The sequence below is a fragment of the Bifidobacterium sp. ESL0704 genome (assembly GCF_029392075.1).
In the GTDB taxonomy this organism is placed as follows: Bacteria; Actinomycetota; Actinomycetes; order Actinomycetales; family Bifidobacteriaceae; genus Bifidobacterium.
In genome coordinates, this window is record NZ_CP113929.1 from 980,413 (window position 1) to 1,038,083 (window position 57,671).

The window sequence follows — 57,671 nt, forward strand, 5'->3', positions numbered from 1 at the left end:
ATCGATGAGCAGGAAGCTCCGAACTACGACGAATATCTCGACATGGGCGCCTATTACCTGCCCTTCATGCAGGGCATCGAGCTGAGGGTCAAGGCCAGCCGCGCCAGCGGCCAGGTGCTTGGCTGCACCATCTCCTACAAGACCTCCAGCCTCGAAATCGAAGCGCTCGCGGCTCCCAAGACACTGAGCCTTTGGGACGGGGTGAGTGAGGATCTGCTGGCCGCCAATCCGCAAGCCAGCAAGGAGCCGGGCATCTTCGGCACCGAAATCAAACTGCCCGTCACCGTTAAAGGCGGCAAAAAGCTGATCACCCGCATCGTCGGCGTCGATGGGCCACGTTGGATGCTTCGCGGCATCTTCTCCGGTCGCGCCGCCACCCATCCGGAAAGTCCTGAGACCAAGGCCCTGAACCAGTTCTTCTCCGATATCGTGGTCGACCGCGGCGAGGAACCATTGGCGCCGCGTGACTTGATTCCGATGCACGCCCCGGTTTCCCCCGAGGAACGCCGTAAAGCCGATGAAGCGGCAGCCGAGGCAGACAAGGACGGCAAGGACCATAAGATTCCCAAGCGTATCAACGGGCCGTTCGTCGCCGACCAGCAGACCGAGGTGCAGACCACGATTTCGCGTGGCCCGATGTTCTCGGAATTGCGCTGATTCACTATGTTTCTTTGATTCGCCGGTTTGCCTGTTAGGGCGGACCGGCGAATCATGTGCCGACGGTAAGGGATTTGAAACAGTAAAACCTATCGGGAAAAAATTCACGGCAAACGTATCAAATCATTCAAATGGAACAGGAACGATGAGCGACACCAAAAAACGTCAGGGATTGGCCGCATTGGCCGCGGCAGGTAATGGCGAGGACTTCTCCGTCATCGACGCCATCGGCGGGGTGCGCGGCATCGTCGAATCGATGCTGCCTGGTTTCGTCTTTGTGGTTATGTTCGTGATTACCTCGGACCTCAAGGTCACGATTATCGTCTCGGCGGTGCTTGCCGTCCTCCTGGTGCTGGTGCGTCTTGTCCAACGGCAGACGGTGCTCGGCGCGTTGGCAGGGCTGATTTCCATCGCCATTTGCCTGATCTGGGCATGGAATACGCACGAGGCCCGCAATTATTACATGTACGGGTTTATCACCAACGCCGTCTATCTTGTGGTATTGGCCATCACACTGGCCATTCGTGTGCCGGGGGTCGGTTTTTTGGTCGAATTCATCCGTTCGTTGCCGACCGAGCATTGGCGCGCATGGCTTGCCGATTGGAGAGGCGACGGAAAACTCATGCGTGCCTACGACATCGTCACGGCCATGTGGATCGGGGTGTTCGCGTTGCGACTGGTGGTGCAGGTGCCATTGTATCTGACCAATCATGTCACTTGGCTGGGCACTACGAGACTGCTGATGGGTCTGCCGTTCTGGGCGCTGGCGATTTGGGTTTCCTATCTGCTGATTGCCGATCCGATGAGGCATCATCCCAAATTCAAGTCTGAACACGACCACGATGGCGGTGAAGACGGCAATGGCAGTGAGAGTGTCGCCGATGCGGAGTCGATTGCGGCCGATATGCCGAAGGCTGCAGAAGTCGAAGAATGAAGTGACGGTTCGAACGGCGTAGGATCCGCGAACGTCACGGACACTCCGGATATCGTGAAGGTGACGGCTATCGCAAAATTTTCAGACGAGGGTCAACGATAGACTGAATATTCCAGTTACGAGGACATGACGGTTACGATAAAGGTTGATATCGTCGGCATGGGTCAACAAGAAAAACGATAATGGGGCGTAAGGGCCGCTATTGGGCTACGTCCGTTGAAATTTTAAGAAGCAGAGGTCAGCATGCAAGCCACAGTACGTATCGAACGTTACGCCGATCAGGGGCGTTGCGTCGCCCATATAGACGGACGGGTGGTTTTCGTGCGTTTCGCGTTGCCCGGCGAACTGGATACCATCGAACTCGACGAGCCGCACGAGCGCGATGACCGGTTCTGGACCGGCGAGGTCATCGACGTCGTGGAGGCGTCCGACGACCGTGTCGAACCACTTTGGCCATTGGCAGGGCCTCTTGCGCAGGGCGGTGGAGTCGGCGGTGCCGATCTGATTCACGTCTCGCTGCCGGGCCAGCTCAAATGGAAATCCGCGGTGATCACCGATCAGATGAAGCGCATGGGCCATCTTGATATCGACGATGTGCCGGTCGCCCGGATGGACGGCGACAATGAGGAAAAAGGTCTGCACTGGCGCACCCGCATCGAACTGATCGCCGACGAGGAAGGTCGCGTATCAATGCGACGCCGGGCCTCGCATACCCGTGTGCGAATCGACACGATGCCGTTGGCCACGCGCGCGTTGCTGGCCGTCGCCCGCGAGCAGAAACTTTGGGACGAACGGTTCGAGCCCGGAGCCAAAATTCGCGTCGCGGTTCCTGAACCTCGAGATATCCATACGTCTCGGGTGCCGAACAAGGCGTTGCTCGAGGCCGTAGGCGATAATTTTGCCATCACCGTCAACGGGCACCTGCACGCAGGCTCCAAGCGTTTGAAGGAAGTCGTGGATGTGGACGGCAAACGCTACAAGTACGGCGTGGAGGACGACGGGTTCTGGCAGGTGCACCGCATGGCCCCGCCCACGCTCGTCAAATATGTGATGAGACTGGTCAGTCAGGAGCTTTCCGGCGTGCAATCCGCCACGCTCTGGGACCTGTTCTCCGGCTCCGGCCTCTTCACGGTGCCGCTGGCCAAGACCTTCGGCCATACCGCAATGCTTTCGGTGGAAGGCGGTCGCATGGCCGTGCGTAATGCCGAGCGCAACCTGCATATCGCCAAGGATGCCAACGTCACCGCATTGCAGGGCGACGTCTCCCATTGCCTGCGTCGCGTGCCCGAAGAACTCGCGAATCCCAATATCGTCGTGCTCGACCCGCCTCGGGCCGGAGCCAAGGCCCAGGTCTGCCGTCAGCTGGCCCAAGCCGGAACGCACTCCATCGTCTATATCGCCTGTGACCCGACCAGTCTCGCACGCGATGCCGCCACGTTGACCACGCTGGGTTACGGCTTGAAATCGATCCAGGCATTCGATATCTATCCGATGACCCATCACGTCGAGACCGTGGCGCTGTTCGTGCGCAAAAGCGAATAAGGCGGGTGTTCGATGCGTCGGGGATTGTCAATGGTGCTGAGTGTCTGCATGACGTTGTCGTTCATGCCGGCGCTCGCATCCTGCACCCCAAAAAACGCTGCGGTCGGTGACACCACTTCAGCGGCTCGACATGTCAACCATGACAGCGTCGACAAATCCGACATCCTGATAGGTGTCATTGCCGCCGGTGACGAAGAACTTGACCGGACGGTGCTCCAAGCCTTCGAAAAAACCGGTATCAAAGCCGTTTACGCGCCTATACCGGACGGGAGCACGACAGTCGATCCGGTCCAATCATTCAAGGACATGACTCGGCGGCCGGTCACCGCTTTCGTCATCGATAGCCTTAGCATGCAAGGCGGCCAGGCGAACAATTGGGTTGAGGCTTTGCAGACGGCACGTGACGCCGGCAGCCCGGTGATACTGGTCAATGCGGTGAATCTGCCGAAAGACACGAATTCCTATGCCGAATCGTTGCGGATAGTGCCCTCCGCGCAAGGCAAGGGCACGGTTCCACTCGATCAGGCCGTACAAACCGCCATCAATGACAACCCGCATCCCAAGACCGTCAGCGTGACGTTACCGTAAATATGCCGCCAAGGCCCATCGCGAACGAAGCCGATACGATAAGGTGGCACAGCATATACTTGAAAACAGGGAATAGGCCGCACCAGTGTTTTCAGATGGCGGCAGGCGAGCAACGGGAATCGTATCAGCGACCGTGAGTCCACGTACGGATGGACGTGACACGGGTAAGGGGCAAATCAATGAGTACTACCGGGATGTTCGGGCAAGACGCCGGCCGGATGGTCAGCGAGACACCGGCAAACGGGCAGGGCGGCGACAAGAGGAACGCGGCTGATAACGGCAAAGGCAACGATGGGCGGGGAGCGGCTGCGAGCCATCTTCCCAAAATTGTCGAGGCGGGCCTGACAAAAGCCGAAGTTGCCGAACAGATCCAGCAGGGCAACACCAACAAGATCGATACCGAAAGCTCGCGTTCGCTGGGCCAGATCATCCGCGAGAACGTCTTTACCTTGTTCAACGCCATCATTTTCGTGGCCATGGTCCTGGTGCTCATAACCGGGCAATGGAAGGACGCCGTTTTCGGGCTGGTCATCATCATCAATTCCGGTATCGGCGTCTTCACCGAGATGCGGGCCAAACACACGCTCGACAAGCTTTCGATCCTGGTCGCTTCGAAGTCGTTAGTGCGTCGTGATGGCCAGGACGTCGAAATCGAGCACCAGGATATCGTACTGGGTGATTTGCTGTGGCTGCGCAGCGGCGAGCAGGTGCCCGCGGATGCGACCATCGTGCACACATGGGGTCTGGAACTTGACGAATCCATGCTGACCGGCGAATCACGCACCGTCAAAAAAGGCGAAGGGTCCGAGGTCTATTCCGGTTCCAACGCAACATCGGGTATGGCGCTGGTTCGTGTCGACGCAGTAGGCGAGCAGGGGTACGCCGCCAAACTGACCGCCAAAGCCAAGGTCTACAAGAAAACCGTTTCCGATTTGAGCCGCGGTATCAACACCATTTTGAAGGTGATGACCGTCATCGTCATCCCGCTCTGCATTCTCTTGGTCGCCTCCCAGATTCGCACGGTGGGCGGATGGCAAGTGGCCTTCTCGACCGGAGCATGGCGTTCGGCCATCGTCTCGGCTGTGGCAGGTGTGGTCGGCATGATTCCCGAGGGCCTGGTCTTGCTGACCTCCCTGAATTTCGCGATTGCCGCGATGCGTCTGGCGCGCCAGCACACCCTGGTCCAGGAGCTGGAAAGCGTGGAGACACTGGCCCGCGTGGATGCGCTGAACCTTGACAAGACCGGTACCATTACCGATGGCGGCATCGTTTTCAATCAGGTCGTCATGCTCGGCTCTGCTGACGTCGTAGGATCTACGGCCGACGCCGATATTGTGGTGGATGCCCCGTCCGGCGAAAACGCCGTGCATGCCAGCGTGACCGTCGGCACCACCGATGACGAGAAAACCGCAGTGGTCCAGGCGCTCTACGACCTCTCCAATGAAGAGAATCCCAATGGCACAGGTGCAGCGGTGCTCAAGGCCTTGGGAGCCAAGGGAGTGCACGATGAGCCGGTCGACGCCCGCGTACCGTTCTCGTCGGCCCGCAAATGGAGCGCCATCGTACGTGGCGGCGACGTCTGGTATATGGGCGCGCCGGAAATGCTGTTCAGCGGATTTACCGGCGAACACACCTCGGCCAAGAGCATGGTGGCCAAGTATGCCAACCAGGGGATGCGCGTGCTGTTGATTGCCAGTGCTTCGGGGGCTTGTGCCGATAGTCAGGCAGTGCATGATTTCAGTGACAATCCGCGTCTCATTTCCGTTTCACGGCCGGTTGCGCTGGTACTGTGCCAAGAACATATTCGTGACGACGCCGAGGAGACCTTGGCGTGGTTCCGTGATCAGGGCGTGCGTTGCCGCGTCATCTCCGGCGACAGCCCGGCCACCGTCGGTGCCATTGCCAAAACGGTTCGCCTGACCGGCGATCGCGAGCCGGTGGCGATGGACGCCCGCGAACTGCCCCAAGACGTCAAGGAACTGTCTGCGGTCATGGAGAACGTCGACGTGCTCGGCCGCGTGCTGCCCGAGCAGAAGAAGGCCATCGTCGACGCGTTGCACGAAGGCAAGCACGTCGTGGCGATGACCGGCGACGGCGTCAACGATGCGTTGGCCCTGAAAGAGGCTGATCTGGGCATCGCGATGGGCAACGCCGCACCCGCCACCAAGGCCGTGGCGCAGGTCGTGCTGGTCGATTCCAAGTTCTCCCACCTGCCTAGCGTCGTGGCCCGCGGCCGTCAGGTCATGGCCAACATGGAGCGCGTCTCGTCGCTCTTCCTGGTCAAAACCGTCTATTCCGCGCTGATTTCTCTTGGCGTGGTTTGCACGTTCATTCCCTTCCCGTACCTGCCACGCCATATCACCTATATCGGTGCGCTGACCATCGGTATGCCGGCTTTCATCCTCGCGCTCGCGCCCAATACCCGCCGCTATATACCCGGGTTCCTGGGGCGTGTAGTGAGGTTCGCCTTGCCGGGTGGCATTGCGGTGGCGCTTTCCGTACTGCTGACCGCCTGGACACTGCCCGGCTTCATGGGCTGGAACGTGTCGAAACCCGGTGACCTGTTGAAGCTGCGTGACATCTGCGCCATCGTCGTCTTCGTGCTGGGCATTCTGGTGATGGCGCGCGTGGCCCAGCCTCTGAAATCCTGGCGTGGCATCCTGGTGGCTGCATTCGCAGCGGCCGGGCTGATCGGCATGTTCATTCCGATCGTCTCCAACTTCTTCGAACTTCAGTTCCCGACCGGTTGGACGTTGGTCGCCACGATCATCGTGCTTGTGCTCTCGATTGTCATCTTCGCAGGCATCCAGACGATTGCCGACCTCTTTGGCCGTCTTTTGGCTTGTCGTCCCGTCTTCATGAAGAGGAAAAGGTAATGCTCCGATTCATGTGGTGGAGACGGTTGCTGTCATTGGCCTTTAATACGGCAATATTTTTCGCCTGATTTCGTCGTACGCAAATATACATTCATATACGACGCCGAATATTCATTTTTTTAGGCATGTTGGTGCATCCAAGTCCCCTTGAAATCACAAATGTATGTTCAAATCCTCGATTTCAAGGGGTGTTGGTGCACCAAGATGCCTGTTTTTGGCGAATTAATGTGAAAAGTCTTGTTTTTGGGAGGACTTGGCGGCACCAAGAACGGGAACGAATGACAAATTTGGTGGTCTGAATGGATGGTCTCATATTTTGAACATGACAAATCATTGGAATAGAGGCGATTTGGCGATATTTTTCGGTTAAGGAATGCTTTGGTAACTCCATCGACTTACTTGTGTCTGATAATGGCAATAGTTATGTGATATCAAGAATCATGACGAAAGAGAGATCGAGATATGACATTGAGCGACCGCCAACTGAATATTCTACATGTAGGAGACGCAGTCTTCGACTATTATCGAATCTCCGATTTGCCCGGCATCGAGCACCTGCCGTATTCGTTGAAGGTCTTGGTCGAGAATCTGCTGCGCCGCATCGATGGGGTCAACGTCACCGAAGAACAAGTCCGTGAACTGCTCGGCTGGAAAGCGGACGCCGAACCCAGCCATGAGATTGAATTCGGTCCCTCGCGCGTGCTGATGCAGGACTTCACCGGCGTGCCATGCATCGTCGACCTTGCCACCATGCGCGACGCCGTGGCGGACTTGGGCGGCGACCCCGAGGCCATCAACCCGCAGGTCGAGGCCGATATGGTCATCGACCACTCCGTGCAGATCGACAACTACGGGGTCGCCGATGCGGTCGAGCGCAACATGGACCGCGAATACCAACGCAACGGCGAACGCTACCGCTTCCTGCGCTGGGGCCAGCAGGCGTTCAGGAACTTCCGCGTGGTGCCGCCGGGCACCGGCATCATCCATCAGGTCAACATCGAATACCTCGCCAAAGTCGTCATGACCAAAACGGGGGAGCGCGGACGCGACCTCGCCTATCTCGATTCCTGCGTCGGCACCGATTCGCATACCACCATGGTCGGCGGCCTGGGCGTGCTCGGCTGGGGTGTCGGCGGTATCGAGGCCGAGGCGGCCATGCTCGGCCAGCCCATTTCCATGCTCGTCCCGCGTGTGGTCGGCTTCAAACTGACCGGCAGTATTCCCGAAGGTGTCACTGCCACCGACGTGGTGCTCACCATCACCCAGATGCTGCGCGAGCACGGCGTGGTCGGCAAGTTCGTGGAATTCTACGGCGACGGCGTCGCTTCCGTGCCGCTGGCCAATCGTGCCACCATCGGCAACATGAGCCCTGAGTTCGGCTCGACCTGCGGCATTTTCCCGATCGATCAGGTCACGCTGGACTATCTGCGCTTGACCGGCCGCAGCGACGGGCAGATTGCGCTGGTCGAAGCGTACGCCAAGGCCAATCGTCTCTGGGGAGACACGCACAGCCCCGATTACGTCGAACCGGAATATTCAGAATACATGGAACTCGACCTAGGCACGGTCGTCCCGTCCATCGCCGGTCCCAAACGTCCGCAGGACCGCATCCGCCTTGACGAGGCCAAGGAAACGTTCGAAAAGACGCTGCCGGATTACGAGACGCCGAAGACCAACCAAGACCCGGTGCCGGTGCATACCGATTTCCGCGGGCGTTTCGAGATTACGAACGGTGACGTCGCCATCGCCTCCATCACCAGCTGTACCAACACCTCCAACCCATCGGTGATGATCGCCGCCGGACTGCTCGCTCGCGCCGCCCGCGCGCATGGCCTCAAACCCAAGCCGTGGGTCAAGACCTCGCTGGCCCCGGGCTCGCAGGTCGTGGCCGACTATTTGAGGAAAGCCGGTCTGCAGGAGGATCTGGACGCCTTGGGCTATCAGCTCGTCGGTTTCGGATGCACCACCTGCATCGGCAATTCCGGTCCGCTGCTGCCCGAGATTTCCAAGGCCGTCAATGACAACGACCTGACGGTGGTCTCAGTGCTCTCCGGCAACCGCAACTTCGAAGGGCGCATCAGTCCCGACGTCAAGATGAACTATCTGGCCTCGCCGCCGCTCGTGATCGCCTACGCCATCGCAGGCACGCTCGACTTCGACTTCGAGACGCAGCCGCTCGGCGCCGACGCCGAAACCGGTCGCGATATTTTCCTACGCGATATCTGGCCGTCCAACGAGGAGATCGACAAGGTCGTCTCGACCGCCGTCAGCCGCGAGACGTTCGTACGCGACTACGCCGACGTGTTCGAAGGCGACGAACGCTGGAAGTCCCTCGATGTGCCGGAAGGCGAGCGGTTTGCATGGGATCTGGACTCGACCTACGTGCGCAAGCAGATCTTCTTCGACGGTATGAGTGCCAAACCGCAGCCGGTTCAGGACGTTCGCGGCGCTCGCGTCTTGGCGTTGCTCGGCGATTCGGTGACCACCGACCACATTTCGCCGGCCGGCGCGTTCCCTGCTTCAAGCCCTGCAGGCGAATACCTGCTGGAACACGACATTCAGCCCAAGGACTTCAACTCGTACGGTTCGCGTCGTGGCAACCACGAGGTCATGGTGCGTGGCACGTTTGGCAACATCCGTTTGCGGAACCTTCTGCTCGCCTCGGTGGGCGAGGAAGTGCGTCCTGGCGGGTTTACCTACGATTTCGTTACTGGCAAGCCTTCGACGATTTTCGCTGCTTCACTCGATTATCGCAAGTCCGGCACCCCGCTGGTCGTGTTGGCAGGTTCCGAATATGGCACCGGTTCCTCACGCGACTGGGCGGCCAAAGGCACGCTCATGCTCGGCGTCAGGGTCGTCATCGCCCGCAGCTTCGAGCGCATCCACCGCTCCAACCTGATTGGCATGGGTGTGCTGCCCCTGCAGTTCCCTGAAGGTCAATCGGCGGCAACGCTGGGTCTCGACGGTACGGAAACCTATGATTTCCAAGGTATCGAGGCGCTTAACAACGGCACGATTCCCAAGACCGTTCACGTCGTTGCCACCAAGCCGGTATCCGAGGGTAAGCCTGCAAGCGTCACCGAGTTCGACGCGGCTGTCCGTATCGACACCCCCGGAGAGGCCGAATACTACCGCAACGGCGGCATCCTCCAATACGTCCTGCGCCGGCTGATGAAGTAAAAGCTGGATCCCAACGATAACCGTGATTGGAAACACGCGATAGATAACAAGAGATAACAAAATTGGGGACGGCAGATAATTTCTGTCATCCCCAATTGAATATGTATATGCGGGCTTACTGGGCTAATCGACGTTTAATTGTCGCTGTCGCCGAAGATTTGCAGCAGATAGAGGAACATGTTGATGAAGTCGAGATAGAGGTTCAACGCGCAGATGATCGAGACACGTTCCAGCATCACGGTGTCGCCGTGCTGCTCGGCCACATCGAACATGGCACGCGTCTGCTGGGCGTCGTACATCGTCAACCCGGCGAAGATGATCAGGCCAATCGCGCCGGTAACCATCAGTGTGGTGTGTGTCGGGGCGACGAACATCAGGATGACCTCGCCGACGAGCAGTACCAAGAGCGCGACCATCAGAATCGGGCCGGCCTTGAGCATGTCCTTCTTGGTCGTCAGTGAGAGCATCGTAAGCACGAAGAAGAACGCGACGCACAGTCCCAGCGCGATGCCGATGGACGGCAGGCTATAGGTGTAGAAAATAGTGGCGAGCGTGAACCCGGTCAGTGCCGCATACAGGTAGAACATCGCGCGTGCGGTGCCGACCCTCATCTTGTCGATGCGCCAGCCCAGCGCGATGGCGATGGCCACCTGCACGATGGCTAGCCCAATCCAGCCGATCATACCCGTGGCCATCAGGAAGCCCTCGAGTGCGCCGGTCATCTGTGTCAACACGGCGACCACCGCGGTCAAGAGCAGGCCCAGCGTCATTTCGCCGTAGGCCTTGGTGGTGGAGACGTGGCGTGCGCGTTCGAAGGAATAGGCGGTCTGCCCGTTCATCGTCATCGTCGGGGCCGCCGTCCCGGCACCCGCACCGGCATAGGCCGGCTGCCCGTACTGCGGTTGCGCGTAAGGCTGGCCATACTGCATGTTCTGGCCCTGGCTGTAAGGCTGCCCCTGAGGCTGACCATATTGGTTGTATGATTGCTGTCCGTAGTTCTGCCCATACGCATTTGGTTGCCCGTAAGGTTGTTGCGCGTTGTTGTTTTCAGGCCTGTTCCCGAAAGCCATGCCTGCTCCTTTTGCCGATTTTCATTGACACTTGTTGGTTATGGTTACCAGTCTATCGGTGGTTACTGGCAATTGGCTGAGTGTGAACAATACATGATTTCAATATCGCAGGGGATACGCTGCTTTGCCTCCTTTCGTCCGGTTCCTCGCACGGTGCATTTCCCGCACGGGAGCAGATTTATTGTGCTGTCTGACTACCATGGAAGCGATGAACAAGTTTGTTTTCGAGGCGTTTAACGGCAACGCCACATCATGGAGGCGGCAATGAACGACAATAAGGTTCCCGATATCACATTGAACAATGGCATCACCATCCCGCAGCTGGGGCTGGGCGTGTTTCAGACCCCGGAGGGGGAGACCACGGCCAACGCGGTCGACGTCGCGCTGCGCGCCGGCTATCGTCACATCGATACGGCGAAGGTCTACGGCAACGAACAATCGGTGGGAGAAGGCATGCGCCGCTCCGGCGTGCCACGCCATGAAATCTTTTTGACGACGAAGCTTTGGAACGAGGATATCCGCCAAGGCCGCACACGCGAAGCGTTCTACGAAAGCCTCGACCGCCTCGGCACCGATTATGTGGATCTCTATCTCATCCACTGGCCGGCACGCGGCTGGCAGCAGGCATGGAAGGATATGGTCGCGCTTTACCGCGACCGCCGTGTCCGGGCCATCGGCGTGTGCAACTTGCAGGAACATCATCTGCAGGAACTGGAAGGGCTTGGCACTGCGATGTTGCCGGCTGTCGACCAGATCGAGTCTTCGCCGCAATTCGGCAACCAGCAGCTGGTCGATTTCGCCAAGTCGCAGAACATCGCCGTCGAAGCCTACAGCCCGCTCGGAGGCACCGGCGGTTCGTTGCTCTCTTCGCCACGGCTTGCGCAGATCGGCGAGAAATACGGCAAATCGCCGGCCCAGGTCGTCATTCGCTGGCACTTGCAGCGCGGCGTCATCGTCATTCCGAAATCCACGCACGACGAGCGCATCAGACAGAACATCGATGTGTTCGATTTCGAGTTGAGCGACGAGGACATGAAGCAGATAGCGGGCCTGTCCACCGGCGTGCGAACCGGCAGCGACCCGGACAATTTCGACTTCTGAGGTTTGCCCTTAACCCATATGCCATCGGTTTGGTAACTGTCATTGTTCTGGGAATAATCTCGAATCAGTGACGTTACCGTGCTCTTACTGTCATGAATCTGGGAATAATCTCGAATCAGTGACGTTACCGTGCTCTTACTGTCATGAATCTGGGAATAATCTCGAATCAGTGACGTTACCGTGCTCTTACTGTCATGAATCTGGGAATAATCTCGAATCAGTGACGTTACCGTGCTCTTACTGTCATGAATCTGGGAATAATCTCAGATTCATGACACGGAGCGTTTCTTAGTGTCATTGTTTACGCAATAGTCTGCAACTGCTGACGCAAAGACTGGGTATGTGCCATCTCGCTACAACCGAAACCGGCTGAATCGATACCGGATGGCCGTTTGCTTGCCCTGGCGGTTACCGTTCTACTTGTTGGGATTGAACGTCTGCGAGGTCGGGGCCTCTTCCTGCTGCGGAGCGCCGTTGATGTCACGGTGGATGTTCTGCATCTGCGTCTCGATGTTCTGCAGGCTGCGCGCGCAGTCGAGCAGCGTCTGGGAATGCTCGCTCAGCTTCGCGTCGGGCAGGTCGGACTTGTAGCGCAGCGCGTGTTCCAGGCTCGCCCAATAATCCATGGCGATGGTGCGGAACTGCACCTCGACCGGCGTGTAATGCTCGCCGTTGGAAAGGAACACCGGCACCGCGTAGATGACGTGCAGGCTGCGGTACCCGTTCTGCTTCGGGTTCTTGATGTAATCCTTGACGCGCAACACCTGAATGTCGGATTGGCTGGAAAGGTAGTTGGCCACCGAATAGACGTCATCGCGGTAGTTGCAGATCACGCGGATGCCGGCCACGTCGAAGAGGTTGTCGCGAATCGACTTCGTGCACATCGGCAGCTCGCGGCGCTTGAGCTTGCCGAGAATCGAGTTGACGGACTTCAGCCTGCGCTCCATATGGTGGATGGGGTCATGGGCGAAATGGACATGGAACTCGCTGTCAAGCACCTCGAGCTTGGTGCTGATCTCGTACATCGCGCCTTCGTAGACCTGCATCATATCGATGAATTCGGTGATTTCATTTGCCGGAAACAGCTGTGAACCCGCGGTGTCTGTACCGTTTTGGGCTACCTTTTCGAGCCGGGCCTGAATCTCGGTGGTGTTGATACGTTCGTGTCGATCTAATATCACGCTTTCTCATCTTACCGAGAGCCGTCTATCTAAGCTGGATATTAGCTGATGGTCCTATGCAAAAATCGTAGGTGAGACCGGTCGATAGAATCACCAATATCGGGTTCGTCCGCGGTTGAAAGGAAAGATGAAGACATGGAAACGAAGAGCAACGTGACCCGTGTCGTCTCCGTTATCGGTCCTACCGCTTCGGGCAAGACCGGTTTGGGCATTGCCTTGGCACAACGGTTTGCACAAACCGGCCAGCGTGCGGAAATCGTCAATGCGGACGCCTATCAGATGTACCGACTGATGGATATCGGCACCGCCAAGGCGACTGCGCAGGAACAGGCCGCCGTCGCCCATCATCTGCTCGACATCATTGACCCCGGCGAGACGATGACGGTGGCCAGGTTCCAGAAACTGGCTCGTAACCAAATCGCCGAGCTGCAAGGCAGGGGAGTGCGCCCGATTCTGGTCGGTGGTTCCGGGCTGTACGCCCGCGCGGCCATCGACGACATTTCGTTTCCCGGCACCGACCCCGAGGTGAGGGCCCGGCTTGAACAACGGGAGAAGGCTGAAGGCGCCGGAACGTTGTATAACGAATTGAAACGCGAGGATCCCGAAGCCGCCGAGCGTATGGACCCACACAACGCCCGTCGTACCATTAGGGCGCTGGAGGTCATCGAGATTACGGGACGACCTTATTCCGCAAGCCTTCCGCGATACCGTTATGTCATTGGTTCCGTCCAGATCGGCCTCGATCTGCCGCGCGAGGAGCTTGACCGGCGCATCGACATCCGCACCGAACAGATGCGTGAACAGGGTTTCGTGGACGAAGTGCGTCGCATCCGTCCGCTTCTCGGCGTCACCGCTTCGCGAGCCCTGGGCTATTCCCAGATCGAGGCGTATCTGGACGGCAGGATGAGCGAGGATGAGGCGTTCGCCGACATTGCGCAGAAAACGAAACGTCTGGCCCGCAAACAGATGGGTTGGTTCGGCCGCGACCCGCGGATTCACTGGCTTGATGCACTCGACGATGACCTGGCGGGCAAGGCCTTCGATATCGTCGCCCGTGCCGATGCCGGCGAATATGACGTCGCCGATGCCCATGCCGATGAGCGCCATGTCACCCATCATCTTGGCGACATCGCGCAGTAGGTGCGAACCTCTAAAAGCGATTCCCGTGTAACCGGTTGCGAAACCCGCGAAAAGCATAAAATGGGCCCGAACAGGTGCTTTCCGCGAGAATTAAGCGCAAAGTGTTTGCTGTTGCCGTTCTCGGCTCAGTGTGCCGGGCCTTGGTCCCACCCGGAAATCAGGAAGATGCGGGTCGGATTGGCCAGTCGGATGATCGAGGTGAACATGCGCTCGAGTTCTGAGATGTCATGTTCGAACAGCGCGAGATCGGTCGCCTTGCGGTATTCGGAAAACGTGAGCGAGCCCCAGTCCAGATCCCAGCCGATGGCATGGGTGAGTTCGGAGGCGAACATGCGCAGCACCATGCCGTTGCCGTAGGCGAAGGGATGCAGGGCGTTGAGCTCGTCATAGACACCCGCCAGAGCACGGATGAAACCGGCACGGTCAAGCCCGGAGAAATAATCCTGCTCGCCCAGCTGGGAAACGATATTGGCCGCCCCGGTCTCGATGAGTGAAGCCGGGAAATACGGGCTTTGTGGTCGGTGGTTGCGGCGGTGGTGGCAGCTGTCCTCAGAGTTTGGTCGCACTACGAAGTCCTCTGAATCCTCCCATGAGCGGGTGTCGCCATCGCCGCGCAACGTTCCCGCGTCGCGCATTGCCCCGACGAACAGGCCGCGGTGGATGGTTTTGAGCTCCTCAAGCCCGCCGTATGCCGGCCATCCATAGTCGATGAGTCGTACGCAACGGGCGAAAATCCGGTCGTCGCGAAGCTGTGTTTCGTCGGATTTATCGGCTGAATGACGTCGGTTGTCGCCTTCATGGCCTCTGCTGTTAGCATCCGCGGAATCAACCGGTGAGCCTGCGGACAGACCTACGGTTCCGAAATCTCGGTTTTTCGATTCCTTCCGGTCCGCTCGTTGTGTTCGGCGCTCAGGAACCGTCACGAAATTCACAAGACCTATGGTGCCGCGCTGGTAGCCGTTCGCCGCCTCCACCATGGCGTCACTCGGCACGATTGCCGAAAGCTCGCAGTTTTTGTAGGAGAACGCGACGGCGCTCGCGCGTTCCGCAGGAGTCATGACCATGCCTCCATCCTAAGGCCATGGGCCTCTATCCGGTATCTGTGCGCTTGTGACGCCATCGGTGCGGAGCGGCAGGTGCAGGAAGCCTTTCTTCAAGTAGTACGGACACGCTCGAAAATATCGGGAACCCGCCGGCATTTGAAAGGGTTGGGCAGGTTGGCGGTCCAACGCGCCCTAGGGGACGGGCTTGAAGTAGAATCGCTGTTGTTATGGCACGTAAGACACAGACGAATGGCAAAAGCGCAAAGACCCGTCGCAGTAAGGCGAACGGGTCTTCTTCGGATAAGAATATAGAGGCGACGAAGGTCATGCCTCCTGCTGACGCATCGTTCTTGGTGCGCCATTCGACTTTGTGCCGTATCGCCGGGTTCTTCGCTTTGGTGATCCTCGCCATCATGTTCTGCGCCTCGGAATGGTTCCACGTCAACGGGTTCCTGGGCCATTGGCTGCATATGGTCGCCGCGGGCCTGTTCGGGGTAATGAGCGTGCTGCTTCCCGTGTTTCTGCTGGTCGTGGCCTATCAGGTGCTGCTGGATTCTGCCAGGCACAAGCGCAATCTGCGTCTGATTATCGGATGCGCGTTGCTGTTCTGGTCGATTTGCTCCATGATCGATGCCATCGTCGCCTCGCCGTCGCGCGATTTCAATATGGACGTGCTGCGTGGTGCCGGCGGTCTGCTTGGTTTCATCCTGGGATCGCCCCTGGCGTGGGGGCTTTCCAGCGTTTTCGCCGTGATCATCTTTGTGGTGGTGGCGGTGTTCTCGATTCTTCTTATCGTCAAGCTTGACATCACCAAGATTCCTGAGCGTGTGCATGAATGGTCGCAAAACCGCAAAAGCGGTGATGGTGATGAAGACGAAGAAACCGTGCGCAGCGCAGGTGCGGACGCGCAAGGCGGGCAGTTCCCGAACGAGGTGCGTGTGGGCGACGAAACCTTGCAGTTGGCCTCCGGTGTGCCGGCCCACGATGGCAGCGAACAGGAAAACGAAAACCAAGAGCCCCGGCAGTCCCGCAAGCGCGGTATCGGTGCGTTCCTCTCCCGTATTTTCGGTCATGACGGCAATGATGGAGGCGATGCCGCGAAACTCGAACGTTATGCCGGTGACGAGGCCTTCGACCGTGCCGCCGACCTCAACGGCCAGAACGACGAGACACGGATCATCGAGGGACGTCGTCAGCCGATGGTCGATCCGGTCACCGGCGAGCTGCAGGGTGTCGCCGATCAAATGGCCTCTTCCGTACCCGCCCTGGGCAATCCGGGTGGATTCGGTGGTGAAGAAACTGGCAATTCTGCCGCTTCGGCCATGGCAAGAGGGACCGAGCCGAGTGCTTTTGGCGCTCCCGCTGCCGATGCAACCGGAGCGTATGCGGGCGCTGCGAATTCGGCGGCCTCAGCCGATGGTCAGGACCCGTGGGCGGCGGTCGGCAAGGACGGCAGCGCCACCGAAGCCGTTATCCCCGAAGTCAAGGGAATCGCAGGGGGAGCGGCCAATCTGCCCGCTTCCGTCGCCAACCACAACGGTGATGATGCCGCCGCCAGACATGCGGCCGAGAACGCCGAAGACGAGGAAGACAACAGGCCCTATCATCTTCCCAACCTCGATATCCTGGTGAAGGGCAAACCGCATCTGGCCCGAACGCAGGCCAATGACAACGTCATCAAGGCGTTGAGTGCCACCTTCCAGCAGTTCCATGTCGACGCCAAGGTCATCGGATTTCTGCGTGGGCCGTCGGTGACGCAATACGAGGTCGAGCTTGGCCCGGGCGTCAAGGTCGAGAAGGTCACCAACCTGCAGCGCAACATCGCCTACGCCGTGGCTTCCACCGACGTGCGCATCCTCTCGCCGATTCCCGGAAAGTCCGCCATCGGTATCGAGATACCGAACATCGACCGCGAGATCGTGCATCTGGGAGATGTGCTGCGCAGCGACAAGGCCATGAACGACCCGAATCCGATGCTCGCCGGCGTGGGCAAGGACGTCGAGGGACATATCGTCACTGCCGACTTGACGAAGATGCCGCACCTTCTGGTCGCCGGCGCCACCGGTTCCGGCAAATCAAGCTTCATCAACTCCATGCTCACCTCGATCATCATGCGTGCCACCCCCGAGCAGGTGCGCCTGATCATGGTCGACCCCAAGCGCGTCGAACTTTCGGCCTACGCCGGCATCCCGCACCTGTTGACCCCGATCATCACCGACCCGAAGAAAGCCGCGCAGGCGCTGGAATGGGTGGTCAAGGAGATGGACGCCCGATACGATGACCTGCAGTTCTTCGGCTTCCGACACATCAAGGACTTCAACAAGGCGGTGCTCGCCGGCAAAGTCCATGCCCCGCTCGGCTCCAAGCGCAAGGTGGCTCCGTACCCCTACATCCTTGTGGTCGTCGATGAGATGGCCGATCTGATGATGCTGGCCAAGAACGACGTCGAAAGCTCCATCCAGCGCATCACGCAGCTCGCGCGTGCCGCAGGCGTGCATCTCGTGCTCGCCACCCAGCGTCCGTCCGTTGACGTCATCACCGGTCTGATCAAGGCCAACATTCCCTCACGTCTGGCCTTCGCCACCTCCTCGGCCACCGATTCGCGTGTCATCCTCGACGCCACCGGCGCCGAATCGTTGATCGGGCAGGGTGACGCCCTGTTCCTGCCGATGGGCTCGGCCAAGCCGATTCGCGTGCAAGGTTCCTGGGTCGGCGAGTCCGAGATTCGAAAGGCCGTCGAGTTTGTCCGCACCCAGCGCAAGCCGCACTATCGCGAGGACATCGAAGAGATGGCCAAGAAGGCCGAAGAAAACGAGATGCATCCCGATGAGGAGATCGGTGACGATATGGATACGTTGCTCGAGGCGGCGAAGCTGGTGGTCACCACGCAGTTCGGCTCCACCTCGATGCTCCAGCGCAAGCTGCGTATCGGTTTTGCCAAGGCAGGCCGCATGATGGATCTGCTTGAATCGCGTGGTGTCGTCGGTCCTTCGGAAGGGTCGAAGGCCCGCGAGGTTCTGGTCCAACCGCAGGACCTGACCCAGGTCCTCGACTTCATCCAAGGCAAGACCGGAGCCATAGCCCCGTCGTCTTCATCCGGCACCGACGAACAATAGTGCGTCGCGTCCCTTGAGGCACCCTGATCAATCCTCTTCGTTTTTGGTTAAGCGATGGTCTCGATATGATTGAGGGTACATGCGCTATTGTGACGAAACAATGATGATGACACTCGCTTTGCAGAATATAACGTCCATATAATCTTCCGTCTTCATTGCGCCAGGTATCGCCGCCGCGCTACAGTATTGGGTATGCAACAACGAGATGGGAAACAATCGCTTCTGGATGGGTGGAACAGCCCGCCGAATCTGGTGACTTACACACGCATCGTGCTGGTCCTGATATTTCTATGGGCCGACATAGCCGCCGGTGCCTGGGGGCAGCACAATCCATGGCTGCGTTTCGCGGCGGCCGTGCTCTTCGCCGTGGCCGCATCGACCGACAAGCTCGACGGCTGGATGGCCAGGACATACAACCAGGTCACTGAATTGGGCAAGCTGATGGATCCCATAGCCGACAAGCTGCTGATTTGCTCGGCGCTGGTCGTCGCTTCGGTCTTCGGCGAAGTGCCGTGGTGGGTCACGGCGCTGTTCCTCATCCGCGAGATCGGCATCACCGTCATGCGTTTCTTCGTCATCGACACCGGCGGCAAGGTCATCGCGGCGGACAAGGCCGGCAAATACAAGACCCTTACCCAGTGCGTCGGCCTGGCACTGCTCCTGACGCCGGTGTGGGCGCTCGATTCGTCAATCGGCAATCCCGGTTTGGTGGCGTTGAGGGGTGGAGGACCCACACTCGCTTATCTTTCCAAGGGGCTTCCGGCGTGGTGGTTCGCTTATTACTCCTTCGCCGATTTCATCATTGATGTCGCGCTTATACTGTGCCTGTATTCCGGATATATCTATGTCCGCAATGTGGTGAGGGCGCGAAAAACGGCGTGAGAACAGATGGATTCCGCCCCAAACCAGTTGCTTGCCGAATGGTAGGCAGCTAAGGTTTGGGGCTATTTTGTAAGTTGGGACGTAAATATTCGGCAGTTGCTCGTGAAGTTTCGAATCGCGTGATCAGGAGGTAACATGCAACAGTTTACAGAAACGAAGGATGGGGATTCCAAGGCCATCACGGACTTCACCGGCATGACCATGAGCGGTGCGGTGTCTGAAATCCAGACACGGTGTGACGTGTTGGCCGCGCGAATGCTCGCAGGCGCCAAAGCGCACGGACTCAAGATCGCGGCGGCCGAATCCCTGACCGGCGGGCTGCTGGCGGATGCCTTCATACGCATCCCGGGAGCCTCCGAGGTCTTCCTCGGCTCCGCGGTGACCTACGATATCAAGGCCAAGGCAAGCGTGCTTGGAGTGGATGCCGACCTGCTACAACGTGAAGGCGCCGTCCATCCCGAGGTGGCCAGACAGATGGCATTGCGTACGTCCCGGCTCTATCGCCAGCCCCAGTATGGTGACAGGGTCCTTGGTCTGGCGACCACCGGTGTGGCGGGTCCCGGCCCGGATGGCGACAAACCCGCCGGACTCGTCTATATCGCTGTCAGTGTCCCTGCAGGCATCGGTGCGGATACCCGCCGGACAGTGGCTGCGAGGTTGCTGCTCTCCGGCTCCAGAGAGGAAGTCCGGCACTTGACGGTACTGAATGCATTGCAGCTTGTGACGCAGCTCACAACGCTCACAGAGGAATAAACCTCCTTCTTAACTGTTGATGAAAGTGAAAGCAAGATCAACACAAGATAAAGAGGGGTGGCGTAATGGAAACGATGACTCGACCACAGGAGCAGATGTCAATGAACACGCTTGCAACAGAGACCACGCGCCCAAGCAGTGCGCGCAACAGGGATTTGACCCCTGCGCAAAAGCGTGCAGTGGCTTTTGCGCAACAACAGGTTTTGAAGGCCCGTGCCGCCAAGAAGGCGAAGGACGAACGCCAGGCGGTGCTCAACAGGATGTGGCAGGAAGAGGATGCCGAACAGTCCAAGCCCAGAGCGGCCGCGCGTAAGCGCGACTCCGAGGGGGAGGATCGCGATATCTCGTTGCGCGAGGCCATTGGCCATGTGCTGCGGGACTTGCGTACCCGCGACCACAAGACGCTGCGTGAGGTCAGCGAAAAGGCCGGTGTTTCGCTCGGGTATCTTTCCGAGGTCGAACGCGGGCAGAAAGAGGCCAGTTCCGAATTGCTGGCGTCCATCGCCGAATCGCTCGGTCTGAGCACCTCGCAGATGCTGCGGATGGTGGCGGATTACCTCGATTGCACAGAGGCGTGATTCCGGTTCATAACGCCTGAATAAAGAGCTCATCGGCTTACGGCTGGTGGGCTTTTATATTGCTGACGGCGTCGGATTCGCGCGATGACATTGGTTTCAGGCTCTGTGCTGATGTGGCGTAGCGGCGAAGAATGTTTTTGAACGGGCTTGCGCTGATTGATTGCGGCGATGCCGTTTGATGCCAGGCCTGCGCTTCGCGGATCGGTTCGTAGGCTTCATGCATCGTTGTATGGGGATGCGTATTCGTGTGCGCTGATAGACTGGTCGGCGTGAAAGAACGTGAATTTTGGCAGTTGCTGGAAGAAGTGCTTGGTCGTACATACGGGCGTTCGTTGGCACGTGACCAGGTATTGACGGCGCTTGACGACATGACCGTAGTCGAGGCGCTTGCAGACGGCGTCGAGCCGCGTGTCGTGTGGAACGTGCTGTGCGACCAGCTGCAGATTCCGGATTCTGCGCGTTGGGGCAAGAATCACAACGCGCCGCCGCTTCCATCGAAATAGATTTCGTCGGGTTGGCCACGTCAGGCGCGTCCGTTCGAACAAATGTTCGTATGTTGTTCTATGATTATTTTGAAAGCAGGAACAAATAAACGGGGTAGGAGGCTTGAAAGCCCGAAAAACCACGGCGTGTCGAAAAGGCAAGCATTCGACCACATAACCCCGTTGAGCTTGCATAAATAGCGGATTGCTCCGTACTCTGGTAGTGCAGGAGCGAACGTAAAGGAGAACGATGGCACAGCAATCAAAAACCGCTAAGGGCGGCAAAGCCAAGAACGCCGCGCCCCAGGCCAACGGCGAGCACGGCATCGACCCACGCAAGCAGGCGGCGCTCGATACCGCGCTGAAACAAGTCGAAAAAGATTTCGGCAAAGGTTCCGCGATGCGCCTTGGCGACAAGCCCGTGCAGAACGTCGAAGTCATCCCTACAGGTTCCCTGGCTCTTGATATGGCGCTGGGGATCGGAGGTCTGCCGCGCGGCAGGATTGTAGAGATTTACGGTCCGGAATCGTCCGGCAAGACCACGCTGGCGTTGCATGCAGTGGCCAATGCGCAGAAAGCCGGTGGCGTGGCGGCCTATATCGATGCGGAACATGCGCTCGATCCGGTTTACGCCAAGAAGCTCGGTGTCGATACGGACCAATTGATTATTTCCCAGCCCGATAACGGCGAGCAGGCTCTTGAGATCGCGGATATGCTGGTGCGCAGCGGTGCGCTGGATGTCGTGGTCATCGATTCGGTCGCGGCTTTGGTGCCCAAGGCCGAAATCGAAGGTGAGATGGGCGACAGCCATGTCGGTCTGCAGGCCCGTTTGATGAGCCAGGCGTTGCGTAAGATGACCGGTGCGTTGGCCCAGTCCAATACCACCGCCATTTTCATCAACCAGTTGCGTGAGAAAATCGGTGTCTTCTTCGGCAGCCCGGAAACGACGACCGGTGGCAAGGCGCTGAAATTCTATGCCTCGGTGCGTCTCGACATCCGTCGAATCCAGACGTTGAAGAACGGTGACGAGGCGGTCGGCAACCGCACCAAGGTCAAGGTCGTCAAAAACAAGATGGCTCCGCCCTTCAAGTTCGCCGAGTTCGACATCCTCTACGGGGAGGGCATCTCCCGTGAGGGTTCCGTGCTCGATATGGCAATCCAATGCGATGTCGTCAAGAAGTCTGGCTCCTGGTTCACTTATGAGGGCGACCAGCTGGGGCAGGGGCGCGAGAACGTTCGCCAGTTCCTCAAAGACAATCCGGCGCTGACCGACGAGATCGAGCGCAAGGTGAAGATCAAATACGGTCTGATCGAAGACGATTCCAAGCCCGATGACGGCGGCGACGCTTCGCAGGATTCCGATTCGTCTGATGCCGGTGCCGCTGCTGATTCGACCGAGGCTCGCGAAGATGGCCGGTCCTCGGGTTCGGGTCCGAAAGCCTAGCTTTTCGGAGCCGACTACATGATCAGTGCCGAGGAGTTTTTGCAGGGTCGCCATCTGTCGGATGTCCCATCTGACGATGGCGGCCATGATTCAACCGCCATCGGACGCATTGCCGAAATGCGAGCGAATGGTAGGAATAGTGGTGCGTCTGGAAACGTCGATTCTGTAGATACGGTTGTTGCCGGGTCGTCCGTTTCCGATTCGCGTAGCGGCAGGACAGGCAGCAACGCGTTCTCAGCCCGGAATCGAAAACCGGCATCGTCGAAAAGACCGAACAGGGCCCATACCCATGCGGTCGCAGTAACAAGCAATTACACCAGTGGCTTCGGTGGCAGTCTCGATGATGGCGATACGTTCAACGCACCGCGTAGGCGCAGGAAATTCGGCAAGTACGCTCGTGGACGCGGCAATACTCGGTATCGCAAATATCGCAGTGGTGCGCCCATGAAACGTGTACCGGATGATCCGGCCGACCCGGACGCCTGCCGTGAGGCGGCGCTGACCCTGCTTGATGCCGCCGCCCGCTCTTCCGGGGCGTTGATCAAACGGTTGGCGAATAAAGGCTATGATCCGCAGGTCGCCGAAGACGTGGTGATGCGTCTCGTCGACGTTCATCTCATTGACGACGAGGAATATGCGCGGGCTGTCGTTCGCAGCTGTGCCACGAGGATGCTTGGTTTTCGCGGAACTGCCATGGAGTTGAGACGCAAGGGCGTCGATGACGGGTTGGCGCGGCGTGTGGAGGCCGAGGCCCGCGAACAAGGTGTGTTCGAGGATGCCGCCTGGCAGCTGGGGCGCAAGGTTGCAGCAAAAACGGAAGGTCTGGAACTCCAGGTTCGCCGTCGTCGTTTTTGGGGTGCCGGAGGACGCAAAGGCCACGATCCGGAAACGCTGCGTCGGGTTGCTCATGAGCTGTTTGACCATGATGCTGAAGGATGAGCGTGCCGATTCCCACAATGATCCTTGTTTTCCGTGATTGGTCGTATCGGCTTATCCGAAAGGATGGGATTGATCGACACTCGCACGGGCATCGTCGCCGTGAAGCGGAAATGTGAAGATGGCTGAATCGGCATATGGTTCATCCGACCTCTTCAATGGGAATCAGAATAAAAGTGAGACCTCGTATACCCCGGGTTCTGTCGCGTGTCGCCACGCGGATGGCCATCCATCTCGACCTGACGTCGCCGCCAGGCTCTAGCGGCCTACCCGAAGGCCGGGCGAGCAGCCCGTGCCGGAACCGAAGCTCCGACGTGCCTTCTGCTTGGCCTTGCTCCCGATGAGGCTTGCCAGCGACCGACTGTTGCCAGCGGCCCGGTGGTCTCTTACACCGCCGTTTCACCCTTACCCGATCGCTCGGGCGGTCTGCTTTCTGTTGCGCTTGCTCTCAGGTCACCCCGGGCGGACGTTATCCGCCATCGTGCTCTGTGGAGCCCGGAAGTTCCTCAGCCGGCCTGGGTTCGCCAAGCCGGCCGCGACCATCAAGAGGTCTCACAAGCATTCAATTATAGCAAACCGTTTCCTGTGGCGTGGCGTGCAAGCGAACGGCGTATTTTTGGGGTACTCCCAGCCAGTTGCAAACGAAGACGCTAGACTGGAAATAAGCAGCATGACAGTGATGTTGATGCTGGCACATAGGTGGAGCAAACGCCACCGAACCTAACAGGAGGTCGACCATGGATATAGTCGTTACTGGACGTCACATGCAAGTCAATCAGAAGTTCCGTGATGTAGTGGACACAAAGATGAAGCGTGTCACCTCGATCGCCCCGGACACCGCGCGCACACAGATCGTCGTATCCCGTGAAGGCAACCCTCGCCAGGCCGACACCGCCAAGCGCGTCGAGATCACCATCGAGGCCGGGGCCACCGTGGTGCGTGCCGAAGCCTCAAGCTCGGATGAATACAGCGCCCTCGATATTGCACTGGACAAGCTGACGCTTCGTCTGCGTCGTGTCCGCGATCGCCGCAAGAACCATCGTCCGACCCGGAAGGAACAGAAAACCGTGGATACGGGTGTGGTTCCTCTTGATGAGCCGATCAATACCGAGCCCACCGCCTTGCAGCAGCCCGAAGAAGTGGAGCATCCGCTTTCCACCGATCTCGGCCCTGGTGAGAGCGTGGAGGTGCAGGTCGGGGACACCCCGATTGTCATCCGTCGCAAGCTGCACGTTGCCGATCCGATGACCATTGACGAGGCTCTTTACGAGATGGAACTCATCGGTCATGACTTCTTCCTCTTCGTCAACAGCGAGACGAATCGTCCCTCCGTCGTCTATCGCCGTCACGGCTGGAGCTATGGCGTCTTTGAGATTGACACCGCTGAAAATGTCAAGAAGGCGAACAAGGCGGCCAAAAACAAAAGGTAGATACGGTTCAAATCCGCTTGCGGCGAGTCTCAATGTCGGAAACTCCGATTAAGTAAGCGGATTCCAGCGATTTTTGGCGTTATTCGACCCACCGAGATCAATCGGTGGGTCGACTCATATTACGTCAGGAATTGTCCTTTTTTGTGAACTTTATATCTGAATACGTGGAAAATCTGCGCCGTCGCGTAAGATGAACGATAGTCTGTGCCAAGCCTCGGTTGGCTTGGTCTTGCTCGTTTATGGGAAACGAACTAGGGAGCGAAATTGGTAGATATCGTCGATAAGGCCCTGCGCATGGGCGAGGGCCACCAGATCAAGAAACTTGAGAACGTGGCCAAGGCGACTAATGCACACGAGGACGAGATTGCGGCCCTGAGCGACGAGGAACTCGCCGGGCAAACGGCCAAATTCAAGCAACGTCTCGACAATGGCGAGGATTTGGACAAGCTCATGCCCGAGGCATTCGCAACGGTGCGTGAAGTCTCCAAGCGTACACTCGGCCAGCGGCACTTCGATGTGCAGCTGATGGGCGGAGCGGCTCTGCACTGGGGCAACATCGCCGAGATGAAAACCGGTGAAGGCAAGACCTTGGTCGCCACGCTTCCTTCATATCTGAACGCTTTGGAGGGCAAGGGCGTCCATATCGTCACCGTCAACGACTACCTCGCCAGCTATCAGAGCGAGCTGATGGGCCGCATCTTCCGCTTCCTGAAGATGAACGTCGGCTGCATCATCACCGACCAGAAGCCGGCCGAACGCCGCAAGCAATACGAGGCGGACATCACCTACGGCACCAACAACGAATTCGGTTTCGATTACCTGCGCGACAACATGGCTTGGGAGAAAAACGAGCTGGTGCAGCGCGGCCATCACTATGCCATCGTCGATGAGGTCGACTCCATTCTGATTGATGAGGCGCGTACCCCTCTGATTATTTCCGGCCCTGCAGAAGGCGGCGTCACCCGTTGGTACCGCCAGTTCGCCAAGCTCGTCACCAAGCTGACGCGCGATGAGGATTACGACGTCGACGAAAAGAAGAAGGTCGTCGGCATTCTCGACCCGGGCATCACCAAAGTCGAAGACTTCCTCGGTATCGACAATCTCTATGAGCCCAGCAACACCGCGCTGATCGGTTATCTCAACAACGCCATCAAGGCCAAGGAACTCTTCCTGCGCGACAAGGACTACGTCGTCACCGGCGGCGAAGTGCTCATCGTCGACGAACACACCGGCCGTGTGCTTCCCGGCCGTCGCTACAACGAAGGTCTCCACCAGGCCATCGAAGCCAAGGAAGGCGTCGAGGTCAAGGCCGAGAACCAGACGTTCGCCACGATCACCCTGCAGAACTACTTCCGTATGTACGACAAGCTCGCGGGCATGACCGGTACGGCAGAAACCGAAGCCGCCGAATTCATGAACACGTACAAGCTGGGCGTGCTGCCGATTCCGACCAACAAGCCGATGATCCGCGTCGATCAGGACGATCTGATCTACCGTACCAAGAAGGAAAAGCTCACCGCCATCATCAAGGACGTCGCCAAGCGCTACAAGAAGGGCCAGCCGGTCCTCTTGGGCACCGCTTCTGTCGAATCCTCCGAGGTCGTGTCCTCGCTGCTGGATGTAGCAGGAATTCCTCACCAGGTCTTGAATGCGAAACACCACGAGAAGGAAGCGGCGGTTGTCGCCGTCGCAGGTCGCAAGGGCGCCATCACCGTGGCCACCAACATGGCCGGCCGTGGTACCGACATCATGCTCGGCGGCAACGTCGAGTTCCTCGCCGATCAGAAGCTCAAGAGTGAAGGCTATTCCGCCGACGACACTCCCGAGGAGTATGAGAAGCGTTGGCCTGGCACCTTGGCCGAGATGAAGGAACAGGCCAAGGACGAGCACGAAGAGGTGACCAAGCTTGGTGGCCTTTACGTGCTGGGCACCGAGCGGCATGAGTCCCGCCGTATCGACAATCAGCTTCGCGGCCGTTCCGGCCGTCAGGGCGACCCGGGCGAATCCCGCTTCTACCTGAGCCTCGAAGACGATCTGATGAGGCTTTTCAACACCCAGCTTGTCGCCCGTGTGATGGCCAAGGGGCTGCCGGAAGGCGAGCCGATCGAATCGAAGAGCGTCTCCAAGGGTGTGCGCACCGCGCAGAAGTCCGTGGAGTCCCGCAACTTCGAAATGCGTAAGAACGTCCTCAAATATGACGACGTGATGAACAAGCAGCGCAAGGTCATCTATTCCGAACGTCAGGCCGTGCTGCGCGGCGTCGACATCCACGAAGACATCCTGCGCTTCATCGACGAAACCATCGAAAGCTACATCAAGGGAGCCAACAACAGCAGCGACAAGCCCGATCAGTGGGATTGGGACGGCCTGTTCAGCGCGCTGAAAACGGTCTACCCGATTGCCGTTGAACAAGATGATGTCAAGCAGAAGGCCGAAGGTCTCAAGGGTGAAAAGGCCGTTGAGGCGGTCAAGGAAGTCATCGTTGCAGATGCCAAGAAGCAGTATGCGGGTTACGAGGACCAGATCGGTGCCGACGGATTGCGCCAGCTCGAGCGTCGCGTCGTGCTTGCCGTACTCGACAAGAAGTGGCGTGAACACCTCTACGAGATGGATTACTTGAAGGACGGCATCGGTCTGCGCGGCATGGGCCAGCGTGACCCGCTGGTCGAATACCAGCGTGAGGGCTTCCAGATGTACAACAAGATGATCGACGCCATCAAGGAGGAGAGCATCCAGCTGCTCTTCCACGTCGACATTCAACAGGTTGCCAGGACCGAAGAGGTCGAAGCTGGCGAGGTCCAGGAAGCCGAATCCTCGGCCGAGGACGAGGCCGTCGACAAGGCGGCACAGGCAGCCGGGGTCGGGTCTGTCGATGACGGTGAAACTGCGGAGGCGCAAGCCACGGTCGCTTCCGCTCCGGCTGATCCGGACGCCAGTGATGAGGATGCCGATGAAGCCGACATCGCCGAAGAGACCGAGGCGGATACCAAGGTCGAGCCGGGTATCGTCGGCCCGGAGCCGATGAGCCACGCCGAAGGCAAGGTTCCGGCCAACAAGCGTCCGAAGGCTGAAGAGCTCAAGAGCCCGTGGTCTGATGGCAGGACGTTCCCCGGCACCAAGAAGAACGACCCATGCCCCTGCGGTTCAGGCCGTAAGTACAAGATGTGCCACGGACAGAACGAAAAGAAGTGAGTCCGTGCTGATTGTCAGGTAGCTGATCGTTGCCGGATATGAAAACGGTGGCTGGCAGAGATTCTGTCGGTCACCGTTTTCTGTGTGTAGCGGTTTACGACCGGTTTGGTGATCAAGGTATCGGTTCAACGATTGAGAATAGGAAGGACACAATCAGAAAACCAGTGTCGTAAAAGCGCCGTGACAACGCCAAACCCGAAGAATAAGAAATGCCTTCGTTCATTCACCTGATAATGGGAGAACCACCTGACAACGGGAGAACCGCCGGCAATGGGAACACAAGGATTCATCGATTGCCGGAAATCTGTGGTTTCATGAGTATAGGATTTAACGCCGTCTTGATTGGTGAGCGATCCTGATCCAATCGCGGGGGACCGCAAGTTTCGGGAGAGACCGGAAACTTCAGACCCTGGATCCGTCATCGAAATAATCCGTCCGCGTCTGCCGGTATCCCTTATGCGTGCCTAAGAGCCCCACGCCTCCGATGAGCGCGCACAACCCGAAGACGATACCCATGATGCTGGCGAATCTCGGAACGAAGAGCGCGGCGATCAACCCGGCGATGCCGGCAATGAGCAACCCCCAGAACACGACTTTTACCGGATCGAGATGGCCAAGGTCGGGATTCGGAGGGGTGAAGTCGTCGAACCCGTCCATGACGTCATCAACGTCCAGCCAGCTGGAACCTTCGAAATCCCTGGGGCCATGGGACTTCGAAGACGAGGAGGACGATTGCTTTGCAAAGGAATCCGGCGTGATGTCCTCAACAGAAAGCAGGGCCTTCTTCTCCCTCCGCTTTGCTCGTTTCTCAAAGCGTTTGGCATTGCGGCTGCTGCTGATATCGTCAAGGTCCTCGGCGTGTTCGTCCTCGAAGCGTTTCCAGGCTTCCTCAAGCGAGGCGGCGTCCGGACGTGTGTTCTCTGCGTTCCCGTTTTCGCCCGAACCGGCGTTGGAGCCCGCGTTGGAATCGGCATCATCCCGATTGTCGTCACTGTTGTTGCTATCCTTGAGGCTAGTCATACCGACCACTCTAACTCAGCGGTCGGCCAATTGCTTTCTTCAAGAGCATGCCTGTCAGACGTGCGAGATTTTAGGGAGGTAAGAGCTCGTGCTCTATTGGTTCTTTGTTCGTAGTCTTGGCCCGCTGGCCCGTTGGCGTATGCATCCGGAAGGCGTCGGTGTCGACAATATCCCCAAAACCGGCGGCGGTATCATCGCTTCGAATCATCTGGCCGTCATCGATGATGCGCTGATTCCGCTGACCAGCCCGCGCATGGTTCATTTCATGGGCAAGGCCGAATATTTCGAAGGCAAGGGTCTCAAGGGCAAGTTCATCAAATGGTGGTTCACTTCCGTCGGTGTGTTCCCGGTGGATCGTTCAGGGGGCTCGAAATCGCTCGGGGCGCTTGCTCACGCCCGTGAAATCATCGAAGACGGGCATCTTTTCGGCATTCACGTAGAGGGCACGCGTAGCCCCGATGGAAGGCTTTATCGGGGGCACACCGGCGTGGCGAAGCTTGCCCTGGAAACAGGCTGCGACATCATTCCCACGGCCGTCATCGGCAGCAGGAAGATACAGATGCCCGGACAGGTCGTTCCCAGCTCCGGGTACACCAAGGTGGTTTACGGCAAACCGATTTCGGTGCGTAAAGTCGATCCGGATACCATCACCCATGACGAGCTGCGCGAGTTGACCGACCATGTCATGGCCGAAATCGATAAGCTCAGCGGTCAGGAATACGTCGACGAATATGCCCAAACCGTCAAAGCGCGAATGAACAAGGTGCAACAGGCCAAACAAGCACAATAGCCGGACCAGGCTCAAACGTAATAACGGACGATTGGGCGGTGAGATCAGCGCAACAAGCGGCTGGAGACACTAGCTGCAAGCAGTGTCGTGGACGTTCGTGCCGGTCAGTAGTCAGAAGTCACGGATTCTGCGAAACGATCTTCAGACCACGGTAAGCGTGATGACGGTGGGGCCGCCGTCATTGCCCCGCACGCGAACCTGCGCTCCGGGGTCGGGCGATTGGAAACGGACCTGATGGGTGAGGTCTCCCAACGGCGCGGAGATCTTGACCTTCAGCCCCAAGGCCTCCAACGTCTTCTGGGCGTCGTTTTCGTTCTTGCCGCGCACGTCGGGAATGGTCACCGTCTCCGGCCCCTTGGAAACCACGACATCGACCTTGTCGCCCCAATGCAGCTGCGTGCCGGCCTTGATCGATGTGGAGACGATGGAGCCGGCCGGTACCGTATCGTCGAACGCTTCGGTGTAGCTCGGTTTGAGTTTCGCATCGTCGAACGCAGCCTGGGCGTCGTCCTTCGTTCGACCCGTCACGTCGGGCATGCTCACCGGCATCGGTCCTTTGGAGAGGACCAGTGTCACCTTGCGGTTGTGCGCGATCGTCGTTCCGGGCTTGGGAGAGATGGATTTTGCGGCTCCCAGGGGAAGGTCTTCGGAGTATTCGTCCTTGCTTTCCTCGTGAACGATGTTCGTGAAACCGGCTTGGGAGAGGGTCTCCATGGGCTTTGCCCCGGCAGCGCTGGTCGGGTCGAGGATGTCTTTGGGGATGGTGACGTGCCGCACGCCTTTGGAGACGACGACCTTGAGTCTTGCGTTGGTGCGCTTGCTCACATGTTCTCCCACATTTCCGGGATCGGTGGAGATGACTTCGCCTTTGGCCACGGTATCGCTGAATTGTTCGGAAACCTCATAGGGGATGCCGGCCACCTTGAGGGTGCTCTCGTACGGTTTCCATTCGACATCGGTGATACGGCATACGCTGTTCCTGCTGCAGCTCAGGCCCTCGGGCTTGGGCACGCTGTAATAGCTTCCGGGGCCGAGGAAATACCACCATGCCACGCCGGCGGCGGCGAGTATCGCCAAAAGTGTCAGGATGATGGTCGTGACGATGACCGGCTTGCGAAGGCGCGGACGTTTTTGCGGCGTCGTCTTGGTCGTTGGACTGTCGCCGGGTGCATCCATCAGACCGATGGTCACGGTCGGATGGTTCGCCGCAGCCGTTCCGTCGTTGGCCAGGGTCCGTCCATCGATGGCCTGCGTGGCGGCGTTGGGCGAAGAGCGGCGTTCATCCATGCCCGGTGGCAGCGTCTGAGTCGCGATGAATGTCGATGAATCGGCAGGGGAGACGGGGTTCGCCGAAGAGTCCGGGGCCATGAAGATGCCGGAGGCCCCGGAAGCATCGGAAGATCCGTACCCTGTCGACGATGCCGGAACAGGCTCCGTTTGCCCGGATACAGGAGGCACGGCGTTTGTCGCGCCTGTAGCGTTTGGTGGCGCAGGCGCTTCGGTGCGCCCCATGGCGGCTTGCTTGGCCGAGCCTGTCTCGAATGCCGCAGAACCATTGCGATTCCAGGCGTTTGTCGAGTCATCGTCGCAAAGCGCGGGTGAATCGGCATCGCCGGCATCGTTGTGGGCAAGAGGAGAAGATGCGGCGGCGCCGGGCGTCAGAGGCGCAGCGGTGCCGACCAGTGGGGAAGAGCCTCCTTGCATGGCGGTGTTCGCGTTCTCGCGGCGAGGATTATAGCGGTATTGCCAGCCGTCGACGCCGATATGCGAGCTCAGCGTCCTGAGCTCCTGCAACGCGGCCGAGGCGTCCGCAGGGCGGCTTTCGACCGCCCGGGCCGTCAGATGGCTTACAAAAGTCGAGATCGAGGGATCGATGCCTTGACAGACTGTCTCAAGCGCCGGCACGTCTTCATGAACATGCTTGAAGACCATCGTCACCGGGTTGTCGGAGGTGAAGGGCACTTGCCCGGCGAGCATTTCCCAGGCCATGATGCCTACGGAATAGAGGTCGCCTTGCGGGGTGGCGAGATTGTTTTCGATCATTTCGGGAGCCAGATAGGCCGCCGTTCCCAAAAGCATGCCGGTGGTCGAAAGCGTCGCCTCGCTCATCGCCTTGGCCAGCCCGAAATCGGTGATCTGCACGCGGCCGCGGTCGTTCAACAGGATGTTTTCAGGTTTGATGTCGCGGTGGACCACGCCGGCCCGATGTGCGCTCGCCAGCCCGTCGAGCGTCTGGGAGATGATACGCACCGTCTCATGGACGCTGAAGGTGCCGCGTTCGTTCATCTCGTGGCGCAGATTGACGCCATGCACGTATTCCATCACCAGGTAGTCGCGTCCGCCGGCCGTACCGGAATCGTAGACCTGCACGATATGCGGGTTACTGATGGCGGCGGCGCTGCGTGCCTCGCGGTGGAACCGGGCGACGAACTGGTCGCGGTGCGGTCCCTGAGCCAGCTGCGTGTGCATCACCTTGATGGCCACGATGCGTTCGAGCCGTTCGTCGCGGGCCTTGTAGACCGTAGCCATGCCGCCATCCGCAATCGGCCCCAAGACGCGGTAACGCCCGTCGATCAGTGGGGTTTGCGGCTGCGTTTCGGCTTCGCTCATGACTTGGTTGTGTTCCTTGGCTACTGGTGGGTACGAATGTCTCAATATTACATGCCACAAGGTACGTCAGGGATTCGGCATGCGTTGGACTTGGAATCGGTTACCTCAGCTCGTCGTCAATGAAGCGCGCACAGCAATCGGTCAGCGCCGCCTGACCCTTGGAGGATATATCGATTTTGCCGATCGCGCATTGTGTCTGCTGCCATAGATCACGGATACGTTTGCGCGAGATATCGACAGCTCCGCTCGAGGCAAAGAGGCCAAGCACGTTTTGTACTTCGGCGTCGCTTCGCGTGGATTGCCGATAGATCCTGATCAACGTGTTACGATTCGTCTCGTCGACTGATTGCAGGGCATCGGCCAGCAAGACGGTGTGCTTGCCTTCACGGATATCGCCGCCGACCGGTTTGCCGGTGGATTTGGACGTTCCGATCACATCGAGCAGGTCATCGGCCAGCTGGAACGCCACGCCCAGAGGCAGCCCGATGTCGTGTGCGGTTCGATGGGCGGTTTGCGGGGGCATGCCCGCTGCGCATAAGCCGAGTTCGAGAGGGGCGATGGTGGTATAGCTTGCCGTTTTCCATGCAAAGACGTTGAGTGAGGCTGCGATCAGTTCGTTTGACCGCTCCAGGCTGATGGTCTCGGCGCCGAGATCCAGAGTCTGGCCGATTTCCACGGCCCGTTGCATTTGGAAAAAAGTATGCAGGTTGATTTCGGAATGCTGCAATTCCGGGCATTCCAGGGCCTTCAAGGCGATGTCGGCCGAGGCTGTGGCGAGCATGTTGCCCAGCATCAGGGCCAGCCCGGTCCCGAAATTGTCCGGTGCGTTCTTCCTTGACAAAGCGACATGGGCGCTGGCGCGGCCTCGCCGTCGCGGCGAGTCGTCGATGATGTCATCGTGAATCAAGGCGCTGGTCTGGTAGATCTCGATGGCACAGGCGAGATCAAGCATGGCTTGAGGGATGGCGTCGACGGTCTCGCCGTCATTCACACCGAAAGGGCCTGCAGCGTGTTCCTGCACCTTCGCCCGGCAATCCGGATCCTGCCTGTTCTCGGACGGGTCGTCGGCGCGGTACGCATGGAATGCCGCCAGGGCGAGGAGCGCGCGGAGCCGTTTTCCCCCGGCATTGGCCTTCAACCCCTCGTCGAAGACCGCGTTCAAGGACGGCTGCAGGTCCACCTGTACCGCATTGCGGCCATTGTCGTGCATCCAGTCCTGGCACAGTTCGGCGATACGTCGGTCGATGACACGGTTGTCCACACTTATTTGCATAAGACCCAAGATTATCCACATCAGCCTACTTGGTTATTCACATCGTGCTATAAGCCCAAGAAACGGCGGATTTTCAAGGCTTATGAGCATTCGACCACAGGAGGCAAAAACGACACGGAAAACAGGCGGAGTGTGCCATAGTGAATCGAACAGGATGGTTGATGCCTGTAGCGGCACAGTGCCGTAAGGGCAGCAGAAACGAAAGGAGCAACCATGACAAAGCAAACAGCAATCCACGCAAGAGGTTGTACGCCACGGCGTCGCCCGACGGCAAGGCCAGAGGATGCGCGACCCCGCCGTACGGCGGACGAGGGCAGGCAATCCAGAGCGCCGTTCGATGACCCTGCTTTCGCCGGTAGGCGCGGGAACCGATCCCGGAACCCCTTGACGTCCGATGTGTCGATGGATAGCTCGGAAGCGAACCATAGCGGAGAACAGACACAACGTCCTCGCGTCGAGCGTTTTGAGGGTGGGGCCGACCATGACGCGGCGGACCGTCCCATCTTCGATGAGGCGATCGCGCAACAGCTTGAGGATTCGATCGCAGATTCGATCGAGGATTCGCAAGAAGCGATTCGTGATGAGCAATTGGAGGCATTGGCGAGACACTTGCAAGAGTGCAAGATGGAGAAGGGAATCGCCAAAGCGTGCCGCGATTGGCTTGATGCCCCGTTCTGCGAATGGAACGACAACCTGTGCAATCATCGTCATCGTATGTCAAAGCCCAATGCCACTGCCATCTGTGTGGCGATGGCGGATATGCTTTCCCCTCGTGATGCTCTGATCATGTCATTGGTGGGCGCGACGAATGCGAAGGTCGGTGTCGAGGCAATGCTCGACTTGGCGGCGGAACCCCATGATCCGGCCAACGTCATCCGTCTTTACCGACTGCTGGATGCGGCTTTCAACGATGCCGACGCTTCGCCCGATCTCGAACGTTGCACGTGCGGGATAGACATGCTTGCCGACATGGCCGCAATGGTCTGCGGACGTTTCGAAGTCCAGCCGTTGACCGTGGCCGCATACGGGTCATGGTGGGTGGGCGGCGGCGATGCGCTGGATTACGCGCGTCAGGCGCTTTGCCTGGATGGGCAATGCACGCTTGCACGTATTATCTGCTCTGCAATCAGTCAGGGGTTGTGTCCCGCCTGGCGTATGTAAAATATCGCAAAGGCGTTTCTGGCCTTGACCAGAGGGAAACCGCGGCCGAAAGGAAGGCGCATGGGCATTTTCGCATTGTTTGACGAAGCCATCGCCCGTCAACGGGAATAATCGTCCTTGTTTGATGGTTGACTCTTATAGTTACTGGTTTTGTAATGTAGTGGTTTCGCGTCTTGTAGAGGCGTGGGCATAATTATCATTCACTTTTAGGAGGGTACGTTTGGCCAAGAAGGAACAGGCAACAACCGTAGAGTCTGAGCAAAGCGAGGATAGCAAGGATACCAAGGCCACTCGTAAGTCGAAGGCCACCCGTTCGTCTTCCTCGGCTGAAACGTCTATGACAACGGCCAAGACGAAAAGGGCCCGGAAAACCACCACTGCGAAAAAGACCAAGAAGAACGAGAAGAAACCTGATACCGTCGATATCGAAGAAGATTCCGGAAACGTTTCGGACGATGACGATTTTCAGGATGCCGATCTCGACAACGTCGAGGAAGTCGACGAGAACGAGAATTTCGACGATTTGACGGACGATTCCTCCACTATTCCCGATAGCGACGTGGATGAGAACTCCGAGCCCGAGGATGACGACGATGACAGCGCCGCATCCCATCGCACAGCTCCCGCACTGCCGAAGGCCAAAGGCGCGTTCGTCGTCACCAACGATGACGACGATGACAATCTGACCCCCTCAGGCAATCCGAAGCGCCGTGTGATCGCGGCCGGTGCCACCGCCGATCCCGTCAAGGATTACCTCAAGCAGATCGGCCGTGTCAGCCTTCTGAACGCCGAGCAGGAGGTCGATCTTTCCGAGCGTATCGAGGCCGGGCTGTATGCGCAGCATCTGCTCGACTCCCAGTCCGACGGCATGGACTTCAAGCGCAAGCGTGAGCTCAAGTGGGCCGCGAACGACGGCAAGAAGGCCAAGGACCATCTTCTTGAGGCCAACCTTCGCCTCGTCGTCTCGCTGGCCAAGCGTTATACCGGCCGTGGCATGCTCTTCCTCGATCTGATTCAGGAAGGCAACCTGGGTCTGATCCGTGCCGTCGAGAAGTTCGACTGGAAGAAGGGCTTCAAGTTCTCCACCTATGCCACTTGGTGGATTCGCCAGGCCATCACCCGCGCCATGGCCGACCAGGCCCGCACGATTCGTGTGCCCGTCCACATGGTCGAGGTCATCAACAAGCTTTCCCGTGTCCAGCGTCAGATGTTGCAGGACCTCGGCCGTGAGCCTACACCCGACGAGCTGGCCCGCGAGCTTGACATGCCGGTCGAAAAGGTGCAGGAAGTGCAGAAATACGGTCGTGAGCCGATTTCATTGCACACGCCTCTCGGTGAAGACGGCGATTCCGAATTCGGCGATCTGATCGAAGACACCGACGCGATTGCGCCGAGTGAGGCTGTTGCGTTCTCCTTGCTGCAGGAGCAGTTCAAGCAGGTGTTGGAGACGCTTTCGCCTCGCGAGGCCGGCGTCATCAAGATGCGCTACGGCCTTGAAGACGGCCAGCCCAAGACACTGGATGATATCGGTCGCGTCTACGGGGTCACCCGTGAGCGTATCCGTCAGATCGAGTCCAAGACCATGTCGAAGCTGCGTCACCCGTCTCGCTCGCAGACGTTGCGCGACTTCCTGGATCAGTGATCATAGGCTCTTCGCCCGCCGCTTTGCGCGGCGGGTTTTGCATATCCGACAGGATTCCACGTTCGGAGGATTGGTTGTACGGCAGAGGATTGGCTGTCGGATCTGTTTCGATATGAAGCCGGTTGATACGATGGAAATCGTCGACCGTATTGTTTTAGAGACCATGCTGTAGCGTGTACCGCTTTGGCGAGGCTGTTGGGTATGGTGATAATTCGTGGCTCAACGCCGAATCTCTTTTGTTAAGGTAGGTATGAAAGCGAATGGTTGAGGAATACAGTGCCAAGGACCTGTCCGTACTGGAAGGACTTGATGCCGTACGCAAGCGCCCGGGCATGTATATCGGCACCACCGATAGCCAGGGGCTCATGCACTGCCTGTGGGAGATCATCGACAATTCCGTCGACGAGGCGCTCGCCGGTGCCTGCAACAAGATCGTGGTCACCCTGCATACCGACGGTTCCATCGAAGTGGCCGACAACGGCCGTGGCATCCCGGTGGATGTGGAGAAGAAGACCAAGCTCACCGGTGTCGAGGTCGTGCTGACCAAACTGCACGCCGGCGCGAAATTCGGCAATTCCTCCTACGGAGCTTCCGGCGGTCTGCACGGTGTCGGTTCCTCGGTGGTCAACGCGCTGAGCTCGCGTCTTGACGTCGAGGTCGACCGCAACGGCAAAACCTACCATATGGCCTTCCATCAAGGGCATCCGGGTGTCTACGACGATCCGGACACACAGCATCGTTCTCCGGACAACAAGTTCAAGAAGACTCGGAAGAACAAGCCCACCGAACTTGAGGTCATCGGCAAGGTGACGCCAAAGACCACCGGCACCCGCATCCGCTATTGGGCCGATCCGGAGATTTTCAACGACACCGCGCATTTCAGCTATGAGCAGCTCATCGATCGAGTACGGCAGACCAGCTTCCTGGTTCCGGGCCTGAAGATCATCGTCATTGACGAGAACATCCCGGAAACCGGCGACGCAGCCGTGGATGATATGTTCGAAGTGGACGGACCCCAAAAATCCGGGGATATGCGCTCTGATTCGGATACGGATTCGGATACGGCAAGCGTTGGGCAGACGCCCACGTTGGCGGCGGCATTCGACGGCAACGAAGGTGATCCTGCGCCGAAGACTCAGCAGGGCGAAGATGGCCAGAGTGATATGGCGGCGGATGGGGAATCGTCATCCGGTAGCACCGAGGAATCCACGTCAGACAATGCCGGGCAAGCCGATTCCGCAGCTCGGATGTCGGCCGATGATACGCAATCGAAGGCAGGCGGGTCCCGGGATGGCGGCAACGCGTCGCTGAACGTGGAAACCGACGGCCATCCCGCTCATGCTCACAAGCGTGTCGAGGAATTCCTGCATACCGGAGGCGTGAAGGACTTCGTCGACTTCCTTTCGCAAGGTGAGCCCGTTTCGACGGTGTGGAATATAGCCGGCGATGCCACCTATACCGAAGAGACGCAGGCGGTGGACGACAACGGCGACCTGCACGCCGAAAAGATCAAACGAGACTGCTCGGTCAACATCGCCCTGCGCTGGGTCAACGGCTACGACACGACCATCCGCAGTTTCGTCAACGTGGTGGAGACCCCCGGCGGCGGCATGCACGTCGACGGGTTCCTGCAATCGATCACCAAGCAGGTGCGCAAGGCCGTCGAGGCCAACGCCCGCAAGCTCAAGGTCAATCTGAAGGATTCCAAGAGCAAGGTCGAGCGCGACGACATCCTCGCCGGTCTCGTGGCCGTGGTCACCGTACGCATCGCCGAACCGCAGTTCCAAGGCCAGACCAAGGACGTGCTCGGTACGGCTCCGGTGCGTCCGATCGTCTCGAAGATGACCGACAAGCAATTCGGCGAGATGATCAACGGGTCGCGCCGCGGCTTCAAGGAGCAGTCCGGGCGGGTCTTGGAAAAGATCGTCGGCGAGATGCACGCCCGCATCCAGGCACGCAAGACCAAGGAGGTCACCCGCCGCAAGAACGCGCTCGAATCCGCCTCCATGCCGGCCAAGCTTTCCGACTGCCAGCCGGGCAACGACGATGTGGCCGAACTGTTCATCGTCGAGGGCGATTCCGCTCTGGGAACGGCCAAGGCGGCCCGAAACTCCGGTTTCCAGGCGTTGCTGCCGATCCGTGGCAAGATCCTCAACGTACAAAAAGCCAGCATGACCCAGATCCTGGCCAACAAGGAATGCTCGGCGATCATCCAGGTCATCGGTGCGGGGAGCGGCGCCAACTTCGACGTCACCCAGACCCGCTACAACAAGGTCATCATGATGACCGATGCGGATGTCGACGGCGCCCACATCCGCATTCTGCTACTGACGCTCTTCTACCGATTCATGCGACCGCTCATCACTCACGGCCATGTCTACGCCGCCGTTCCGCCGCTGCACCGCATCGCGCTGGCCGGCAAGCACAAGGGCGAGTTCATCTACACCTATTCCGACGACGAACTGGCCGGCAAGCTCGCCGAGCTCGACAAGCAGGGCATCGCCTATAACCCCGATGTGCAGCGTTACAAGGGCCTGGGCGAGATGGACGCCGACCAGCTGGCCGACACCACCATGGACCCGCGCAGCCGGATGCTGCGCCGCATCTCCATAGAGGAGGCCGAGGATGCCAGTAGCATATTCACCCTGCTGATGGGCGACGAGGTGCCTCCGCGCCGTCAGTTCATCGTCGACAACGCCGACGATTTCGACCGCACCAAGATCGACACCTGATAGCGATTGCAACAATTACTTTGCCCGTATCGGAATCATTGCGATATGGGCAAGTCTTGTATAGTTGTTGAAGCTTGTCAGGACAGACCGGGTCGGTTGATGAGGCTCGAAGCAATTTGATATTCCGGCGTTGTATGTCATGAGACGAATGCGTTTCGTTCCTGTATTCCCGTTCTCACGGTATGAGAGAATGAAAACGTTGTCTTGGATTCGGTTGCCGGAGCAGCAAAATCTGGAACCGGCGTCATGGTCTGAAGGAGTCATCGTGACCAATCTGTTGTTGGCCGTCATCTATCTGGCGTTCATTTCGCTGGGTCTGCCGGATTCCCTGCTGGGTGCCGCCTGGCCGAGCATGCGCCCGACGATGGGTGTGCCGCTTTCCTGGGTCGGCGGCATCTCGATGATCATTTCGGCCGGTACCATCGTCTCAGCGCTGCTTTCCGACCGTCTGACGCTACGATTCGGCACCGGCAAGCTCACCGCCGTCTCCGTGGGGCTCACCGCCGTGGCTCTCTTCGGCTTTTCGGTCGCACCCAACTACTGGATGCTTGCGTTGATCGCGATTCCCTACGGCCTCGGTGCCGGCGGGGTCGATGCGGCGCTCAACAACTATGTCGCCATCCACTACGCGAGCCGTCACATGAGCTGGTTGCACTGCATGTGGGGTATCGGCGCCTCCGTCGGTCCCTACATCATGGGATTCGCGCTCTCCAATGGTCAGGGCTGGCCGTGGGGCTATCGTTACATCTCGATCATTCAGATTGCGCTGACCGTGATCATTGTGTTCTCCCTGCCGTTGTGGAAAGGCCGCAACGACGTTGTGCTGGCAACCAGCTGTGAAGGCCGCGAGGGCGATGCACCTGCGAACAAGGTTGAGGGCGTCTCTGAAACCGAAAACGCAGCAGAAAGCAAACCCGTCAAACCGTTGGGTGTGCGTGGGGTACTTGCCATCCGTGGCGCCAAAGAGATCCTCGTCATGTTCTTCTGCTACTGCGCCATCGAGACCACCGCAGGGCTCTGGGCTTCAAGCTACATGGTCGGTCACGACCGCATCGGCAAGGTCACCGCCGCGTCTCTGGCAAGCCTGTTCTATCTCGGCATCACTGCAGGACGTGCGTTGAGCGGGTTCATGACCATGAGATTCGACGATCCCACGATGATTCGCATCGGACAGGTGGTTCTTGGCTTGGGGCTGATCGTCATGTTGCTGCCGTTGCCGGCTCATGTCGCCACTATCGCAGGTCTGGTGCTGGTCGGATTGGGTTGCGCGCCGATCTATCCGTGCGTCATCCACTCCACGCCTTCGTATTTTGGCACCGAGCGCTCGCAGGCGATTGTAGGGGTGCAGATGGCGTGCGCCTACACGGGCTCGCTGGTGATGCCTCCGGTGTTCGGCCTGATCGCCCAGCACGTCTCGGTGGCGCTCTATCCCTGGTACCTGCTGGTGCTGTTGGCGCTGATGATCGTGATGCATGAGATGTTGCGGCGCAAGGTGGCTGGTCGGGTCGGCTGATTCCATTGTGGTTTGTCTGAGTGTGTCGATGTCAAGGGTGAAGGCATGTTCGACGAGCCCACTTGGCAAGCCGCTTGATTGCGGATTGTTTGGATGCGTTGACGTCGAAGGTATCTTGGGCGGGTCCGCCTGGCAAAATTGCCTGGCTATGGATTGCTTGGTGGCATCGACATTGAGGGTGAAGGAATCTGGACGAGTCCACCTGACAAATCCGGCTGATTACGGGTTGCTTGGTTGAGCGGTCTGAGATTGGTGTCACCTGTATGGAAGTTGTTGAAAGCAAGCTGTGAGGCGGCTGGAATGGCATGTCTTAAGTCATAAAGATGCTAGGAAACGGTCAGGTTCGCAGACGGATCAACGTCCTGAGGAGTTGCCATAATCGAACATATGTACGAATGCTTGAGTCTGTTCTCGCCACCCACCAGGGCGTGGTTCAGACATGCGTTCTCGGCGCCAACGAACGCCCAGCAAGAGGCGTGGCCACATATCAAAGCCGGTGAAAACGTCTTGGTCGTCGCGCTCACCAGTTCCGGCAAGACGTTGGCTGCCTTCCTCTCCGCCATTGATGGGTTGATCGGTGAACAATCCGGTGACAAGCCGTCTCGACCAGGCAAGCCGGGCGTCAAAGTGCTCTATATCTCGCTGTTGAAGGCGCTGGGCGCCGATGTCGAGCGCAATCTGCGGGTGCCGTTGGGGGGCATCGCCGCACAATGCGTCGCCATGGACGTCGAGCCTCCCGAGAACGATGTGGCCATCCGCTCAGGGGGTACCGCGGCCAAGGAGCGTCGGCGCATCGCCGCGCATCCGCCCGATATTCTCATCACCACGCCCGAGTCGCTGTATTTGTTGCTGACATCGAAAGCCCGGCGCATCCTCAAGGGTGTCGAGACCGTCATCGTCGATGCGGTGCCGCCGCGTCGCTAGTTCATCGTTGACAATACCGTCGGTTTCGACCGCAGCAAGATTGACTCCTGACGGGAGAGTAGCTATCGCTTAGAGGTATGAGCATTATTATATTTTGTTGGACAAAATGCCGAAGATTCGAAAAGAAGAGATATTGTGATACACTGCTTGTCTGACATCTCCAGTCGTGAATATTGTTCGTGTCCATATGGGGTGGTTTCTAGTGATTATTGCAACACCTTGAGGTGAATCAGGATGTTGCTTGGTAGCATACGAGTTCGGCGGGAAACGCTACCCGGACGGAAATCCATGCTGAAGGGACATTACACGCGGCTGTCCAACGTCGGTATGAACTACACGCAGGCGGTCCGCATGATCAGAATCTCGAAACGCACCGGTAGGGCCTGGCGCACCGACTGTAACGAGAAGCCGAGCGTCGACAGCTACCATTAAAGGTATGGAACAGCCAAGGTCATCGACGGACGCTATCTGAGCTAGGAGAGGAACACCTTCGAATGGCTGACACGGTACTGGAGTTCGGGGCAAACCAAACGCCGCCTTGGTCATGGCGTACTTGGATATAAGACCGTGAGGGCAAGCCACAAGACCATCTCCGGGTCATATGCCTCCAGTCCAAGTGCAGGTTACGGTCCGAACTGAAACAGGCCCTACGGAAAGGACGGATGAGAAGAGAGACGTAGGACACGTCCTACGGTAGGATGAAACGCTTCTGCGACTTGTAGACGATGATTGTCGACCGGTCGTCGGCGTGTACAACAGAAGCGCCGGCGATGAGGTCATTGAATACACCACGAGGTTCGTAGTTCTGCTGCACCTGCCAGCGCAGCGTGCCGGCATCAAAACCGCTTTGGCTCTTGACATCTACTTTTGCCAAGCGCACTCCTTGTGGCAACGCAGCACCAGCGAGAACGCTAACGAGCTCCTGCGCCAGCGCTCCCTTAAAGCCACCGACCTGAGCGTCTACCCGGCGGGCTACTCCGACGCCGTCGTCCGGGAACCCAACGACCGGCCCAGCAAAAGACGCTCACTGGAGATGACATCATCAAAGAAGATCACCTTGCTCCTTCAAGGCATCCGATAGCCTAAACCGATCAACTAGACAACAACGGTGTTGCAATGATTACTAAAATCGCCTAGCTGGTAAATCGTTTTATACTCGTGTGCGTAGTGGGTGGAGGTTTGTTACCGATCTTCTCTACAAAACTATATAAAAAACTGCTTAATTTCAATAACTTCCAATTTGCCATTGTCATTTACATTGGTAGGTGCAGTGATACCCAGTTGAAAGACCATACCAAGTTATTTTTTTATGTTCTTTTTTGGCAATAATAAAATATTCGCTTAGTGGAACATCATATCTGCAAGTAGATTTTTGGGTTATGTGAGGCATAAAAATCATCGCGCCATTTGGATTAAAACCAGTACGCACGGCTCTGTTTATATAAGCTACGTGGTTAATTGATGCGTCGCTATCCCAATCGCCGTAGAGTAAAGATCCCTGAGGCAAATCATAAGCGGTTAATGCAGGTCTTTGTGGATTGTACAACCCAGAATAGTATCGCATATAGCGATAATTGTTTGCAGCACCACCCCATGTGTATGTAGCTTTCCCAAACCCATAATAGCCCCAAGCGTTATCGTTCTTGTAGTCCCAAAGAGAAACGTTGCGCTTTACCTGACCTCCCTCATTGTCATATAAAATCTGAGAAATAAAATTTGCACAATTATTCTTATAGTATGGATACTTCGGATTGAACTTATCTTTAGTATCTCCGTAGTGTTGACCGGTTGTCCAGTTTTTCGCATATTTGCTTGCTTGCACTACAGGAAAGTTCCAATCCGCTCCGGCCATTCTGTTCAGTTCCTGGGATAACGCAGAACCCGCTTTATTGATGTCAGTAGATAGGGGCGAGTCCTTATCGAGATTATTGTCAGTAGGATTTTCTGAGCTTGAATCATCTGACTCGGGAAGTAGATTGTCATCTAAAATATCAATATTGTCATTTTTGGTTGCAAATCTTGGTATTTGAATTTCGTGTAAATCGTCTGAAAGGCTTTGCTGAATATCGTTTGGTGAAGCTGAGGGAGAATCTAGGTAATCGATTGTTGTTGTAAATAAAGAGCGAACAAAAGTTGTATTCGCTGTTCTTTTCACGGATTCGACCTTATAAGTAATCTGAGCTTTCTTTATTGGCATGCCATAGTCAATGTATCCTTTTCGAAGTGGGTCCACTTGTCGTTCCGCAAATTCTCTATCATTATCACTAAATGTAGATAGAGTCTTTGCATCCTGAGTGTATTCTGCAGATAATAAAGTTGTGTATTGATTGAGTCTGTCTCTTTCTGCGGGTTGAAGCGTTTGTGAGCCAGGTGAACTGTTAGCATTTCCTGCATAGCATCCTGATACTATAAGCATAGATATTGTTAATGCTGCTGCTAGAACAATACTTTTATAATGTTTTTTCCGCATTTTGATCTCCTTTGAACAATCTTATTATAACACTTGCAATTAGGGGTATAGGGGCGGTGGGAAACTTTCGCCGCCCCTTGTTTTTATACATTGTCTTTATGAGCGGATTGTCGAGGTTTGAGATACTGGATGGAATCGCCCGATTGTAGGTATGCAGTCCTGAGGCGTTGCGATAATCGAACATATGTACGAATGTCTGGATCTGTTTTCACCGCCCACCAGGGCGTGGTTCGGACATGTGTTTGCCGCACCCACGCATGCCCAGCAAGAGGCGTGGCCGCATATCAAGGACGGCGAAAACGTTCTGGTGGTCGCACCCACCGGCTCCGGCAAGACCTTGGCGGCGTTCCTTTCCGCCATCGATGGGCTGATTGACAGGCAATCCGCTCAGCACACAGAATCTGTCGCCAGGTCCAAGGCGGACAAATCGGATAAGCCAGGCAAAAGAGAGGAATCATCGGATTGTTCCGATAAGTCTGACAAGTCTGACAAACCGACGGGTGGGGCCAAAACGGACAGGTCGGGTCGTCAAGGCAACATGAAAGGTGCGACGAAGCCTGGTGTCAAAGTCCTGTATGTCTCGCCGTTGAAAGCGCTGGGCGCCGATGTCGAGCGAAATCTGCGGGTGCCGTTGGAGGGTATCGCTGCGCAATGTGCTGCTGACGGTATCGACCCGCCTGACATCGATGTGGCCATCCGTTCGGGGGACACCACGGCCAAGGAACGCCGCCGCATCGCCGCGCATCCGCCGGATATCCTGATTACCACTCCCGAGTCGCTGTATCTGCTTCTGACCTCGAAGGCCCGGCGCATCCTCAAAAGCGTCGAGACTGTCATCGTCGACGAAGTACACGCGCTCGCAGCCACCAAGCGCGGGGCGCATCTGGCCGTGAGCCTTGAACGGCTCGACTTGCTGACAGGCCGGAACGTGCAGCGCATCGGTCTTTCGGCGACGGTGAACCCGGCGAAGGAAGCCGCGTTTTTCCTGGGCGGAGACCAGCCAGTCACGATTGTCGACGCCGCCGACCCGGTGCATATGGATCTGAACATCGTCGAACCTGTAGCGGATATGGGGGCGCTGGGAACCGCCTCGGATGACGAGGGTGGATTCCACGTCGGAGGCGTCGGCGGGAAATCTGCAAAGCCGGGTGTAGGCCCTGCAATTCATAGCGATGGCGGCTCTCGCCGTATCAGCGGTGTCACACCCGCCATGCGTGCGTTGGCTGAAGCTCGGAAAGATTGCGCAGGCCGGAACGTGGATATTGATGATGCATCGGGTCATTCGAATTCCTTGGCCAGGCACGGCGACTATTCCTCGCCAACCGCCTCCGCCTCGCATTCCATCTGGCCTGCCGTCGAACGCAGCATCTTGGATGAGATTCTGAGCCATCACAGCACGTTGGTGTTCGTCAATTCTCGAGGGCTGGCCGAAAGACTCACCGCACGCATCAACGACCTGTACGCGCAAACCGAATGCGGCGCCGAAGTCGATAATCGTTCCTACGGAGACGGCAAACATTACGATTCCGTCGTCGGTTCCTCCACGTCTTTGGTCGGTTCGCATTCGAAGTCCGAGACCATCGCCATGGCACACCACGGTTCCGTTTCCAAGGAACGGCGCAAGATCATCGAAGACGATCTGAAGCACGGCCGCCTGCGTTGCGTGGTCGCTACCAGCAGTCTCGAGCTCGGCATCGATATGGGTTCGGTCGACATGGTCATCCAGGTCGCGCCGCCGCTGTCCGTTTCCTCCGGTCTGCAACGCGTCGGCAGGGCTGACCATCGTGTCGGTGGGGTTTCCCATGCGTTGTTCTACCCGCTGACTCGTCAGGAGCTCATTGCTTCCACGGCTACCGTTGAGGGCATGAGGCGTAGCAAGATCGAACCTTTGGCGGTACGTCATAATCCGCTGGACATTCTGGCCCAACAGACGGTCGCCGCAGCGGCGATGGACGACCTGAACACCGACGATTGGTATGCGGCCGTACGTCGCAGCGCCCCGTTCGCCACGCTTTCGCGTGACATGTTCGATTCGGTTGTCGGTATGCTCACCGGCGCCTACAACTCCGAGGAATTCTCGGCGTTCAGACCTCCACTGCAACTCAATGCCGAACAGGGCATCATCTCTGCCCGTCCCGGTTCCCAGCGTCTTGCCGTCACCAGCGGCGGTACCATTCCCGATCGTGGCACCTACACCGTCGTTTTGCCCGAAGCCGATGCCGGTTCGGGGCGCAAGAAGGTAGGAGAGCTGGACGAGGAGATGGTCTACGAATCCCGTGTGGGTGACGTCATCACGCTTGGCACCTCCACCTGGCAGATCGACGAGATCACCAATGACCGTGTCGTGGTCACCCCGGCTCCCGGACGCACCGCGCGACTGCCGTTCTGGCACGGAGAGGGGCCTGGGCGCGACGCGGGATTCGGGGCGTTGCTGGGCGCGTTCGTCCGCGAGATCGGCAATGGGCTGATTCCGGCATCTGCAGCGATTTCAGCTTTGTCTTCGCAATCATCGCAATCTGATGATGACAGCGCCGAGCCTCATTTTGATGGCCCTACCGAGCAACGCCTGCGCGACAATGGTTTGGACGATAACGGCAGAGCCAATCTTGCCCGTCTGCTCGCCGAACAGAAGGCCGCCACCGCCGCATTGCCGACCGACAGGACCCTGGTCATCGAGCGTTGCCAGGACGAGGAAGGCGACTGGCGCGTCATCCTGCACTCGCCATATGGCCGTCGTGTGCATGAGCCGTGGGCGCTCGCCATCACCAACCGGCTCAAGCGCCAATACGGCTTCGACGGGCAGACCTACGCCACCGATGACGGCATCGTGGTGCGTCTGCTCGAGCAGGACAGCCATGTGGGAGCCGCAGAACTGTTCCGGTTCGATGCCGACGAGTTGCTGCGTGACGTCGAGGAGGAGATCGGTGACTCGGTCCTCTTCGCCACCAGATTCCGCGAATGCGCCGCCCGTTCGCTCTACATGCCGAGGATGAACCCCGGCAAGCGCGTGCCGTTGTGGCAGCAGCGCCTGCGTGCCTCCGAGCTCTTGGCCGCGGCCAAGACACAGCACAATTTCCCGTTGATTTTGGAAACCGCCCGCGAATGCTTGCAGGATGTCTACGATTTGCCCGCATTGAAACGGCTGATGACCGATATCGATGACGGCACAATCGAAATCCGCGACGTCGAGATGCAAAGTCCGTCGCCGTTCGCGCAAAACCTCCTATTCGGTTTCGTGGGATCGGTGATGTACGAGTACGATTCACCGCAGGCGGAACGCCGTGCTTCGCTTCTTGCGATGGACCCGGAAGTTCTGGAAGAGCTGCTGGGTAGCGGTCATATCGCCGATGTCCTCGATCCGAAGGCCATCAAACAGGTTGAGGACGAGCTGAGCCACCGGCAGTTCTGGAACGAGCTGGAACCTGATGATGTCAACGGCAGAATGGTGCGGTTTGCCAAAACGCACGGGCCGTTCACCGCCGATGAAGCGGTCAAAGAGCTCGGCTTGGACGCGGCCACGGCTGTCCATGAGCTCGATGGTCTCAAGGCTCGCGGCGTGCTGATGACCGGCGAATTCGTCAAGGATCTGCCCAGTCCGCAATACCTGCATCGTGAGGTCTTCCGTCGTATCCGCTCGCGTTCGCAGACATTGACTCGCAAGTCTCTCAAGCCTGTAGGCGCTGAAACCTATCAATCGTGGCTGCTGGTGCGGCAGGGGATTGGTGCAAAAGCCGACGGTTCCGCTTTTGCACATATACCGCATAATCATCAGACTGCTGTCGATCAAGATGGAATTGACGACAAGGCAGAAGACATTCGGCCGGATTCTCAAGCTGTCTTGCCTTATTTAAGCGGGGCTGACGGCCTGTTGCGCGTCATTGAGCAGTTGGAGGGCATGCCCTTGCCTGCGGCGATGTGGGAATCATCGGTGTTCCCCGTCAGGGTGTCGGACTTCACTCCATCCATGCTGGACGAGCTGCTTTCGGCCGGTGAGATCATTTGGATAGGTTCTAAGGATGAAGGTTCGGCCTCTAATCCGGAATCAGCCACAAAGCCTGGCAGAATCGCGTTCTATCTAGCCGATTCGCCGTTGCTCGCGAATGTTGATAATCATCAGGATTTGCCCAGTCAAGAAGTTGACGAAGACATCAAACGTCGACTTCCGTGGATTCCAGCGGTTGACAAGCATGCTGACGATGGCAGATCCCAATCCGATAGTGTTTCGGCGGATCAGGAAAATTGCGTCAGTGGCGGCATCCTTTCGCTGCTGGCTCTTGGCGGTTCCTATCGTGCGGAACAAGTGGAAGCGCAATGGCGACTTCATGGCGGTGACCAACCTCAGGAGGTCGTGGATCCTCTGACCGGTGAGGTGCGTGTATCCTCACTTGGTGATTCGAGATTCGAACGAGAACTTTGGTCATTGGTGTGGCAGGGCCAGGTCACCAATTCATCGTTTGCTCCGGTTCGTGCCTTGCTGCAAAACCGAAGTAGTGCTCAACCCTCCCGTCATTCGTATGCAAGAGCATCAATGAGCCGTCATCGTCTGTACGGCCGCGCAAGGGTCGAACGGCGTTCGCAATTGCCGGGGACGTTGGCCGGATTGTGGTCGGCTGTACCGAAGTCGCAGGATGTGCGTCCGGAGCAACGTGCCATTGCGCAGGTCGAAACATTGCTCGACCGTTACGGCATCATTGCCCCTCCGCTGATGGATATGGATCCGGGAGACTTAAGTTTTTCGGATATCTATCCGGTTTTGAAACAGATAGAAGCCGCTGGCACGTTGGTGCGCGGCATGTTCGTTCGCGGTCTTTCCGCAGTGCAGTTCGCCGAACGTACCAACATCGACCAATTGCGGCAGTGGAGAGTGCAGGATGCCCCGCTTGCGGTGACGTTGGATGCTGCAGATCCAGCCAGTCTTGCCGGCGGTGCGGTTGCCTGGCCGTCGTTGAACACGTCCCATGATACGGCCGATATCACCAAAAAGGGCAGGGCCGAAACCGATCCAGAGAACGATTCGGTTGCTGTCCAATCTGCTGATGTGGACGCTGCTGAAGCGATAAGAGATTCACCGGAAGATGAAGGGAAACGCGATCCAAGCAAGTCATCGGTTCCGTCGGATGGCACTGTGCCGTCTCCTGCTGTTACTGCGGTCGCGCATAGGCACGGGAAACCGGTACAGCCCCGGCGCTTGGTCGGTTCGACAGTCGTTTTCATCGAAGGCAAGCCGGTGCTTTACGCCATCCCGTCCAGTCATCATCTCCTGTGCTTCGATGCCACTGATTTTGAGCTTCAGCGTGCCATCACACAACTGGCCGATGCCTTGCGCTCGCAGTATGCGTCAGGCCGGTGGCCGGGCAACAGACGCGGCAGCATCACCTTCCGTGATGTCAACGGCGAGCCTTTGACCACTCTGAATCACTACACACAGCTGTTACGCATCGCCGGTTTCACGCCCTCCCCGCAGGGAATGAAACTGTATCGATAGTCAAAGGCGAGAGACCGATACTTCAACGGATGAAATAGAAAAGTCGCCTGGTTGGTGATAATATCGGTTTCATTCTGGTACATGCAACTGGTGGTGTGTGTATCGTAACCGACACCGTGATCTATTAAGGAAGATGATTGTGGTGTCGAAGATTCCGCTTTCTCTTGAAATCATAATTTCTCTTGCAACGGCAAAGCCCGTGTGTCAGGTAACGACGATTCGGCCGTCACCGCCGAGAAAATGATCGGCCGCACACTCAAGGTGGTCGGCGATGACGAGTGAGGATCGCGGCTATTCGTTGCTGATTGCCGTCGTCGTCACCGGGATGACGACCTATATGCTCTATCCGTTGCTGACCGTCCAGTTGCTGAAACTCGGATTCAGCGCCGCCGACGCCGGTCTGATTCTCGGAGTGCTGTCGGGAGTCGGTCCGTTGTGTTCGTCGCTCTGCGGAACGGTGACGTCGAAAATCGGCGCGAAGCCCGTCGCGGTCGCCGGCCTCGCCCTGCGTGCATGCGGATTGGCGGTTTTCGCCACGAACGCCACACTGCCTATGTATCTGTTGTGCTCCGCGGCGGCATCGCTGGGAAGCAGCAGCGCCAGTCTGGCGGTCAAGACTGAGCTGATGCGCCGCGCCACCTCGCGCAGAATGGTGACGTTGCGCTCGATGGCTGTCAATTCCGGTGCGTTGGTGGGCCCGGCGATCGGCGCAGGCCTGTTCGCGTTGCTGGGGTTCAGGCGTCTGGTGTTGGTTTCGATTGCGTTGTATGCGCTCCTTGCGCTGCTGATGATATTACTGAGGTTCAGCCCGCCGGAAGATGAGCAGGCCAATGTCGCGTCAGAAGATGTATCCGCTGGACGCGACGAGCGTGAGCAAGGCTGGAAGAAGCTGTTCAGCCGAGACAGCGCTTTCCCGATTCTGCTGGCATTGACGTTCATCTACTGGACCGTCTACGCGCAGTGGTCGTTGGTCGTGCCGATCGGTTCCTACGCGGGGTTCCACACGCAGACCGCGTCCAACGCGATCTATATGGGCAACGCGGTCTTCATTCTCATACTGCAATATCCCTTGCTCGTCCACGCGCTTGGCAAGGTGAAGGACACCACGATCCTGCTGTTGGGATTCGCGTCGTTTGTTGTCGCGTTCGGCGCGTTGTTGGCCCCGAGCGGTGCGCCGCAGATTGTGGCATTCGCCGTAGCCTTCAGTCTTTCGGAGCTGTTGATCAGCCCGACGCTCGACCTGCTGACAGGCAGGATTCGCGTGGCGGGTTCCATGCTTTCACGTGCCTACGGGTGGACCGGCACGTTTTCCGGCGTCGCGTCGCTGGTTGGTTCGTGGCTCGGCGGATGTCTCATCGACGTGTGCCGTGGTATCTCCGGGGTACCGCTTTTCTGCCTGCCTCTGGTGGCTTGCGCGCTGTTGTTGATTGTCCTGTTCAAGAAGAAGGAGCCTTCGCTATGATGCATTTCTATTTCGTCAACCAACGTGCCGCCGCCGCGGCCTCTGCACTGAAATGCGGCGCGACCGTGACGATGATTACAACCAAAGATAGCCACGAATATGACGCGTTGCTCAGCAACAAACGCTTCGATCTTGATGTGGTCAACGATCCCTATGACGCGCTTGAAGTGGCTCGTTCGCTTTCGGCCAGGGGCGTCAAGCCAGGAAGTGCCTCCAGCGTGTGCATTGGCTTGGGCGACGATTCGTCCGAGGTCGCATCCCTGGTCAATGGGGCGTTGTCGCTTGCCGGCGGACGATGCGCTTCGTATCAGGCGTTGGAAAACATGAGGGACAAATACCGTCTGAGGACATTGGTCGCGATCTCGGCCCCGCAGCTGACGGGTGATTGCGTATTTGCCGCGCAGGAGGGTGAGGTCAGAGCGTTCTTCGCCGATCACCGGCATGGCATCGTGATCAAGCCCCGTGACCAGGCCGGCAGCCGTGGAGTGGTGGCCGTCGAGGATTTACAATCTCTGAAATCGGTGTTGCTCGGGTTGACCTACCCGGTGCTGGTCGAAGAGCGTTTCGTAGGGCATGAATATTCCGTCGAATCGCTGACATGGCGTAAGCAACACACACCGTTGGTGGTGACGGCCAAGACGACCGGCGGCGAGACGGGGTTGGTGGAAACCGAACAGCGCCAGCCTGCCGATATCGGCGATGACGAACGGCTTGCGTTGACGCGTGCCGCAAGTACCGTGCTTGACATTGCGGGGTACGAATACGGGCTTTCCCATATCGAATTCATCGTGCAGGAAGGCATGCCCAAACTGGTCGAGGCGCATGGGCGGGTTGGCGGTGACCGCATATCCGACATGATGCTCTGGTCGACGGGAATGAACGGCTTCGAGCGTCTGGCGCGTGCCTATATCGATGACTTCGTCACAGCCCCGCAGCATACGGGCAGGGGAGCGCAGATAGTGTTCCCTGACTTGTCTGGTTACCGCGGCAACGATGCGCAATGGTTGCGGGAAATGCAGCATCAGACAGGAACGGTGGAAGCGGCGGTTCTTCTGCCGAAGAATGAGCGGGGACCCATCAGGTGCTCATCAGACCGCCATGCATTGGTTCTTTCCGCATTTTCTCTATAGCCATGGTATGAGGTGACGGTGTTGTACGGATGTCCGAAACGCGAATGCGACCGTAAACGGATGAAATCGCCGATTGCGGCCGCGTTGAATGGTTAATCGCTACTTGCTATGCCACGAACTCGATCGGAGCGGGCAGGTCCACGCCCGAGGCGTCACGACGCATGTCGGGCTTTGGCAACTCGACCGGAGCGCCGCCGGAAGTACTGGCGTAGAGGGGATAGGTGCCGATGGCAGCGCAGGTTAGCGTGTTCTGGCCCTTGAGGAAGCGCTGTGAACGTACGCCTCCGGTGCCGCGTCCCTTGGTCGGATACATCTCCAGCGGCGTCACCTTGGCTGCACCTGTTTCGGTGCCGGGCAGGGCCGCGTCATCGCCGGCGACAGTGAGCACGACGGCTCCGGAGGCCGAATACAGCCCGTTTTCGCCCTCGTCGTAGGTCCAGGCGATCTTGCCTGCCGGCACGACGTTGAAGGCGACGACATGCTGCCCCTCGGCCAGTCTGATGCCGTTCATACCGCCTGCGCTACGGCCTTGCGGACGCACCACCTTGGCCTCAAAAGTCAGCAGCGAGGAATCAGAGGAGATGAAGACGATACGGTCATCGTCGGCGGCGGGCGCGGCGAATACGACCGCATCTGCGTCCTTCAGATCGATGACGGGCCAGGAATCCATGGTACTGGGCGATTCGCGGTTCCAGCGCTTGACGATGCCGTTGCGCGTGCCGATCGCCAGCGGGGTAGTGGCGGCGCCGGTGTCGGATGCCTTTGCGGCATCTGCGTTCCCGGGTTCGTCCTTGCCGGAAGCGTCGCCCATGGCGATGGCCGCCACGACGTGCTCGCCGGCAACCGGCTCGGTGCTGGTGGTCATGCCCAGCAGTTCGTCGGCGTTCACCCCGCCGGAAACGCTGAGGTTCTCACTTGCCGGCAGGTTCGGCAGGTCCGCGACATGTGCCAGAACCAAACGTCCCGCAGAGGTAACGAGTCCGTAGCTGGCAAGCGTCGTTGAGGCGAAGATCGAAACGATCTGGTCGTCGTGTGTGCGTTGTCCGTTTGCCTCGCGAGTCTGCCAAAGGTCGACAGCGCTCGAAGACGTGCGGGCGATGAGCCCGGTGGCGCTCAACATGACGGCGCAGGGCTCATCGTCGAGGCGCAACGCGGCGGTGGCTTCCTCTACGTTGCCGGCCTTCTTGGCTTTCTTCGCGGCTTCGACATCCTGTGCTGCCTGGGATACCGTATTCTCCACGCGGATGGCGGCCAGAGCAGAGGAGTCCGGGTTGGCGTTGGCGCCGTCGGCGGAGCTTGAGGAAGCCAGGGAACGCACCGGCGTCAGACTGCCATCCTCGTGACGTTCCAGCAATACGGTGCGGCGCGGATCGCCCCATTTCTCGACGGCCTCGTCCATTTCGGAAACGATGACCTCGTCAAGGCGTTCGCCGGAAGCGAGGATTTCATTGAGACCCGCGATCTGTTTTTTGAGATCATCCTGTTCGGCCTCGAGCTCGATACGGCTCATCTTGGTCAGGCGACGCAGCCGCAGGTCAAGGATGTATTGCGCTTGGATCTCGTCAAGGTCGAAGACGGCTATCAAGCGCGTCTTGGCGGCGTCGGCGTTCTCGGAGGTGCGGATGACCTGGATGACCTCGTCGATGTCGACCATCGCCAGCAGCATGCCTTCGACCAGATGCAGCCGTTCCTGCGCCTTGCGTAGCCGATATTCGCTGCGACGGTGGATGACGTTGCGTCGGTGCTCCACCCACACCTCGAGCATCTCTTTGAGGCCCATGGTGTGCGGCCGGCCGTGGACGAGCGCCACGTTGTTCATGGTGAAGTTGTCTTCCAACGGCGTGTACTTGAACAGTTGGGCGAGTACCGCGTTGGGGTCGAACCCGGTTTTGATCTCGATGACGATGCGTGTGCCGTTGTGCCTGTCGGTCAGGTCGATGGCACCGGAAACGCCTTCGATGTGGTGGTTCTTCACGCCTTCCGAGATACGTTCGAGCACGCGCTCGGGGCCGACCATGAACGGCAGTTCGGTGACGACGATGGCCTTTTTGCGGGCCGTCACGTTTTCGATATGAGTGGCGGAGCGCGTGGTCAGGGTTCCTCGGCCGCTCTCATAGGCCTCGCGGATGCCGTCTCGACCGATGATGATGCCGCCGCCCGGCCAGTCCGGCCCTGGCACATAGTCCATCAGCTGCTCAAGCGTGGCGTCGGGATGCTTCATCAGGTACTTCGCCGCCGCGACCACCTCGCCGAGGTTGTGGGTGGCCATGTTGGTGGCCATGCCCACCGCGATGCCGGAAGCGCCGTTAACCAAGAGATTCGGAATGGCGGCCGGCAGCACGTCCGGTTCCTTGAGCTTGTTGTCGTAGTTGGGGGAGAAATCGACCGTGTCCTCGTCGATGTTCGCGTTCATGCCCAGCGCTGCGGGTGCAAGCCTGGCTTCGGTGTAACGCGAGGCCGCCGGTCCGTCGTCAAGCGAACCGAAATTGCCGTGCCCGTCTACCAGCGGCAGACGCATCGCGAACGGCTGGGCGAGGCGCACCATGGCCTCGTAGATGGAGGAATCGCCGTGCGGGTGCAGCTTGCCCATCACCTCGCCGACGGCGCGTGCGGACTTCATATATGGCTTGTCGGGGGTCAGGTTCATCTGACCCATCTGATAGATGATGCGTCGCTGCACCGGCTTCATGCCGTCGCGCGCGTCAGGCAGTGCACGCGCGTAGATCACCGAGTAGGCATACTCGAGGAACGATTTGCTCATTTCATCGTCGAGTGGTGTTTCGACGATGTTCTCCTTGACCGTGTGCGGGTCATAGGATGGTTTGGCCGTTTTGCGACGTTGAGCCATACTGAAAAGCACCTCTATCTGCTAAAAAACAATCCGTCCCATCATATCGGTTGCCCTCGTCGGGCAGATGCCATGGCTTGACGCACAACGTCGTTGAATCCGTTGGTGGCGAGGAAGCCGTGGTCTGAGTTTATGCAGAAAACGGGCAGGGCCGACGTCGATGGTTCTTTGACATCACCCTGACCATTGAGATTGGAGATCGCGAATGAGCGATTCAAGGCTCAGCCATGAAAAGGATCGCGTAAGCTCAGTGCTGTTCTTCGGGGATCGGTCCCTACATTGGCGTGGATGCTTCCTGTGGTGTGTATTTTGTTGGTTCCGCTCTGTGAATTTCATGGACAACAACCACGAATGACGAGTCGTGGGGGCCGCTGAAAGCTATGGATTCGGCCTTGGGAAAGAGACGGATGGGCAGTGATACCGATCTGACGGTATTGCCCACGCAACCGTCTTCCTTGACTAGGAAACGTTGTTCGCTGCCTTTCTGCAAGGTAACGGAAAATGCGGAAGCGTGATTTGGCTTGCACATATATTCCACGTCGTAAGTATCTGCTGGGTCGTCCGCTTGTTCCACGATGATGCTGCCGTTGCCGACAACCGTGCCGGATCCCAACGATTGGATATCGGTGACGGAGGGATCATCAGTGTAGATTTCGTCCTTCAGGTATTGCTCCAAGGCTGTGACGGTAAAGGAGTGGTAAGCCATACTGGCCGGGTTGTTTTGGCTGGTATCGGTTTCGGTTTGCCGATCAGGCTTTCCGACGCTGTCGGCATTTCCGGAACACGCCATGCATAACGACAGCGCCAGCGCTGATACCAATCCTAAAAATCTTCTGGTACGGGTTATCATCTTGCTCCTCGTCGAGACGTCATCAATAAAAAGCGTGAATCAGCTTCGATCCTCATAAGAAGGCCTTTACAATCTTGAGAGCATTGTCACAGAATCATGGAAGCATGTCAAATCGAACTAATAGCCCCACAGGCAAGGGACGACGAGGAAATTGATGCTTTTCGGCGCGCGGTGATTCAATGGGGGCATGAGTGTTGAAGTAGAGCCGCTCGATGAGCTGCTGAGATTCCGTGATGTCGATTCGTATGCAAGCGATCGCCATATTTCCGCGGTGTTGCCTGCGTTGAGCGCCGTCATCGGCCATCCGCAGCCCACACCCGTCCATCCGGATCCGGAGGCCTCGCGCGTGGCTTTGGGCTTTCCGCGGGCACAGTCGGCCGTCATCGTGCTGGTGGACGGCCTCGGCTTCTGGAACCTGGCGATGCGCGAGGGCCATGCGCCCTACCTGCGTGGACTGATGAACCGGGAAGGCAACAGCGCCCCGATCGCCACCTGCATTCCCAGCACCACGCCAATCGTCATGGGCTCGTTCGGCACGGGCACCTGCCCCGGCATGACCGGCATGACCGGATTCACTCAGCTCAACCAGGAAACGGGGGGAGTGGGACAGCTCATCAGCTTCGCCGGTGCACCTGATCCGGAGGATCTGCAGCGGCAACCTACGGTTTTCGAGCGTCTCGTCGAGGCCGGCGTGCGTGTCACGAGTGTCGGCCTGCCGAAATTCGCCCATTCGGCGTTGACCCGAGCCGCCTTGCGAGGTCCGGACTATCAGGGATCGCAGCATGAAGAGCTTCGTGTGCGTGCCGCGATCAAAGCCGCCGCCAAGCCCGGGATTACGTATTACTACGTCGATGACGTCGACAAGGCCGGCCATCATTACGGCCCGTTCAGCGAGCAATGGGCGAGTGCACTTGAAAATGTGGATGGGCAGTTGCAGGCGTTGAGGCGTGGGCTGAAGCCCGGGACCCTGATGGTCGTCGTCGCCGATCACGGGATGGTGGAAGCCGATTTCGGCAACCAGATCGATATCGCAGACCGGGAGAGCCTGACGCGTGACGTCGCGTTGGTCGCGGGAGAACCCCGGATGACGATGCTCTATGCGCGGCCAGATGCGGATATCGAGGCCATGGCCATGCGTTGGCGTGAGGAGTTGGCCGAGCATGCGCGAATTTTCACGCGCGTTGAAGCCATCGAACACGGTCTGTACGGCAGCGTCGAGGAACGTGTGCAGCCGTTGATCGGCGATGTGGTTGTCTGTGCCGCAGGCAACACGACGATTGTCGATTCACGAACGCAGAGCGAAGGATCGATGGGACTGAAGGGCGTTCACGGCTCATTGACGCGTCTCGAACGCGAGATCCCTTGTCTGATCGATGTGGCGTGATCGGCTGATTGGATGACGGGCGTTGAACGGGCCGTCCGGAAATCATTCCCCGAACAGGATCTCATCCCAGCTCGGCACCGCGGATCGACCTGATTTGCGCCTGCCGTGCCTGCGGCCGTCATGGGCTTGCTCGGTGCCGGCAGGTTGGGCATCTGCCTGACCGTCGGCGTTTCGTGAAATATCGGAATCGTCGTCGCTTCCTGCTGGCGCCGCGGGCTGATCGCCGAACGGTGTGAATACCTGCTGCTGTGT

37 protein-coding genes, 1 other RNA gene and 3 pseudogenes (2 of these 41 only partly in view) are annotated in these 57,671 nt (G+C 58.3%); 28 read left to right on the forward strand and 13 right to left on the reverse strand.

The genetic code is table 11. The features are described 5' to 3' along the window. From OZX64_RS03350 to acnA, 6 genes are all read left to right on the forward strand, one after another. Positions 1-657 carry the 3' portion of a DUF3710 domain-containing protein gene (locus OZX64_RS03350; protein WP_277173845.1) on the forward strand. The gene continues 207 nt to the left of window position 1, outside the view, so the window shows 657 of its 864 coding nt (coding positions 208-864); the start codon falls outside the window, past its left edge; its stop codon occupies positions 655-657. Between the two features lie 145 nt (positions 658-802). After that, positions 803-1,591 (forward strand): DUF3159 domain-containing protein, encoded by a 789-nt coding sequence (locus tag OZX64_RS03355; RefSeq protein ID WP_277173847.1) that lies wholly within the window; start codon positions 803-805, stop codon positions 1,589-1,591. A 243-nt stretch (positions 1,592-1,834) separates the two neighbouring features. Next, complete coding sequence (locus OZX64_RS03360; protein ID WP_277173849.1) at positions 1,835-3,133, forward strand: TRAM domain-containing protein; 1,299 nt, start codon at positions 1,835-1,837, stop codon at positions 3,131-3,133. A gap of 12 nt (positions 3,134-3,145) precedes the next feature. Then, positions 3,146-3,721, forward strand: coding sequence for a hypothetical protein (locus OZX64_RS03365; RefSeq protein ID WP_277173851.1), 576 nt, complete (start codon positions 3,146-3,148; stop codon positions 3,719-3,721). 179 nt (positions 3,722-3,900) lie between these two features. Next, complete coding sequence (locus OZX64_RS03370; protein WP_277173853.1) at positions 3,901-6,597, forward strand: HAD-IC family P-type ATPase; 2,697 nt, start codon at positions 3,901-3,903, stop codon at positions 6,595-6,597. 462 nt (positions 6,598-7,059) lie between these two features. After that, the gene (gene acnA, locus OZX64_RS03375) at positions 7,060-9,777 is read left to right on the forward strand and encodes an aconitate hydratase AcnA (RefSeq protein WP_277173855.1); all 2,718 of its coding nucleotides are present in this window, start codon (positions 7,060-7,062) and stop codon (positions 9,775-9,777) included. Positions 9,778-9,911: 134 nt separating this feature from the next. On the opposite strand, the gene OZX64_RS03380 is transcribed toward acnA, so the two are convergent. Further along, positions 9,912-10,847, reverse strand: coding sequence for a Bax inhibitor-1/YccA family protein (locus OZX64_RS03380; protein ID WP_277173857.1), 936 nt, complete (start codon positions 10,845-10,847; stop codon positions 9,912-9,914). 264 nt (positions 10,848-11,111) lie between these two features. Between OZX64_RS03380 and OZX64_RS03385 the strand changes: the two genes are divergently transcribed. Beyond that, the gene (locus OZX64_RS03385) at positions 11,112-11,948 is read left to right on the forward strand and encodes an aldo/keto reductase (RefSeq protein WP_277173859.1); all 837 of its coding nucleotides are present in this window, start codon (positions 11,112-11,114) and stop codon (positions 11,946-11,948) included. A gap of 416 nt (positions 11,949-12,364) precedes the next feature. On the opposite strand, the gene OZX64_RS03390 is transcribed toward OZX64_RS03385, so the two are convergent. Continuing rightward, positions 12,365-13,129, reverse strand: coding sequence for a GTP pyrophosphokinase family protein (locus tag OZX64_RS03390; RefSeq protein ID WP_277173861.1), 765 nt, complete (start codon positions 13,127-13,129; stop codon positions 12,365-12,367). Positions 13,130-13,264: 135 nt separating this feature from the next. Here OZX64_RS03390 and miaA point away from each other — a divergent pair, with 135 nt between their 5' ends. Beyond that, positions 13,265-14,269, forward strand: coding sequence for a tRNA (adenosine(37)-N6)-dimethylallyltransferase MiaA (miaA, locus tag OZX64_RS03395; protein WP_277174798.1), 1,005 nt, complete (start codon positions 13,265-13,267; stop codon positions 14,267-14,269). A gap of 125 nt (positions 14,270-14,394) precedes the next feature. Here miaA and OZX64_RS03400 read toward each other — a convergent pair whose 3' ends face one another. Next, the gene (locus OZX64_RS03400) at positions 14,395-15,327 is read right to left on the reverse strand and encodes a Fic family protein (protein ID WP_277174799.1); all 933 of its coding nucleotides are present in this window, start codon (positions 15,325-15,327) and stop codon (positions 14,395-14,397) included. Between the two features lie 212 nt (positions 15,328-15,539). Here OZX64_RS03400 and OZX64_RS03405 point away from each other — a divergent pair, with 212 nt between their 5' ends. The 4 genes from OZX64_RS03405 to OZX64_RS03420 all read left to right on the forward strand — a co-directional run bounded on the left by OZX64_RS03405 (position 15,540) and on the right by OZX64_RS03420 (position 20,641). Continuing rightward, on the forward strand, positions 15,540-18,428 hold the full coding sequence (locus OZX64_RS03405) for a DNA translocase FtsK (protein ID WP_277174800.1): 2,889 nt from the start codon (positions 15,540-15,542) through the stop codon (positions 18,426-18,428). Positions 18,429-18,620: 192 nt separating this feature from the next. Further along, positions 18,621-19,310, forward strand: a complete 690-nt coding sequence (pgsA, locus tag OZX64_RS03410; RefSeq protein ID WP_277174801.1) for a CDP-diacylglycerol--glycerol-3-phosphate 3-phosphatidyltransferase — start codon at positions 18,621-18,623, stop codon at positions 19,308-19,310. Positions 19,311-19,505: 195 nt separating this feature from the next. Next, the gene (locus OZX64_RS03415; RefSeq protein WP_277174962.1) at positions 19,506-20,063 is read left to right on the forward strand and encodes a nicotinamide-nucleotide amidohydrolase family protein; all 558 of its coding nucleotides are present in this window, start codon (positions 19,506-19,508) and stop codon (positions 20,061-20,063) included. Between the two features lie 65 nt (positions 20,064-20,128). Next, entirely contained in the window at positions 20,129-20,641 is a 513-nt protein-coding gene (locus OZX64_RS03420; protein WP_277174802.1) for a helix-turn-helix transcriptional regulator, read from the forward strand. A 37-nt stretch (positions 20,642-20,678) separates the two neighbouring features. Here the strand turns inward: OZX64_RS03420 and OZX64_RS03425 are convergent, their stop codons facing one another. Beyond that, the gene (locus OZX64_RS03425; protein WP_277174803.1) at positions 20,679-20,864 is read right to left on the reverse strand and encodes a hypothetical protein; all 186 of its coding nucleotides are present in this window, start codon (positions 20,862-20,864) and stop codon (positions 20,679-20,681) included. Positions 20,865-20,910: 46 nt separating this feature from the next. Here OZX64_RS03425 and OZX64_RS03430 point away from each other — a divergent pair, with 46 nt between their 5' ends. The 3 genes and pseudogenes from OZX64_RS03430 to OZX64_RS08880 all read left to right on the forward strand — a co-directional run. Continuing rightward, entirely contained in the window at positions 20,911-21,144 is a 234-nt protein-coding gene (locus OZX64_RS03430; protein ID WP_277174804.1) for a DUF3046 domain-containing protein, read from the forward strand. A 229-nt stretch (positions 21,145-21,373) separates the two neighbouring features. Further along, positions 21,374-22,567, forward strand: coding sequence for a recombinase RecA (gene recA / locus OZX64_RS03435; RefSeq protein ID WP_277174805.1), 1,194 nt, complete (start codon positions 21,374-21,376; stop codon positions 22,565-22,567). 453 nt (positions 22,568-23,020) lie between these two features. Beyond that, positions 23,021-23,506 (forward strand): annotated as a pseudogene (locus OZX64_RS08880) (regulatory protein RecX); the annotation flags it as partial. Between the two features lie 170 nt (positions 23,507-23,676). On the opposite strand, the gene rnpB reads toward OZX64_RS08880, so the two are convergent. Then, positions 23,677-24,058: RNase P RNA component class A (rnpB, locus tag OZX64_RS03445), an RNA gene on the reverse strand. A 182-nt stretch (positions 24,059-24,240) separates the two neighbouring features. Between rnpB and raiA the strand changes: the two genes are divergently transcribed. Together raiA and secA are read left to right on the forward strand one after the other, a co-directional pair. After that, positions 24,241-24,933 carry a ribosome-associated translation inhibitor RaiA gene (gene raiA, locus OZX64_RS03450; protein ID WP_277156072.1) on the forward strand — a complete coding sequence of 231 codons (693 nt, stop codon included), beginning with the start codon at positions 24,241-24,243 and terminating at the stop codon, positions 24,931-24,933. A 264-nt stretch (positions 24,934-25,197) separates the two neighbouring features. Next, positions 25,198-28,125, forward strand: a complete 2,928-nt coding sequence (gene secA, locus OZX64_RS03455; protein ID WP_277174807.1) for a preprotein translocase subunit SecA — start codon at positions 25,198-25,200, stop codon at positions 28,123-28,125. 402 nt (positions 28,126-28,527) lie between these two features. Here secA and OZX64_RS03460 read toward each other — a convergent pair whose 3' ends face one another. After that, the gene (locus tag OZX64_RS03460; RefSeq protein ID WP_277174808.1) at positions 28,528-29,145 is read right to left on the reverse strand and encodes a DUF308 domain-containing protein; all 618 of its coding nucleotides are present in this window, start codon (positions 29,143-29,145) and stop codon (positions 28,528-28,530) included. Between the two features lie 88 nt (positions 29,146-29,233). On the opposite strand from OZX64_RS03460, the gene OZX64_RS03465 reads away from it, so the two are divergent. After that, positions 29,234-29,935 carry a lysophospholipid acyltransferase family protein gene (locus OZX64_RS03465; RefSeq protein ID WP_277156069.1) on the forward strand — a complete coding sequence of 234 codons (702 nt, stop codon included), beginning with the start codon at positions 29,234-29,236 and terminating at the stop codon, positions 29,933-29,935. Between the two features lie 141 nt (positions 29,936-30,076). Here OZX64_RS03465 and OZX64_RS03470 read toward each other — a convergent pair whose 3' ends face one another. Together OZX64_RS03470 and OZX64_RS03475 are read right to left on the reverse strand one after the other, a co-directional pair. Next, positions 30,077-32,545 (reverse strand): Stk1 family PASTA domain-containing Ser/Thr kinase, encoded by a 2,469-nt coding sequence (locus tag OZX64_RS03470; protein ID WP_277174809.1) that lies wholly within the window; start codon positions 32,543-32,545, stop codon positions 30,077-30,079. Between the two features lie 100 nt (positions 32,546-32,645). Continuing rightward, positions 32,646-33,818 carry a polyprenyl synthetase family protein gene (locus OZX64_RS03475; RefSeq protein WP_277174810.1) on the reverse strand — a complete coding sequence of 391 codons (1,173 nt, stop codon included), beginning with the start codon at positions 33,816-33,818 and terminating at the stop codon, positions 32,646-32,648. Between the two features lie 396 nt (positions 33,819-34,214). Between OZX64_RS03475 and OZX64_RS03480 the strand changes: the two genes are divergently transcribed. The 6 genes and pseudogenes from OZX64_RS03480 to OZX64_RS03505 all read left to right on the forward strand — a co-directional run bounded on the left by OZX64_RS03480 (position 34,215) and on the right by OZX64_RS03505 (position 42,222). Then, complete coding sequence (locus OZX64_RS03480; protein WP_277174811.1) at positions 34,215-34,979, forward strand: hypothetical protein; 765 nt, start codon at positions 34,215-34,217, stop codon at positions 34,977-34,979. Positions 34,980-35,199: 220 nt separating this feature from the next. Then, positions 35,200-36,621, forward strand: a complete 1,422-nt coding sequence (locus OZX64_RS03485) for an RNA polymerase sigma factor (protein ID WP_277174812.1) — start codon at positions 35,200-35,202, stop codon at positions 36,619-36,621. Positions 36,622-36,881: 260 nt separating this feature from the next. Beyond that, positions 36,882-39,353 carry a DNA topoisomerase IV subunit B gene (locus OZX64_RS03490; RefSeq protein WP_277174813.1) on the forward strand — a complete coding sequence of 824 codons (2,472 nt, stop codon included), beginning with the start codon at positions 36,882-36,884 and terminating at the stop codon, positions 39,351-39,353. A 265-nt stretch (positions 39,354-39,618) separates the two neighbouring features. After that, on the forward strand, positions 39,619-40,866 hold the full coding sequence (locus tag OZX64_RS03495; protein ID WP_277174814.1) for an MFS transporter: 1,248 nt from the start codon (positions 39,619-39,621) through the stop codon (positions 40,864-40,866). 387 nt (positions 40,867-41,253) lie between these two features. Continuing rightward, a pseudogene (locus tag OZX64_RS03500) lies at positions 41,254-41,769 on the forward strand (DEAD/DEAH box helicase); the annotation flags it as partial. A gap of 309 nt (positions 41,770-42,078) precedes the next feature. Beyond that, on the forward strand, positions 42,079-42,222 hold the full coding sequence (locus tag OZX64_RS03505; RefSeq protein WP_277174815.1) for a hypothetical protein: 144 nt from the start codon (positions 42,079-42,081) through the stop codon (positions 42,220-42,222). Between the two features lie 256 nt (positions 42,223-42,478). Here OZX64_RS03505 and OZX64_RS03510 read toward each other — a convergent pair whose 3' ends face one another. Next, positions 42,479-42,664 carry a hypothetical protein gene (locus OZX64_RS03510; RefSeq protein ID WP_277174816.1) on the reverse strand — a complete coding sequence of 62 codons (186 nt, stop codon included), beginning with the start codon at positions 42,662-42,664 and terminating at the stop codon, positions 42,479-42,481. Between the two features lie 375 nt (positions 42,665-43,039). After that, a complete protein-coding gene (locus tag OZX64_RS03515) occupies positions 43,040-44,260 on the reverse strand; it encodes an amidase domain-containing protein (protein WP_277174817.1) in 1,221 nt (406 codons plus the stop codon). A 184-nt stretch (positions 44,261-44,444) separates the two neighbouring features. On the opposite strand from OZX64_RS03515, the pseudogene OZX64_RS03520 reads away from it, so the two are divergent. From OZX64_RS03520 to OZX64_RS03530, 3 genes and pseudogenes are all read left to right on the forward strand, one after another. Then, a pseudogene (locus OZX64_RS03520) lies at positions 44,445-47,984 on the forward strand (DEAD/DEAH box helicase); the annotation flags it as partial. 2,032 nt (positions 47,985-50,016) lie between these two features. Continuing rightward, entirely contained in the window at positions 50,017-51,207 is a 1,191-nt protein-coding gene (locus tag OZX64_RS03525; protein ID WP_277174819.1) for an MFS transporter, read from the forward strand. Next, positions 51,204-52,337 carry an ATP-grasp domain-containing protein gene (locus tag OZX64_RS03530; protein ID WP_277174820.1) on the forward strand — a complete coding sequence of 378 codons (1,134 nt, stop codon included), beginning with the start codon at positions 51,204-51,206 and terminating at the stop codon, positions 52,335-52,337. Before OZX64_RS03525 ends, OZX64_RS03530 begins: the two co-directional genes overlap by 4 nt. A 106-nt stretch (positions 52,338-52,443) precedes the next feature. Here the strand turns inward: OZX64_RS03530 and OZX64_RS03535 are convergent, their stop codons facing one another. After that, on the reverse strand, positions 52,444-55,185 hold the full coding sequence (locus OZX64_RS03535) for a DNA topoisomerase IV subunit A (protein ID WP_277174821.1): 2,742 nt from the start codon (positions 55,183-55,185) through the stop codon (positions 52,444-52,446). A gap of 274 nt (positions 55,186-55,459) precedes the next feature. Then, entirely contained in the window at positions 55,460-56,035 is a 576-nt protein-coding gene (locus OZX64_RS03540; protein ID WP_277174822.1) for a hypothetical protein, read from the reverse strand. 187 nt (positions 56,036-56,222) lie between these two features. On the opposite strand from OZX64_RS03540, the gene OZX64_RS03545 reads away from it, so the two are divergent. Continuing rightward, the gene (locus OZX64_RS03545; RefSeq protein WP_277174823.1) at positions 56,223-57,419 is read left to right on the forward strand and encodes a nucleotide pyrophosphatase/phosphodiesterase family protein; all 1,197 of its coding nucleotides are present in this window, start codon (positions 56,223-56,225) and stop codon (positions 57,417-57,419) included. Positions 57,420-57,461: 42 nt separating this feature from the next. Here the strand turns inward: OZX64_RS03545 and sepH are convergent, their stop codons facing one another. Further along, a protein-coding gene (gene sepH, locus OZX64_RS03550; protein WP_277174824.1) for a septation protein SepH crosses the window boundary here: on the reverse strand, positions 57,462-57,671 show its final stretch. The gene runs 1,056 nt beyond the window's last position; the window shows 210 of its 1,266 coding nt (coding positions 1,057-1,266); the start codon falls outside the window, past its right edge; it ends in the stop codon at positions 57,462-57,464.

Bases quoted from the DNA above. Each gene is read 5' to 3' on its own strand.
- OZX64_RS03355 (WP_277173847.1), top strand. From the start codon at position 803: ATGAGCGACACCAAAAAACGTCAGGGATTGGCCGCATTGGCCGCGGCA.
- OZX64_RS03360 (WP_277173849.1), top strand. From the start codon at position 1,835: ATGCAAGCCACAGTACGTATCGAACGTTACGCCGATCAGGGGCGTTGC.
- OZX64_RS03365 (WP_277173851.1), top strand. From the start codon at position 3,146: ATGCGTCGGGGATTGTCAATGGTGCTGAGTGTCTGCATGACGTTGTCG.
- OZX64_RS03370 (WP_277173853.1), top strand. From the start codon at position 3,901: ATGAGTACTACCGGGATGTTCGGGCAAGACGCCGGCCGGATGGTCAGC.
- acnA (WP_277173855.1), top strand. From the start codon at position 7,060: ATGACATTGAGCGACCGCCAACTGAATATTCTACATGTAGGAGACGCA.
- OZX64_RS03380 (WP_277173857.1), bottom strand. From the start codon at position 10,847: ATGGCTTTCGGGAACAGGCCTGAAAACAACAACGCGCAACAACCTTAC.
- OZX64_RS03385 (WP_277173859.1), top strand. From the start codon at position 11,112: ATGAACGACAATAAGGTTCCCGATATCACATTGAACAATGGCATCACC.
- miaA (WP_277174798.1), top strand. From the start codon at position 13,265: ATGGAAACGAAGAGCAACGTGACCCGTGTCGTCTCCGTTATCGGTCCT.
- OZX64_RS03400 (WP_277174799.1), bottom strand. From the start codon at position 15,327: ATGACTCCTGCGGAACGCGCGAGCGCCGTCGCGTTCTCCTACAAAAAC.
- OZX64_RS03405 (WP_277174800.1), top strand. From the start codon at position 15,540: ATGGCACGTAAGACACAGACGAATGGCAAAAGCGCAAAGACCCGTCGC.
- pgsA (WP_277174801.1), top strand. From the start codon at position 18,621: ATGCAACAACGAGATGGGAAACAATCGCTTCTGGATGGGTGGAACAGC.
- OZX64_RS03415 (WP_277174962.1), top strand. From the start codon at position 19,506: ATGACCATGAGCGGTGCGGTGTCTGAAATCCAGACACGGTGTGACGTG.
- OZX64_RS03420 (WP_277174802.1), top strand. From the start codon at position 20,129: ATGGAAACGATGACTCGACCACAGGAGCAGATGTCAATGAACACGCTT.
- OZX64_RS03425 (WP_277174803.1), bottom strand. From the start codon at position 20,864: ATGCATGAAGCCTACGAACCGATCCGCGAAGCGCAGGCCTGGCATCAA.
- recA (WP_277174805.1), top strand. From the start codon at position 21,374: ATGGCACAGCAATCAAAAACCGCTAAGGGCGGCAAAGCCAAGAACGCC.
- raiA (WP_277156072.1), top strand. From the start codon at position 24,241: ATGGATATAGTCGTTACTGGACGTCACATGCAAGTCAATCAGAAGTTC.
- OZX64_RS03460 (WP_277174808.1), bottom strand. From the start codon at position 29,145: ATGACTAGCCTCAAGGATAGCAACAACAGTGACGACAATCGGGATGAT.
- OZX64_RS03470 (WP_277174809.1), bottom strand. From the start codon at position 32,545: ATGAGCGAAGCCGAAACGCAGCCGCAAACCCCACTGATCGACGGGCGT.
- OZX64_RS03475 (WP_277174810.1), bottom strand. From the start codon at position 33,818: ATGCAAATAAGTGTGGACAACCGTGTCATCGACCGACGTATCGCCGAA.
- OZX64_RS03490 (WP_277174813.1), top strand. From the start codon at position 36,882: ATGGTTGAGGAATACAGTGCCAAGGACCTGTCCGTACTGGAAGGACTT.
- OZX64_RS03505 (WP_277174815.1), top strand. From the start codon at position 42,079: ATGCTGAAGGGACATTACACGCGGCTGTCCAACGTCGGTATGAACTAC.
- OZX64_RS03515 (WP_277174817.1), bottom strand. From the start codon at position 44,260: ATGCGGAAAAAACATTATAAAAGTATTGTTCTAGCAGCAGCATTAACA.
- OZX64_RS03525 (WP_277174819.1), top strand. From the start codon at position 50,017: ATGACGAGTGAGGATCGCGGCTATTCGTTGCTGATTGCCGTCGTCGTC.
- OZX64_RS03530 (WP_277174820.1), top strand. From the start codon at position 51,204: ATGATGCATTTCTATTTCGTCAACCAACGTGCCGCCGCCGCGGCCTCT.
- OZX64_RS03535 (WP_277174821.1), bottom strand. From the start codon at position 55,185: ATGGCTCAACGTCGCAAAACGGCCAAACCATCCTATGACCCGCACACG.
- OZX64_RS03540 (WP_277174822.1), bottom strand. From the start codon at position 56,035: ATGATAACCCGTACCAGAAGATTTTTAGGATTGGTATCAGCGCTGGCG.
- OZX64_RS03545 (WP_277174823.1), top strand. From the start codon at position 56,223: ATGAGTGTTGAAGTAGAGCCGCTCGATGAGCTGCTGAGATTCCGTGAT.